At 60.0% G+C, this 56,981-nt stretch carries 51 protein-coding genes (2 of these 51 cut by a window edge); 22 read left to right on the top strand and 29 right to left on the bottom strand.

Features of this window, described 5'->3' with window-relative positions:
* A protein-coding gene (locus tag ASD95_RS17815; protein WP_056726331.1) for a hypothetical protein crosses the window boundary here: on the top strand, positions 1–768 show its 3' portion. Its footprint begins 6 nt before the window's first position; 768 of the gene's 774 nt are visible here — the last part of the coding sequence; the start codon falls outside the window, past its left edge; the stop codon is at positions 766–768.
* On the top strand, positions 765–953 hold the full coding sequence (locus tag ASD95_RS17810; protein WP_056726207.1) for a hypothetical protein: 189 nt from the start codon (positions 765–767) through the stop codon (positions 951–953). Before ASD95_RS17815 ends, ASD95_RS17810 begins: the two co-directional genes overlap by 4 nt.
* 283 nt (positions 954–1,236) lie before the next feature.
* Here the strand turns inward: ASD95_RS17810 and ASD95_RS17805 are convergent, their stop codons facing one another.
* Positions 1,237–2,205, bottom strand: coding sequence for a LysR family transcriptional regulator (locus ASD95_RS17805; RefSeq protein WP_056726206.1), 969 nt, complete (start codon positions 2,203–2,205; stop codon positions 1,237–1,239).
* A 190-nt stretch (positions 2,206–2,395) separates the two neighbouring features.
* Between ASD95_RS17805 and ASD95_RS17800 the strand changes: the two genes are divergently transcribed.
* The 4 genes from ASD95_RS17800 to ASD95_RS17785 all read left to right on the top strand — a co-directional run bounded on the left by ASD95_RS17800 (position 2,396) and on the right by ASD95_RS17785 (position 7,364).
* A complete protein-coding gene (locus ASD95_RS17800) occupies positions 2,396–3,895 on the top strand; it encodes an efflux transporter outer membrane subunit (RefSeq protein WP_056726205.1) in 1,500 nt (499 codons plus the stop codon).
* Between the two features lie 183 nt (positions 3,896–4,078).
* Positions 4,079–6,271, top strand: a complete 2,193-nt coding sequence (locus tag ASD95_RS17795; RefSeq protein WP_056726204.1) for an FUSC family protein — start codon at positions 4,079–4,081, stop codon at positions 6,269–6,271.
* On the top strand, positions 6,261–6,461 hold the full coding sequence (locus tag ASD95_RS17790) for a DUF1656 domain-containing protein (protein WP_007896379.1): 201 nt from the start codon (positions 6,261–6,263) through the stop codon (positions 6,459–6,461). Before ASD95_RS17795 ends, ASD95_RS17790 begins: the two co-directional genes overlap by 11 nt.
* A 39-nt stretch (positions 6,462–6,500) precedes the next feature.
* Positions 6,501–7,364 (top strand): efflux RND transporter periplasmic adaptor subunit, encoded by an 864-nt coding sequence (locus ASD95_RS17785; RefSeq protein WP_056726203.1) that lies wholly within the window; start codon positions 6,501–6,503, stop codon positions 7,362–7,364.
* A gap of 49 nt (positions 7,365–7,413) precedes the next feature.
* Here ASD95_RS17785 and ASD95_RS17780 read toward each other — a convergent pair whose 3' ends face one another.
* The 16 genes from ASD95_RS17780 to yaaA form a co-directional block, all read right to left on the bottom strand.
* A complete protein-coding gene (locus tag ASD95_RS17780) occupies positions 7,414–7,812 on the bottom strand; it encodes a DUF4440 domain-containing protein (protein WP_056726202.1) in 399 nt (132 codons plus the stop codon).
* Between the two features lie 119 nt (positions 7,813–7,931).
* Positions 7,932–8,756 (bottom strand): SDR family oxidoreductase, encoded by an 825-nt coding sequence (locus tag ASD95_RS17775; protein ID WP_056726201.1) that lies wholly within the window; start codon positions 8,754–8,756, stop codon positions 7,932–7,934.
* Positions 8,757–8,789: 33 nt separating this feature from the next.
* Entirely contained in the window at positions 8,790–9,254 is a 465-nt protein-coding gene (locus tag ASD95_RS17770; RefSeq protein ID WP_056726200.1) for a hypothetical protein, read from the bottom strand.
* A 295-nt stretch (positions 9,255–9,549) separates the two neighbouring features.
* Positions 9,550–11,001 carry a mannose-1-phosphate guanylyltransferase/mannose-6-phosphate isomerase gene (locus ASD95_RS17765; protein ID WP_056726199.1) on the bottom strand — a complete coding sequence of 484 codons (1,452 nt, stop codon included), beginning with the start codon at positions 10,999–11,001 and terminating at the stop codon, positions 9,550–9,552.
* A gap of 208 nt (positions 11,002–11,209) precedes the next feature.
* Positions 11,210–11,866: an alginate O-acetyltransferase AlgF gene (locus tag ASD95_RS17760; protein WP_056726198.1), complete on the bottom strand. Its 657-nt coding sequence runs from the start codon at positions 11,864–11,866 to the stop codon at positions 11,210–11,212.
* A gap of 14 nt (positions 11,867–11,880) precedes the next feature.
* A complete protein-coding gene (locus ASD95_RS17755; protein WP_056726197.1) occupies positions 11,881–13,056 on the bottom strand; it encodes an alginate O-acetyltransferase in 1,176 nt (391 codons plus the stop codon).
* A gap of 11 nt (positions 13,057–13,067) precedes the next feature.
* On the bottom strand, positions 13,068–14,633 hold the full coding sequence (locus ASD95_RS17750) for an MBOAT family O-acyltransferase (protein WP_056726196.1): 1,566 nt from the start codon (positions 14,631–14,633) through the stop codon (positions 13,068–13,070).
* Between the two features lie 195 nt (positions 14,634–14,828).
* On the bottom strand, positions 14,829–15,953 hold the full coding sequence (locus tag ASD95_RS17745) for a mannuronate-specific alginate lyase (RefSeq protein WP_056726195.1): 1,125 nt from the start codon (positions 15,951–15,953) through the stop codon (positions 14,829–14,831).
* 8 nt (positions 15,954–15,961) lie between these two features.
* On the bottom strand, positions 15,962–17,413 hold the full coding sequence (locus tag ASD95_RS17740; RefSeq protein ID WP_056726194.1) for an alginate O-acetyltransferase: 1,452 nt from the start codon (positions 17,411–17,413) through the stop codon (positions 15,962–15,964).
* 10 nt (positions 17,414–17,423) lie between these two features.
* The gene (gene algG / locus ASD95_RS17735; protein ID WP_056726193.1) at positions 17,424–19,013 is read right to left on the bottom strand and encodes a mannuronan 5-epimerase AlgG; all 1,590 of its coding nucleotides are present in this window, start codon (positions 19,011–19,013) and stop codon (positions 17,424–17,426) included.
* A 26-nt stretch (positions 19,014–19,039) separates the two neighbouring features.
* Positions 19,040–20,524: an alginate export family protein gene (locus ASD95_RS17730; protein ID WP_056726192.1), complete on the bottom strand. Its 1,485-nt coding sequence runs from the start codon at positions 20,522–20,524 to the stop codon at positions 19,040–19,042.
* Positions 20,521–22,020, bottom strand: a complete 1,500-nt coding sequence (gene algK, locus ASD95_RS17725; protein ID WP_082562986.1) for an alginate biosynthesis TPR repeat lipoprotein AlgK — start codon at positions 22,018–22,020, stop codon at positions 20,521–20,523. The genes ASD95_RS17730 and algK overlap by 4 nt, the downstream gene beginning before the upstream one ends.
* Before the next feature lie 15 nt (positions 22,021–22,035).
* Entirely contained in the window at positions 22,036–23,205 is a 1,170-nt protein-coding gene (locus tag ASD95_RS17720; RefSeq protein ID WP_056726190.1) for an alginate biosynthesis protein Alg44, read from the bottom strand.
* A 36-nt stretch (positions 23,206–23,241) separates the two neighbouring features.
* Entirely contained in the window at positions 23,242–24,723 is a 1,482-nt protein-coding gene (alg8, locus tag ASD95_RS17715; protein WP_409078410.1) for a mannuronan synthase, read from the bottom strand.
* 200 nt (positions 24,724–24,923) lie between these two features.
* Positions 24,924–26,240, bottom strand: coding sequence for a nucleotide sugar dehydrogenase (locus ASD95_RS17710; protein WP_046041959.1), 1,317 nt, complete (start codon positions 26,238–26,240; stop codon positions 24,924–24,926).
* 827 nt (positions 26,241–27,067) lie between these two features.
* Positions 27,068–27,847: a peroxide stress protein YaaA gene (yaaA, locus tag ASD95_RS17705; RefSeq protein ID WP_056726188.1), complete on the bottom strand. Its 780-nt coding sequence runs from the start codon at positions 27,845–27,847 to the stop codon at positions 27,068–27,070.
* A 244-nt stretch (positions 27,848–28,091) separates the two neighbouring features.
* Here yaaA and ASD95_RS17700 point away from each other — a divergent pair, with 244 nt between their 5' ends.
* Positions 28,092–29,216 carry a polysaccharide deacetylase family protein gene (locus ASD95_RS17700; RefSeq protein WP_056726187.1) on the top strand — a complete coding sequence of 375 codons (1,125 nt, stop codon included), beginning with the start codon at positions 28,092–28,094 and terminating at the stop codon, positions 29,214–29,216.
* Between the two features lie 336 nt (positions 29,217–29,552).
* Positions 29,553–30,947, top strand: a complete 1,395-nt coding sequence (locus tag ASD95_RS17695) for a PhoH family protein (protein WP_008050144.1) — start codon at positions 29,553–29,555, stop codon at positions 30,945–30,947.
* Between the two features lie 132 nt (positions 30,948–31,079).
* Here ASD95_RS17695 and ASD95_RS17690 read toward each other — a convergent pair whose 3' ends face one another.
* The gene (locus ASD95_RS17690; RefSeq protein WP_056726186.1) at positions 31,080–31,523 is read right to left on the bottom strand and encodes an HIT family protein; all 444 of its coding nucleotides are present in this window, start codon (positions 31,521–31,523) and stop codon (positions 31,080–31,082) included.
* A gap of 612 nt (positions 31,524–32,135) precedes the next feature.
* On the opposite strand from ASD95_RS17690, the gene moaC reads away from it, so the two are divergent.
* The 4 genes from moaC to ASD95_RS17670 all read left to right on the top strand — a co-directional run bounded on the left by moaC (position 32,136) and on the right by ASD95_RS17670 (position 34,402).
* Positions 32,136–32,609: a cyclic pyranopterin monophosphate synthase MoaC gene (gene moaC, locus ASD95_RS17685; protein ID WP_056726185.1), complete on the top strand. Its 474-nt coding sequence runs from the start codon at positions 32,136–32,138 to the stop codon at positions 32,607–32,609.
* Positions 32,606–32,848, top strand: a complete 243-nt coding sequence (gene moaD / locus ASD95_RS17680; RefSeq protein ID WP_056726184.1) for a molybdopterin converting factor subunit 1 — start codon at positions 32,606–32,608, stop codon at positions 32,846–32,848. Before moaC ends, moaD begins: the two co-directional genes overlap by 4 nt.
* 3 nt (positions 32,849–32,851) lie before the next feature.
* Positions 32,852–33,304, top strand: coding sequence for a molybdopterin synthase catalytic subunit MoaE (moaE, locus tag ASD95_RS17675; RefSeq protein ID WP_046041968.1), 453 nt, complete (start codon positions 32,852–32,854; stop codon positions 33,302–33,304).
* A gap of 321 nt (positions 33,305–33,625) precedes the next feature.
* Positions 33,626–34,402 (top strand): ABC transporter substrate-binding protein, encoded by a 777-nt coding sequence (locus ASD95_RS17670; protein WP_056726183.1) that lies wholly within the window; start codon positions 33,626–33,628, stop codon positions 34,400–34,402.
* A gap of 84 nt (positions 34,403–34,486) precedes the next feature.
* On the opposite strand, the gene ASD95_RS17665 is transcribed toward ASD95_RS17670, so the two are convergent.
* From ASD95_RS17665 to ASD95_RS17645, 5 genes are all read right to left on the bottom strand, one after another.
* The gene (locus ASD95_RS17665; protein ID WP_056726182.1) at positions 34,487–35,128 is read right to left on the bottom strand and encodes a helix-turn-helix transcriptional regulator; all 642 of its coding nucleotides are present in this window, start codon (positions 35,126–35,128) and stop codon (positions 34,487–34,489) included.
* Positions 35,129–35,212: 84 nt separating this feature from the next.
* Positions 35,213–36,346 carry an NAD(P)/FAD-dependent oxidoreductase gene (locus ASD95_RS17660; protein ID WP_056726181.1) on the bottom strand — a complete coding sequence of 378 codons (1,134 nt, stop codon included), beginning with the start codon at positions 36,344–36,346 and terminating at the stop codon, positions 35,213–35,215.
* A gap of 141 nt (positions 36,347–36,487) precedes the next feature.
* Positions 36,488–37,432, bottom strand: coding sequence for an ornithine cyclodeaminase family protein (locus ASD95_RS17655; RefSeq protein ID WP_056726180.1), 945 nt, complete (start codon positions 37,430–37,432; stop codon positions 36,488–36,490).
* 138 nt (positions 37,433–37,570) lie between these two features.
* Positions 37,571–39,061 carry an ATP-dependent RNA helicase RhlB gene (gene rhlB, locus ASD95_RS17650; protein ID WP_056726179.1) on the bottom strand — a complete coding sequence of 497 codons (1,491 nt, stop codon included), beginning with the start codon at positions 39,059–39,061 and terminating at the stop codon, positions 37,571–37,573.
* Between the two features lie 98 nt (positions 39,062–39,159).
* Positions 39,160–39,816, bottom strand: coding sequence for an alpha/beta hydrolase (locus ASD95_RS17645; RefSeq protein WP_056726178.1), 657 nt, complete (start codon positions 39,814–39,816; stop codon positions 39,160–39,162).
* Between the two features lie 468 nt (positions 39,817–40,284).
* Here ASD95_RS17645 and ASD95_RS17640 point away from each other — a divergent pair, with 468 nt between their 5' ends.
* From ASD95_RS17640 to ASD95_RS17625, 4 genes are all read left to right on the top strand, one after another.
* Entirely contained in the window at positions 40,285–41,316 is a 1,032-nt protein-coding gene (locus ASD95_RS17640) for an amino acid ABC transporter substrate-binding protein (RefSeq protein ID WP_007972676.1), read from the top strand.
* Positions 41,317–41,381: 65 nt separating this feature from the next.
* Positions 41,382–42,563, top strand: a complete 1,182-nt coding sequence (locus ASD95_RS17635) for an amino acid ABC transporter permease (RefSeq protein ID WP_056726177.1) — start codon at positions 41,382–41,384, stop codon at positions 42,561–42,563.
* Positions 42,564–42,573: 10 nt separating this feature from the next.
* Positions 42,574–43,671, top strand: coding sequence for an amino acid ABC transporter permease (locus ASD95_RS17630; RefSeq protein ID WP_056726176.1), 1,098 nt, complete (start codon positions 42,574–42,576; stop codon positions 43,669–43,671).
* Positions 43,672–43,699: 28 nt separating this feature from the next.
* Positions 43,700–44,464, top strand: coding sequence for an amino acid ABC transporter ATP-binding protein (locus tag ASD95_RS17625; protein ID WP_008053474.1), 765 nt, complete (start codon positions 43,700–43,702; stop codon positions 44,462–44,464).
* A 65-nt stretch (positions 44,465–44,529) separates the two neighbouring features.
* Here the strand turns inward: ASD95_RS17625 and ASD95_RS17620 are convergent, their stop codons facing one another.
* Positions 44,530–46,155, bottom strand: a complete 1,626-nt coding sequence (locus ASD95_RS17620; protein ID WP_056726175.1) for a S8 family peptidase — start codon at positions 46,153–46,155, stop codon at positions 44,530–44,532.
* 267 nt (positions 46,156–46,422) lie between these two features.
* On the opposite strand from ASD95_RS17620, the gene ASD95_RS17615 reads away from it, so the two are divergent.
* From ASD95_RS17615 to ASD95_RS17595, 5 genes are all read left to right on the top strand, one after another.
* Entirely contained in the window at positions 46,423–47,082 is a 660-nt protein-coding gene (locus tag ASD95_RS17615) for a FadR/GntR family transcriptional regulator (RefSeq protein ID WP_056726174.1), read from the top strand.
* Positions 47,072–48,376: a CynX/NimT family MFS transporter gene (locus ASD95_RS17610; RefSeq protein ID WP_056726173.1), complete on the top strand. Its 1,305-nt coding sequence runs from the start codon at positions 47,072–47,074 to the stop codon at positions 48,374–48,376. The genes ASD95_RS17615 and ASD95_RS17610 overlap by 11 nt, the downstream gene beginning before the upstream one ends.
* 111 nt (positions 48,377–48,487) lie before the next feature.
* Positions 48,488–48,958, top strand: coding sequence for a nuclear transport factor 2 family protein (locus ASD95_RS17605; protein ID WP_056726172.1), 471 nt, complete (start codon positions 48,488–48,490; stop codon positions 48,956–48,958).
* Between the two features lie 40 nt (positions 48,959–48,998).
* Positions 48,999–49,310, top strand: a complete 312-nt coding sequence (locus ASD95_RS17600) for a GIY-YIG nuclease family protein (protein WP_056726171.1) — start codon at positions 48,999–49,001, stop codon at positions 49,308–49,310.
* Positions 49,311–49,398: 88 nt separating this feature from the next.
* A complete protein-coding gene (locus tag ASD95_RS17595; RefSeq protein ID WP_056726170.1) occupies positions 49,399–50,334 on the top strand; it encodes a glutathione S-transferase family protein in 936 nt (311 codons plus the stop codon).
* A 130-nt stretch (positions 50,335–50,464) separates the two neighbouring features.
* Here the strand turns inward: ASD95_RS17595 and ASD95_RS17590 are convergent, their stop codons facing one another.
* Together ASD95_RS17590 and yejK are read right to left on the bottom strand one after the other, a co-directional pair.
* Positions 50,465–50,815, bottom strand: coding sequence for a glutaredoxin family protein (locus tag ASD95_RS17590; RefSeq protein WP_056726169.1), 351 nt, complete (start codon positions 50,813–50,815; stop codon positions 50,465–50,467).
* A complete protein-coding gene (yejK, locus tag ASD95_RS17585) occupies positions 50,815–51,819 on the bottom strand; it encodes a nucleoid-associated protein YejK (RefSeq protein WP_007972706.1) in 1,005 nt (334 codons plus the stop codon). The genes ASD95_RS17590 and yejK overlap by 1 nt, the downstream gene beginning before the upstream one ends.
* Positions 51,820–52,215: 396 nt before the next feature.
* Here yejK and ASD95_RS17580 point away from each other — a divergent pair, with 396 nt between their 5' ends.
* Positions 52,216–52,497 (top strand): HU family DNA-binding protein, encoded by a 282-nt coding sequence (locus ASD95_RS17580; protein WP_007905514.1) that lies wholly within the window; start codon positions 52,216–52,218, stop codon positions 52,495–52,497.
* Between the two features lie 72 nt (positions 52,498–52,569).
* Here ASD95_RS17580 and rlmF read toward each other — a convergent pair whose 3' ends face one another.
* The 3 genes from rlmF to ASD95_RS17565 form a co-directional block, all read right to left on the bottom strand.
* Positions 52,570–53,598 carry a 23S rRNA (adenine(1618)-N(6))-methyltransferase RlmF gene (gene rlmF / locus ASD95_RS17575; protein ID WP_056726168.1) on the bottom strand — a complete coding sequence of 343 codons (1,029 nt, stop codon included), beginning with the start codon at positions 53,596–53,598 and terminating at the stop codon, positions 52,570–52,572.
* Positions 53,599–53,822: 224 nt separating this feature from the next.
* Positions 53,823–56,669 (bottom strand): valine--tRNA ligase, encoded by a 2,847-nt coding sequence (locus ASD95_RS17570; RefSeq protein WP_056726167.1) that lies wholly within the window; start codon positions 56,667–56,669, stop codon positions 53,823–53,825.
* 236 nt (positions 56,670–56,905) lie between these two features.
* Positions 56,906–56,981 carry the final stretch of an MFS transporter gene (locus ASD95_RS17565; protein ID WP_056726166.1) on the bottom strand. 1,241 nt of this gene lie beyond the right edge of the window, so only the last 76 of its 1,317 coding nucleotides appear in the window; its start codon lies beyond the right edge, outside the window; its stop codon occupies positions 56,906–56,908.

The following is a 56,981-nucleotide window of genomic DNA, read 5'->3' as shown; positions in this document are numbered from 1 at the left end:
AAGAAAATGCCTATCGCGATACTCACTCTGTGCGTCAGCCTCAGCGGTTGTGCCAAGGACCAGAACCTGGCGCCGCCGCCGGATGGCGAATCGATCACCGTGACGGTGAAAGTGCCGAAGGAGCTGGTAACGGAAAACCTGCAGGTGATGTATCGCTCGACTCTGTGCACCTTTACTGACCACTCCGCCTTTGGCGAAGCCTATCAACGCGATGGCTATCAACGTACCGATCTGCAACTCGTGCGTAAGGGACAAAGCGACCTCTATGTGGCCAAGCTGCCGATCGATGGTGGCGGTGTTTGCCAATGGCGATTGAGCAACGTGACTTTTGGCGTCGCTTATGGCCATCCCACAAACTTTGGCGAAAACGTGACTTACGGGGCAGGCGGTGGTGTGGTGGTGATCTTCGATCACAACAACTCGCCTCGCGGTGGCGCGGACATCAAGGTTGAAGGGGACTTGACGATCAAGAAGGACTATTACCCTTGGTTGAGTGAAGCCTTTCTTGGAGGCTATAGAAAACAGATCAGCTTGGCGGGTGAGGGCCGTATCTACTTAAAGTATCAGGCTCTGCAAGTTCGGCAGGTGTATTTCGAACCCGTCCTGCATTCCGACTTTCTGGTCAAGTCGGAGGGTACCAAGGTACATAAAATAGGCAGCTTCATAAAATTCTCTTATCCAGATGGTACGACCGTGGCCGACGGTCGTTTCCAACCAGATTTCCGAAAGTTACAAGCGATCCGCCAGGCAGCGGAGAGCAAACAGTGAGCTTCGTTTTTCCTGCCCTGCGCACCCCCTTCGAACTGGCACGCAACCGGGTGTTCCTCGACTTGCAGAGTCGCCTCGGCGACACCTTGCGGGTGACGCAACAGGCCGATGGCGGTGCCGAAGCGTTGCAACGCTTCGATGCCGTGGCCGACCCGAGCGCCTGCTACGAAAGAGCCCACTGTTGAACCCGGCCCGCGCCGCGTTCAACGAGGTCTACACACGCTTCTTCGTCAAGCCATGGCCAGTGCATGCTGCGGTGGCGTGGCGTACCTGGTGGTGGAAGGCATGCGTGTGGAAGTGCCGGCGAGGCGGCCAAGGCCTAAGTCTCCCGGCACACACACACACAACTCTGTGGGAGCGGGCTTGCCCGCGAAGGTGGCTTACCCGCTTACATAGATGTTGGATGTGCTGACGCCATCGCGAGCAGGCTCGCTCCCACAAAGAATCCATCCATAAGCCGAGAGATCATCAATTCGCCACCCGAACCCCACCCAGACTCCCGCTCAGTTCATACGCCGCCAATTCCGCCTGATGCGCCGCCAGCAGTTCCGGCAGCGATCCACGCAAATACTCGACCCAGGTCTTGATCTTCGCATCCAGGTACTGGCGCGACGGGTAGATGGCATACAGGTTAAGTTCCTGGGAGCGGTAGTTGGGCATCACGCGCACCAGCGTGCCGTTGCGCAGGCCTTCTATCGCGGCGTACAGCGGCAGGACGCCAACGCCCATGCCGCTGATGATCGCGGTTTTCATCGCGTCGGCGGAGTTCACCAGGAAGGGTGAACTGTTGATGGTGACCATTTCCTGGCCATCAGGACCGTCGAAGGCCCATTTCTCCAGCGGAATCACCGGGCTGACCAGGCGCAGGCAGGCGTGGTTGAGCAGGTCGCTGGGTTTTTGTGCGCAGCCGTTGGTTTTGACGTAGGCCGGTGAGGCGCAAACGATGCTGTAGGTGATGCCCAGGCGCTGGGAGACGAAACCCGAATCCGGCAGTTCGCTGGCGAGGACGATGGACACGTCGTAGCCCTCGTCGAGCAGGTCCGGCACGCGGTTGGCCATGGTCAGGTCGAAGGTCACGTCCGGGTGGGTCTTGCGGTAGCGGGCGATGGCGTCGATCACGAAGTGCTGGCCGATGCCGGTCATGGTGTGCACTTTCAGTTGCCCGGCCGGGCGCGCGTGGGCGTCGCTGGCCTCGGCTTCGGCTTCTTCGACGTAGGCCAGGATCTGTTCGCAGCGCAACAGGTAGCGCTTGCCGGCTTCGGTCAGGGCAATGCGTCGGGTCGTTCGATTGAGCAGGCGGGTTTGCAGGTGGGCTTCCAGGTTGGAGACCGCGCGCGAGACGTTGGCGGTGGTGGTGTCCAGTTGCGCGGCGGCGGCGGTGAAGCTGCCGGCTTCGGCCACGTAACTGAAGGCGCGCATGTTTTGCAAAGTGTCCATGGGGTGCTCTCTCGTCGAATGACAAATTGTGACACGAAGTTTCTGTTTGTTTACAGGCGACTAAAGATCGACTTGCGGATTATCTCGTTAACGGTAACAAAGATTCACAGGAATCCCAGCTTATCGCCATTCAGGCCGCCCCATAGAATTGCGCAATTCGCAAAACTCCCCACCTCAGGAAATCGCAGCAGTGCCGCGTCGCATCAGCAGAGCGCTTCAGCCGCTCAGTGTTTTGGCTTTAACCCTGGCAATCAGCGGCTGCATCGGAACCGGAGGTATTACCCCGCAGGGCAAGGCGCTGGAGGCCAATTTACTGGCTACCGACGAAGCGATCCAGAGTGCCGCGCAGGATGCGCACTGGCCCACCGCGCAATGGTGGCAAGCCTATGGCGACCCGCAACTGAATCGCTGGATCGATCTTGCCCTGCAAGGCAGCCCGACCCTGGCCATGGCCGCCGCCCGGGTGCGTCAGGCCAAGTCCATGGCCGGCGTGGCCGAAGCGGCCGAGTCGCTGCAGATCAATGGCGAGTCCACCCTCAAGCGTCACAACTGGCCTACCGACCAGTTCTATGGTCCCGGCGAGCTGGCCAACAGCACCACCTGGGACAATAACGCGGCGCTGGGTTTCAGCTATGCCCTCGACCTTTGGGGCCGTGAAAGCAATGCCACCGAGCGCGCCGTGGACATGGCGCACATGAGCGTCGCCGAAGCGCGCCAGGCCCAGCTCGAATTGCAGGACAACATCGTACGGGTCTACATCGAGTTGTCGTTGCATTACGCCCGGCGGGATATCGTCGAAGCGACCTTGAAGCAGCAACAGCAGATCCTTGAGTTGGCGCAAAAACGCCTGGACGGGGGGATCGGCACTCATTTCGAGGTCAGCCAGGCCGAGACGCCGCTGCCGGAAACCCATCGCCAGATCGACGCCCTCGACGAAGAAATCGCCTTGAGCCGCAACCAGCTCGCCGCTCTCGCCGGCAAGGGGCCGGGGGAGGGCGCGCAGTTGCAGCGGCCAACGCTGTCGCTGGGTGCGCCGCTGAAACTGCCATCGTCGCTGCCGGCGCAATTGCTCGGCCAACGGCCGGACGTCGTCGCCAGCCGCTGGCAAGTGGCGGCGCAGGCGCGGGGCATCGATGTCGCCCATGCCGGCTTCTACCCGAACGTCGATCTGGTCGGCAGCCTCGGCTACATGGCCACCGGCGGCGGGGCGCTGGAGTTCCTGACCGGCAAGAAACTCAACTACAGCGTGGGTCCGGCGATTTCCTTGCCGATCTTCGATGGCGGACGCTTGCGCTCGGAGTTGGGCGAAGCCTCGGCGGGTTATGACATCGCCGTGGCCAAGTACAACCAGACCCTGGTCAACGCGTTGAAAAACATCTCCGACCAGTTGATCCGTCGCGAGTCCATGGACAAGCAACAGGCTTTCGCCGCCGAGTCGGTGGCCACTGCGCAGAGGACCTACGACATCGCGATGATTGCCTACCAGCGCGGCCTGACCGACTACCTCAACGTGCTCAATGCCCAGACCCTGCTGTTCAAGCAGCAGCAAGTGCAGCAGCAGGTTCAGGCGGCGCGTTTGAGTGCCCATGCGCAATTGGTGACGGCGCTGGGCGGTGGTCTCGGTGCCGGTTATGACGTACCGAACGCCGAACAGACCCAGGCGCCGAAAACCCCGAGCCTTTTGAGGTGACCAGATTGTTTCAGGCACACCCGCTTTTGTGGCGAGGGAGCTTGCTCCCGCTTGAGTGCGCAGCACTCACAAAATGTTCACGGGGTGCCGGAATTTTGGGGCCGCTACGCAGCCCAGCGCGAGCAAGCTCGCTCGCCACAGGATTGCCCTCATCCCAAGTCTTTTCTAACTGAGCAGCATTTGATGACTCCCTTGCCCGCACCTCTGCGCTGGCTGTACTCCCTGGAATGGCGCCGGGGCTTCTTCGACTGGGTCCGCAGCGATGGCGTGACCTGGGTCTATATCTTCAAGGTGCTGACCGCAGCTTTCCTGACGCTGTGGCTGGCCATGCGCCTGGAGTTGCCGCAACCGCGCACGGCGATGATCACCGTGTTCATCGTCATGCAGCCGCAAAGCGGCCAAGTGTTCGCCAAGAGTTTCTATCGCTTTCTCGGCACCCTGGCCGGGTCGGCGGTGATGGTCGCGTTGATCGCCCTGTTTGCGCAGAACACTGAGCTGTTCCTCGGTTCGCTGGCGATCTGGGTCGGTATCTGCACGGCCGGCGCCGCCCGCTGCCGCAACTTCCGCGCCTACGGTTTCGTACTCGCCGGATACACCGCCGCGATGGTCGGCTTGCCCGCACTTGCCCACCCGGACGGCGCGTTCATGGCCGCGGTCTGGCGGGTGCTGGAAATCTCGTTGGGCATTCTCTGTTCGACACTGATCAGTGCAGCCATCCTGCCGCAAACCGCCAGCGCCGCCATGCGCAATGCCCTGTATCAGCGCTTCGGCGTGTTTGCCCTGTTCGTCACCGACGGCTTGCGTGGCCGCAGTCAGCGCGAGGCGTTCGAGGCTGGCAATGTGCGCTTCATTGCCGAGGCAGTCGGACTGGAAGGGCTGCGCAGCGTCACCGTGTTCGAAGACCCGCACATGCGTCGGCGCAATGGACGACTCAGCCGCCTGAACAGTGAGTTCATGGGCATCACCACGCGCTTCAATGCCCTGCATCAGTTGCTCGAACGTTTGCGCAGCAACAATACGGATCATGCCGTGGCGGCGATAAAACCGGGCTTGCAAGACCTCGCCGAACTGCTCGACGGCTTCAGTGGCCGTGCCCTGACCAGCGCCGATGCGGCGCGCCTGGTCACGGTGCTGAGTGCCTACAAGGCAGGGTTGCCGGCGCGGGTGCGCAGCCTGCGGGCGATCTTTCAGGAGAGCGAACCGAGCGACGACGAGCTGCTGGACTTCCACACGGCGTACGAACTGCTCTATCGCTTCGTCGACGACCTGCACAGTTATGCGCAGACACACGCCTCCCTGGCCGATCACAGTCACGAACGGGAGCGCTGGGACGAGCCGTTCACCCCGCAAACCAACTGGATGGCAGCGGCAGCATCGGGGATACGCGCAGCGTTTATCCTGGTGGTATTGGGCAGCTATTGGGTGGCAACCGCCTGGCCGAGCGGCGCGACCATGACCCTGATTGCTGCCGCGACCGTGGGCCTGTCCGCCGCCACCCCGAACCCGAAACGCATGGCCTTTCAGATGGCGTGCGGGACGTTGCTCGGGGCGTTGATCGGCTTCGTCGAGATGTTTTTCATTTTCCCGTGGATCGACGGATTTCCATTGCTGTGCGTGATGCTCGCACCGGTGATCGTACTCGGCTCGTTCCTGACCTCGCGGCCGCAATACGTGGGCGTCGGCCTGGGCTTGCTGATCTTTTTCAGTACCGGTTCGGTGCCGGACAACCTCACGGTCTATAACCCCTACACCTTCATCAACGACTACATCGCCATGGTGCTGGGCATGCTGGTGTGCGCAGCGGCCGGGGCAATCATTCTGCCGCCCAACAGCCGATGGCTGTGGCGTCGCCTGGAACAGGACCTGCGTGCTCAGGTGGTGTACGCGATCAGCGGCAAGCTCAAGGGGCTGGCGTCGAGTTTCGAAAGCCGTACCCGCGATCTGGTGCACCAGGCCTACGGCTTCGCAGCGGGTCAGCCGCAAGTGCAGCGGGACTTGCTGCGCTGGATGTTCGTGGTGCTGGAAGTCGGCCACGCGATCATCGAGTTGCGCAAGGAGCAGGCGATTCTGCCGGTGCATCCGGCCTATGCCGAATCCCAGCCGTGGCGCCAGGCGATCCGGGTGATGGGGCGTGCGCTGGTGCGGCTGTTCCTGCAACCGAACGGCAGCAACCTGGAGCGCGCGCTGGTCGCCGTCGATCACGCGATCAGCCGTGTGCAGTCCACCGACGAACCCTTCGCCCCGCACTTCGATACCTCGGCGCTGCGCCGGGTGAAGAGCTACCTGCACTTCATCCGTACCTCGCTGCTCGATCCGCAATCACCGCTTGCTACGTTCGCAAACAGTCATTCCCAAGGACTTGCACATGCCTCGTGAAATCGCCTTCCACGGCGTGTACATGCCGACCATGACCCTGATGTTTTTCATCGCGGCGGCGCTTGCCTGGGCGCTGGACCGGTTCCTGTCCGGGTTCGACCTGTACCGTTTTTTCTGGCATCCGGCGTTGCTGCGCCTGAGCCTGTTTACCTGTCTGTTCGGCGCGTTGGCGCTGACTGTCTACCGTTGACTCTCTATCACTGACTCTCTATCTCTGAAGAATGCCCCGATGAAAAAGTTTTTCAGCCTGTTCGCGACCTTGCTGGTGCTGGCCCTCGCGCTGTGGGTCGGCCGCTCCTTGTGGGAGCACTACATGAACACGCCATGGACCCGTGACGGCCGCGTGCGCGCCGATATCATCAACGTCGCCGCCGACGTCACCGGCGAAGTGGTGGACGTGCCGGTGCGCGACAACCAGCTGGTGAAGAAGGGTGATTTGCTGATGCAGATCGACCCCGAGCACTACCGTCTCGCGGTGAAACAGGCACAGAGTCTGGTGGCATCGCGCAAGGCGACCTGGGAGATGCGCAAGGTCAACGCCCATCGTCGTGCCGACATGGACAATCTGGTGATCTCCCGGGAAAACCGCGACGACGCCAGTAACCTCGCCGACTCGGCCCTGGCCGATTACCAGCAGGCCCAGGCGCAACTGGAAGCCGCCGAACTCAACCTCAAGCGTACGCAAGTGCGTGCGGCGGTGGACGGCTACGTCACCAACCTCAATGTGCATCGTGGCGACTACGCGCGCATCGGCGAGGCGAAAATGGCCGTGGTCGACATGAACTCGTTCTGGGTCTACGGCTTCTTCGAAGAAACCAAGCTGCCCCATGTGCGCGTGGGTGATAAGGCCGACATGCAACTGATGAGCGGCGAGGTGCTCAAGGGCCATGTGGAAAGCATTTCACGCGGCATCTACGACCGCGATAATCCGCAGAGCCGAGAGCTGATTGCCGATGTGAACCCGACGTTTAACTGGGTGCGTTTGGCACAGCGGGTGCCGGTGCGGATTCACATCGATGAAGTGCCGGAAGGGGTGCTGTTGGCGGCGGGGATTACTTGTACGGTGGTGGTCAAGCAAGGTGAGGGGGCATAACCGATAGACCGAGTCGCCTGCTCGCGAAGCAGGCGACTCGGTCCACATTTCACTCCTGGCAAAACGTCTCATGCAGATGCCGCCAGATCACCCGGCCATCGGCTTGCTTCTCGAACACCACGGTCGAGCGACGATCCGAGTGCAGGCCGGTCGCATCGGTCTGTTGCTCGCGGTAACTCACGGTTGCGCCGCCGTCGTACAGCGCAATACCGCGTAACTCGCTGAGCTCGATGCGGAACCCGAGCTTCTTGCCGCCCGCCAGGGTGAACAATTCGTTCAGCGCGTCAAAATCCAGCACCCGGCCGAGCGGAGAGACCATGGAGAACTGCGGTGAAAACCGTGTCAGCAATTTTTCGAGTTCGGATGCGTCGCGTTCTTCGGCCAGCCATTGTTCGATGGCAACGTGCGCCTGGATCACTTCGTCGAAGTATTCGGTGTAGTCGGTCATGTTTGATTCCTTGAGTTCTGTGGAGTCTGTTCTGGCGCCTTCGCGGGCAAGCCCGCTCCCACAGGGGAACGCATTTCAAATGTGGGAGCGGGCTTGCTCGCGAAGGCGTCGACTCGGTCTCAGAGTTGCCCACGCAACCCGAACCGCTTCATCAATCCCGATTCCAGCAACCCCTTCGGCAACAATCCGGCAAGCAACGGCAACGCGCGGCTGCCATTACCCAGGCGGATCAGCCGTGGCGGTTTGGCCTGCTGCACCGCCTTGAGCAATCCGGCCGCAAATTCACTGGCCGGAGTCGGGTTGTCCTGAGAAGCCTTGGCCCGTGCACGAATGCCTTCGCGCAGCGGAAACCACGGCGATTGCTCGCTGATCAACTGCTCGGCTTCGTGTCCGGCATTCTTTGCAAAACTCGAAGCGATGGCGCCGGGCTGAACCTCCATCACCCGCACGCCAAATGGCGCCAGTTCCATGCGCAAGGCATCGCTCAAGGCATGCACGGCGGCTTTCGAGGCGCAGTAGGCGCCGGCGAATGGCGTGACCAACACACCCGAAACGCTGCCGATATTCACGACCAAACCTTTGGTCCGGCGCAGCACGGGAAACATCGCGCGGGTGACGCCAACGACAGCGAACACATTGGTTTCGAACTGGCGCTGCATGGCCGGCACGCCGCCATCGAGCAGCGGCCCCATGGCGCCATAACCTGCGTTGTTGATCAGCACGTCGAGACCGCCGCGCTCCTGGTTGATGCGCTCGCTCAACTGCTCAAGGGCAACACCGTCATTTACGTCAAGTTGCACGGCGGTAAATCCGGCAGCGCTCAGCATGGCGACATCTTCGGCCTTGCGCGCACTGGCCCAGACTTCATAGCCGGCGACCTTGAACGCATCGGCAAGGGCGCGGCCAATGCCGCTGGAACAACCGGTAATCAACGCAACGGGCATGGCGCATTCCTTGTGCAAAAAATGGAGGAGGGGTCAGTCGGAAAAACTACCCTGCAATCGCTCGGCGCGAAACTCCAGGGTTTCCGGACGGTAGCCAGGACGCAGTGGCGGCAGCGGCAAACAGTCTTCCCAGTTACCACCGGCCTGCAATTCGCCGGGGCCGCGATAGCGCGGGGCGGTGTATTGATTGTCGGCCAGGTTCACCGTATCGCCCGGTGCATAAGCCGCGACCCGCCAGCGCAACTCAGTCAGCGGCACGTCATTGCCGTTGTTCAGGGTCAATTGCAATGGGCGGTCGGCGGGACATTGTTGTGGCGCGTAACTGATGCGCAACTCCAGGCGTTGCAGCTGCTTGAGCTCGTGGTGGTCCATCCAGATGACCCAGGTGGCGACGATACCCAGCCCCGCGGCGGCGGCCATGGATACGGGCAAGGCCTTGGCCGGATAGCGCAGCAACAGGATCAGCCAGGTGATGACCAGCAGGACGCCGATGAACATGACGTGAAATCTCGGGAATAGAGAGGGTCATCCTACCTAAGCGCAGGTGGGGTTGGCGATGGGCGATTCGGTGGTGTGCTGACTGGCGCCATCGCGAGCAAGCTCGCTCCCACAGTGGACCGAGTCGAGCACAAAATCTGCGGTCGACCCAATACCCTGTGGGAGCGAGCTTGCTCGCGAAGAGGCCAGTCGAGGCACTACAAAAACCCAGTGCAAAAAAAAAAAAGCCCCCGCCCAGCCTGCTGCGGATAGGGAACGCAGCAGGCTGGACGAGGGCTTCTTGTTTTACTGAACGTTACTGCGCGATGGTTTTCACCGACACGCCACGCTCAACCGGCGTCGAGCGCCCGTAGATATCTTCAAACCGCTCGATATCGTCTTCGCCCAGGTAGCTACCCGATTGAACTTCGATGATCTCCAACGGAATCTTCCCCGGGTTACGCAGGCGATGCACCGACGCGATCGGAATGTAGGTCGACTGGTTCTCGGTCAGCAGGAACACGTTCTCGTCACAGGTCACCTCGGCGGTGCCGCTGACCACGATCCAGTGCTCGGCGCGGTGGTGGTGCATCTGCAGCGACAGGCACGCGCCCGGCTTGACCGAGATGTGCTTGACCTGGAAGCGCCCGCCCATATCCACCGAGTCGTAGGAGCCCCACGGACGATAGACTTCGCAGTGGTTCTGGGTTTCGCTGCGGCCCTGTTCGTTGAGGGTGTTGACCATCTGCTTCACGCCTTGGACCTTGTCCTTGTGGGCGATCATCATGGCGTCCTTGGTTTCGACCACGACGATGTTTTCCAGGCCGATCACCGACACCAGCTTGCCGTTGCCGTGGATCATGCAGTTTTTGCTGTCCTGGATCACCACGTCGCCTTTGGTGACGTTGCCGTTGGCGTCCTTTTTATTGACCTCCCACAGCGACGACCAGCAGCCGACATCGCTCCAGCCCGCGGTCAGCGGCACGACGCAGGCGCGTTGGGTTTTTTCCATCACCGAGTAGTCGATGGAATTGTCCGGGCAGCAGGCGAAGGTGGCTTCGTCGAAGGTGATGGTGTCGGCATCCTGATGGCTGCGCTCCAGGGTCAGCAGGCAGGTGTCGTAGATGTCCGGATCGTGCTTCTTCAACTCTTCGAGGAAGCGGCTGGCGCGGAACAGGAACATGCCGCTGTTCCAGAAGTAACCGCCGGACTGGACGAACTCGGTAGCGCGCTTCACGTCGGGTTTTTCGACGAAGTGCGAGACACGGCTGACGCCTTCAGGCAGCAGCGAGTCGTTGGTCGACTTGATGTAGCCATAACCGGTTTCCGGCTTGGTGGCCGGCACGCCGAACAGCACCATTTCACCGTTTTCGGCGGCGACGGTGGCCAGGGCCAGGGCGCGTTGCAGGGCTTTCTGGTCTTCCAGCACGTGGTCGGCCGGCAGTACCAGCATCAGCTCGTCGCGACCTTCGCTGACCAGCATCATCGCAGTCAGGGCCACGGCCGGCGCGGTGTTGCGACCGAACGGTTCCATCAGGATGCGTTGGGTTTCCAGTTTGCGCGCCGCTAATTGCTCGTTGACGATGAAGCGGTGGTCCTTGTTGCAGACCACGATTGGCGTGTCCATGCCTTCGAACACCAGGCGTTCCAGGGTTTGCTGGAACAGGGTGTGTTCGCCGGTCAGGGCCAGGAACTGCTTAGGGAATTGTTTACGGGAAAGCGGCCAAAGACGTGAGCCACTACCACCTGACAAGATCACCGGAATCATGTTGTTACTCCTTGAATATCGATTGGTTAGAGCTACTGCGTTCTGTCGTTTCACTCTTGTTTTTGTTCCGTGTCGCAGGGGTTGCGCTGCCTGTGTAGGAGCTGCCGAAGGCTGCGATCTTTTGGCGCATTCAATGACGCCGAGAATCAAAAGATCGCAGCCTGCGGCAGCTCCTACAGAGATCGACGTTACCTCTGCGGAAAGTTCTTTAGCGCGTCGACACCGGGCGTTTTACCCAGACCGGCGACAGGCTGCTGCCGCTGCCGGTGACGTACAGCACCGCGGCTTCACCGCGTTCCAGGGCGACCGGTTTCACGTCGCCGACCTTGGTGGTGCCGTCGTACAAGGCCAGGCTGACCTTGACCGGGTTGATTTCACGTTCGCCGCGACCCTTGGGCGCAACGTTCGGGACTACGTCGGTCTTGCCATCGGCGGTCTTCAGGGTCAGTGCCTTGTCGCTGAGGTTTTGCACGCGTACCAGGGACTTCTGCTTGTTCTTGAACGGCGGCTCTTCGATCAGTTGCGGTGCGCCGCTGGCGTTGTTGACCAGGGTGTAATAGTGGTCGCCGGCCAGTTTCACCGGCAGGTTCTGGCTACCGACCTTGGCGCTGTAGTCGCCGCCCGGCATGAAGCTGAAGTCACTGCTCGACAGTGGCGCGACATCGCTCAGGTTGGTGTTGCCGACGGTGGCGCTGACTTCGGCGTTGCTGGCGTTGTAGATACGCACGAAGGTCGAGCCTTTCGGTGCGGTCGGGCCGTACAGGGCGGCGTCGCCACCGGCGAAAGCCTGTACCGACAGCACGCTGAGGCCGGCAACCAGGGCAAGGCGTTTGGCGAGACGACGAGGAGTTGTAGTGAAAGTCATGGTGTACCTCTCTTTCAGTTTTGCGCCCGGTCGGGCGTCTCGGATTTGTTGTTGATGGCTACGTTTTGTTGGCGGGCGCCGGCTTGTTTAAGCTCTGCGACCCACTGCGGGTCGGCGTCGCCGATTTCGTTGTTCACAGGCAGATATCGTTCAGGGAACTCCCAGATCAGCACCTGTGGCGGGCTGTTCTTGAAGGCGTCGCTCTTGAGGTAGCTGAGCATCGGCAGAATCGGGCCATGGCCGTCTTCGGCGTAATTGACTACGTCGCTGTTCAGCGCTTGCTTGAGCGCACCGACGAAGTTCCAATTGGGGTTGGCGCTGTAGCTGGTGCCGATCAGGGCCACCGGCACTTCGGTGTTGGCGAACAGCGCGTCGTCACCGGCGGATTGATCTTCAGCCGCGACCGTATTGCGCTTCTGCAATTGCTCCTGTTTAGGCATCAGGTTTTCGAACAGCGGGTCCAGTGGCAGGAACAGACGCAGGTCGCCCTTGTGGGTGATGGTCTCGGCAGGTTCGGTGACGAAGCGCTGCGGCTCGCCGCTTAGCGGGTACTTGTCGGCAATGGTCCTGGCCAGACGGTTGGCGGCGATCTCGGCACCTTGCGGCGTCCAGTGGGTGTCGGTGCGCAGGAACACTTGCTGGCCATCCTGCTTGGCCTGTTGCAGCGGGCCGAGCAGGTCAGGGGCCGGAATCCGGTCGGCGGCCAGGCGCTGGTGGAAGTCCTTGTAGAGGTTGGCGTGGATGCTCGCCGGTTTCACCTCACCGAGGTGTTCCGGGTACAGGCGAACCTTGGCCGGAACCACGGCCATCACCAGTTGCACGCCTTTTTCCTTCAAGGTCTGGCGCACGCCTTCGACCAGCGCGTAGTTGCCTTGCAGGTTCAGCTCTTCGTTGACCACCGGGTGGAATTCTTCATCGCTGTACAACCACTGGTCGCGACCGAGCACCACGCCCGGACGACCTTCGTTGAACAGTTTGAAATCCAGCGCGGCCCACAGGTTGGTACCCAGGCGCTTGATCGGGAACTCGTCGTCGTAGTGCGTTTCCACGGCCTTGGTCCAGCGACCGTTGAGCACCGTCGCATCGGCGTTGGTACTGAAGCCGAAGAAGCTGCGCACCGACCACAGACCGAGCACCAGCAGGGTCACCAGGAACAGCGCGATGTAGAAGATGCGTAATGAGCGGGTCATGGTCAGATCCCTCAGAACTGGAAGTAAAGGAACGGCGAGAAGCTTTGCGCCGAGAGTTTGAGAATCGAGGCGATGAACAGCAGCAGCACCAGTGCACGCATCACATAGCGCGACCAGTCAGCGGTCCAGTAGGCCGGTTGCACCTGGGCTTCGACGCCGACGGTGTAGCCAGGCTGATGGATGCTCGCCGGGTTATCCCCTGGCACGGCCTTGATCGTTCCCGGTGTCGCAGCGGCCGGGCCGTCGGTGTCGACGTTCACGGCAGGCTTGGTCTTGACCGGAGGCTGATTGGTGTAGAAATCCCGCAGGCCGAAGAACGCCAGGGTCACGTAGGCCACGATCAGGGTTGCCACTTGCAGGCCGGTGAGGCTGGCCTGGTTGAGTTCCGACAGCGACCAGTCGCCGAAGCTGAACATCGCGCCGTACATGCGTCCGGCGACGTGCAGGTTTTCCGCGCGGAAGATCACCCAGCCCATCACCACCAGCAGGAAGGTCAGTGCCCAGCGGATCGGGTTGAAGCTGCGTGGCGAGGTGTTCAGGCCGATGGCTTTCTCGATCGCCAGCCACATGCCGTGCCATGCACCCCAGACGATGTAGGTGATGTTCGCGCCGTGCCACAGACCACCGAGCAGCATGGTCAGGAACAGGTTGCGATAGGTCATCAGCGTGCCTTTGCGGTTACCGCCGAGGGTGATGTACAGATAGTCACGCAGCCAGGTCGACAGGCTGATGTGCCAGCGGCGCCAGAACTCGGTGATCGACTGGCTGACATACGGCTGCTTGAAGTTCTCCATGAAACGGAAACCCATCATCAGGCCAAGGCCGATGGCCATGTCGCTGTAACCGGAGAAGTCGAAATACAGCTGCGCGGTGTACGCCAGCGCGCCGAGCCAGGCATCGCCCGTGGTCGGGTTTTGCAGGGCGAAGCAGTGGTCGGCCACCACCGCCAGGGTGTCGGCGATGAAGACTTTCTTGATGAAGCCCTGCATGAACCGCGTGCAGCCCTCGGAGAACTTGTCGAGGGTGTGGGTGCGGTTGTTGAACTGGTCGGCCAGGTCGCGGAAACGCAACACGGGGCCGGCGATCAGGTGCGGGAAAATCGCCACGAACGCCGCGAAGTCGATCAGGTTGCGGGTCGCCGGGGTGTCGCCACGGTAGACGTCGATGATGTAGCTGATGGACTCGAAGACATAGAACGAGATCCCGATCGGCAGCAGCACGTGAGTCAGGATGAAGGGCTCAAGGCCCACCGACGTCATCATTGCGTTGATGCTGTCGACGCCGAAGTTGGCGTACTTGAAGTAGCCGAGGATGCACAGGTCGACGGCCACGCCGAGCAGCAACCAGCGCTGCGCCGGTTTGGTCCTGACCCCGGCGGCCCCGACTTTCAGGCCGATCCAGTAGTTCCACAGGGTGACGCCGGCGAACAGCGCGAGGAAGTCCACACGCCACCAGGCGTAGAACACGTAACTGGCAATCAGCAGCAGCAAATTGCGATAGCGTTGCCCGCTCAGATAGTACAAGCCGAGGAAGATCGGCAAGAACAAAAACAGGAACACGTTGGATGAAAAAACCATCCCGGTCTCTCCTTGTTTGAACCAACAGTCAAGGGCCAACGGCCCCCCCAAACCCCCCACGGAAATCCGGGGGGCTAACTCACAAAACCTACTTTCGACACCGACCCTGTAGGAGCTGCCGAAGGCTGCGATTTTTTAAAAACAGGATCAAAAGATCGCAGCCTTCGGCAGCTCCTACAGGGGGTTGTGTCTGGTCTAGGAACCCTTGCTGCCCTTTTCATTGGCCGGGTCGTAGACCTTGGTCAGGTCACCGCCGAGGCGGAAGGACTTGAACGGTTGCATCTTGTGCTTCTTCGCCAGCACCTCGGGCGAGCAGGTGTAGAGCGAACAGAACGGTTCGAGCCAGGCAAATTTCGAGTCGACCTTCAGGTCGGTCATGTCCTGTTCCTTGCCGTTCTTTTCCTCGAACTCATCCGGGTCTTTCACCCCGGACAGCACCCGGTCACCCAGGCGTTTGAGTGCGCCATTGTTTTCCTGACGCAAGTCCACACCGTTGACCTGAGCGAAACTGGCGATCATCGCCAGCGGCGGCAGGGCGTAGTTGTGGTAAGCCAGGGCCCGTTGCTGACGCTTGAGTTCGTTGGGCAGGTAGCCGTCGGCGTCGACCTGGTTGGCGCCGACCTTGTATTCCTTCACTGCCCAGTCGAACAGGTCGCGACGGTTGGTGGCGACGGAGGTGGCCATCACCGACCAGGCGGCCCAGTACGAGTGGTTGTTGGTCTGGTCGAGCGGCAGGTTGTCCCAGTCGCTGACCACCTGGTCGGCCATCTTGCTGAACCAGGCTTCGATCAACTGCGCTTGCTGTTGATGGGTGGCCAGCGGGCGGGAGTCGGAAAACTTCAGGCGGATGTATGCCGAAGCCATGCTGCCCAGCGCCCATTTGCGCATCGACTTGCCGGTGTGGTTGAAGTCCTTGGACATCAAGGCATCGGCCTGGGCCCAGGTCGTCAGCCAGTTCAGCATGCAGTCAAGCTGTTCCGGGCGACCGTCACGCATGAACTGCATCACGTGCTTGCTGATGCCGCGCTCGATCTTGGTGATGTCGGCGGTGCTTTCGCGGAAGGCTTTTTCCGACTGCTCGTTCAGGGTCGCGCGGGCCTTGTCCGAACCTTCGTACTTGCTGCGAAATTGCAACGAGCCGGTGTACGGCGTCGGCACCGCATCGCAGCCTTCGCTCTTGTCGCCCGTCTTGAATTTATCCACAGGCGCCAAATAGCCCTGGGGTGGACGCAGTGGCGCAGCCGCTTGCGTGGCCCCGGCGAACATCGCCAGGCTCAAGAGCGTCGGTGCCAACAGAGTTGAAAATTTCGGATAGCGCATAGCAGACCTCATTGCCCGACCGAAGCAGTACGCTGTTCGGCGCCCGGGAATACGTTGCGTTTGCAGATTTTCGCTTCGACTTTCTGTGGCGCGGCACCCGCTTGTTCCGGGCCCTGGACTTCAACGGCCAGCAGGTTCTGCGAGGCCCAGTCTTCGTCCGTGCGCAACTCGAAGGCGAAACGCCCGTCGGTGTCGGAGGTTTCCGGTTTGTCGATCTTAATGTCCTCGTGGCGACCGTTCATGTACCAGAGGGTGGCTTGCAGGGTTTTCACCGACGTGTCGGCGAAGCGAATGTCGACCTGGTGGCTACCGTTGCGCAGGTCCATGTTCTTGCTGTTGACCATCAACTCGTTTTTGCCCGGCTTGAGCGTGGCGCTGCCGGACATCTGTGCATCCTTGCCTTCGCAACCGTTGTCCAGCAGCGCCATCATCTGGCGGTAGATGGTTTCCTGGTCGAGGCGGTACAGCGGCGAGAATTCCCAGATGAGAATCTTCGGCGGGTTCTTCTGGAACTCGTCGCTGCCCAGATACTGCAGCATCGAACCTTCCAGGCCGCCGCCGGGGAACGCTACGTTGAGGATGTCGGCGCCGATGGCCTCTTCGAGGAAACCGGCGAAGTTGTAGTTCTTGCCGCTGTGGGAGGTACCCACGAGGGTGATTTGCGGATTGCCGGAATCGCCGAACAGATCGCCATCGCCCGCTTCGCCCTTCGGCTCGGTGGTGAACTGATCCATGTACTGGATCGCGTAGCTGGTGCCACAGAGTTGACCGGCCATGTTGTGCAATGTTCCGGTCTTGCCCATGCGACCCGATTTTTTGGTCTCGAATTCGCGCTTGGGAATGTCGGCGAACTCAGGCAATTGCTTGACCTTCTCGGCGACGATTTTCGCCGTGCGCTGGGCGCCGTACGGGGTCCAGTGCTGGTCGCCACGGAAGTAGAAATCGTGTGCGGGCAGGGTGTCGGGCAACGACTCGTTGGTCAGTGGCGACAGGTCCGGAACGACGTAGCCCATCTGCGCGAAACGACCGAGCATGGACTTGTAGTTTCTCAGCGCCTTGTCGAAGTCGAAGCTGGCCTTCTCCGCCGGGTTGAGCTTGTTGCGGTTCACCAGGCCACGGGTCGGCTGGTACACGACAACCAGTTCCACGCCTTTGCTCTTGAACGCATCGTGCAGTTGTTTCATGCGTTTGTAGCCGGCGGGCGTGGTGTCGAATTCGGTGCGCAAGTCTTCTTGCGTACGGAACAGCCAGTCACCCTGGGCCTGCACCAGCGTGGTGAAGTTCTGCTGATAACGGGTGGTGTAGTTCTTCGGGTCGTGGGCGGCCGGGCACAGGCTGCAGCACGGTTCGGCAGTGAATTTTGGAGCCTGGACTTCATCGGCACGCGCGCCGCCGCTGGCCGCGAGAATGCCGGCGGTCAGGGCCGAAAGGCTGAGTAGTTTGATCAAGTGTGGGTGCATAAGATTATCCTCAGTCCCGCATTTCGGTCTGGCGTTCGACGGGGTCGATCAGCACGGCTTTCTGCTGGCGCACCAGCAGGTCGAGAATTTCATCCTGGCGCTCGCCAAGAATGCCGGTGAAGCTGATGCCGCTGGATTTGGTCGGTGCGAGCATGGACACGCGATACAACTCGACACTCAGCGGCGAGTCGATGGACAACGGTCCGCTGCCGTTTGCCGCCAGCTCACCGCCGACCACGATCAGCGACACCTGGGCGTCGAACGGGTCGAGCTTGATGTCACGGTCGGTGTTGCTCAGGTCCTTGATGTGCCCGTAGACACCGGTCAGGCCGTTGGCCATGGAGACGTTTTCGTACAGGCGAATGTTCACGCTGTTACGAATGCGGATGCCGTGGCGGCGGTTGCTGACGACTTTGTTGCCCCACAGCAGGTTGTCGGCACTCTCGTAGAGGGTGATGCCGTCGGTGTGGTTCTGGTAGATCTCATTGTGGGCAATCAGGTTGTTGACGCTGTTACGGTCGATCACCAGGCCCGACAGCTTGTTGTCATAGCTGCGATTGTTGAAGATGAAGCTGTCGTTGACCTCACGGGAAATAATGATCCCGTGCTTCTTCTTGGTCCCGTACACCGTGTTGTCGGCAATGATCAGACCGTGGGAACGGTCGTGCGGATCGATGCCGTAGACGATGTTGTCTTTGTAGGTGTTGCCCTTGACCACGAAGTCGCGAGTCTCATAGCAGTAGAAGCCGTACCACATGTCCGAGAACTCGGAGCCGACGATCCAGCCGGTCGGCTCAGGGCGCTTGAGCACCTTGGCCATGTTCGGCGTGTACTGGGAAATACTCACGCCGTAGGACTTACTGTTGGCATAGCCGAAACTGGCGATCTTGCTGTTGGCGATGTAGGTCTCGGTACCACCCCAGGACAGCAGGAACGGACGGAACTCCTTCGGCGAAGTGAACGTCGCCGGGCCGTTGTCCTTCTCGCGCCAGCCGGTGATTTTGGTGTCGCGCACGAACAACTGGCCGTCGTTGACCAGGAACGCACCGGCCTCCTGGGACAGGCGCAGTTCCTGGGTCTGCTTGTCGATTTCCAGGATGCCGTGACGACCGACCACGATCGGCAACTTCGCCAGGTACACACCCGGCGAGGTTTCACTGAAGTACTGCTTGGGGACCTTTTTCGCCAGGTCCTTGAGGTTCATGTAGCCATCGTCGACGAAGATCGCCTGGGGAATGCCGTGCTGACGCACCACCCACTCGGCCATCTTGTTGTCGCCACCGATGAAGTCCTTCAGGGCGTCTTCCTGCATCATCCGGCGCAGGCTGATCTTGCCCGGTTTGCTGCGCATGATCTTCGCGGCGATGGCTTCGGCTGTGTAGCCGGAAACGTCCGGCAGTTTCGGCTTGGCCAGTTCCAGCGGCGCGGTCGGTGCGCTGCTGACGGTGTAGGTCTTGGCCTGTTGCAGTTCCTTGGCCGTGGTTACCGGCTTGGCCGGTTCCACATTGGCCGGCGCCACATTGGCGAAGCCAGTCGCACTGGCCAGCAGCATCGCGCCGGCCAACAGGCTGATCGAGCCTTTTCGGGCTGGATGATTCATCTGGGAGACTCCCTTCGCGGTTTGCATCAGAAGCGCCAGATCACGTCGATGAACGCACGGTGCATGTACGAATCGACTTCCTTGCCGTACGCATCGCCTGGCTTGAACACGCCGCCACGGAAGCGCACCAGGGCCGAAGGCTCATCGATCGCCTGACTCATCGACGCCGGCAACAAGCCTTGCTTGAAGTACTTGGTGACCACCAGATCCATTTCCTGACCGAGGTCTTTCTCGCCATCGTTCAGTGGCAGCGAAGTACTGGAGAGGATCGCGCCGGTCACATCGTCGGTGTTGTTCTCGACGGCGTTGATGCCATTGCTGCCGACCGGCTTGTTGCCGTCGACACGCCAGAACTTGTGGTAGATCAGGCTGGCGTCGTATTCGTCGTTGAGCATCCACGAACCGAACAGGGTGGCGCTCTGCATGTTGTTCATTTCGCCACGGAAGGCCTCGCCGAAACGGTGCACGCGCGAGCGGGTGCCGGTGTAGTTCGAGCGGTTACTTTCCAGACCGTTCTGTTCGTAGTCGGCGCTGGCGCGGGCATAGGCGGCACCGACTTGCCATTGCGGATCGAGGCGCAAACGCACGCCGACATCGGTGGCCCAGCCGTTGAGGTCTTCACCGCGCTTGGCTTCAGTTGGCGGCGTGCCGTCGGCGTTCAGCGGGTTGACCTTGTCGATGTCGCCGCTCATGCCGGTGATGCTGCCCCAGTAATTGACGGTGTTGGTGTTGCGCCAGTTGTAGGCGTCGCTGTCGGCGGTCAGGCCGAGCCAGCTGATGTCACCGTTCTGTTTCTTGTCCAGCGAATCGGTCGGTACACCCGGCTCCGGGTAATCGAGCTTGCCGTTGTCATGGGTGTGATGACCGCGAATGCCGACCCAGTTGCCCGGTGTCCACTGGTACGCGGCATCGGCGTAGGCGTGCAGGCGATCCTTGTCTTGTGGCGACAATTCCTTGAGGTCGGTGCGGTACTCGCTGAAGCGTTCGGCGATACCGACGTTGGCGCGCAGCAGGGTCGTGTCGAAGGTCCAGTTCAGGGCTTCGATGTTGGTGTCGCGCCATTGGCCGTCGTCATTGCGCAGGCGCTGGCGACCGAACTTCAGGATCTCGCCGGGGTAGGGCGTGAAGCCGCTGTAGCCGACCCAGAACTCACGCATGGCCAGGTAGTTTTTCTTGGTCTCGCGATCACCGTTGTCGGTGTTCTCGGCGCCATCGGATTGTTGCAGGGTGTCGGTCTCGATGATGTCAGTGGACGTCACCGCCTGACCCATGGCGTAGGCGCTCCACGCGCCGCTTTCGCCGTAGACCCACGGACGCAGGTCGAGGCCGACGCCATTGACGTCGCCGCCGGGAGCGGTGCCGAGGTCGCGGTCATCTTCGGACTGGCCGGTGATTTTCACGTCCAGGCCGAAGTTCTTGGTTTCTTCAGTCATCGCAGCAAGCGTCGGGCAAGACCAGATCAGCGCGAATGTCAGGCCAATACCGGCCTTCATGAATGGATTCAACTTCATTGGGATTCCTCGCCATCTTCTTCTTGCAGGGCATGCATTTCCGGCGTGTTCGGGCTCAGGGCACCGCGCACGGCCTGTTCTTGTTTCAACAGGCGTTGGGCTTCGGCCAACCGGTCGGGCGGCAATTGCGTTTGGATTGTTTGCGCAAGCTCGGTGGCTTGCGGAGTGTTCTGGGCCAGGGCCAGTTGGCTGAAGACGTAGGCGTTCAGCGGATCAGGCTTGGTGCCCTTGCCTTGGGAAAACAATTGGGCAATGGCGAAGTCGGCGCTGTTCTGGCCGTTGCGCGCAGCGGTCAACAAATGGTCGAGAGCCTTCTGCGGGTAGACCTTGCCCAGGTAGCCACGGCGATAGATCTGGCCGAGGTAGTAATCGGCAGCGACTTCACGGCCGACGGCTTTCTGGAAATGCGCTTCGGCGACCTTGGCGTCGGCCGGCACCAGTTTGCCTTCGAAGTAGAGCTTGCCCAGCAACAGTTCGGCGCGAGGCTGGTCGGCGGCGCGGCCGTTGTCCAGGTACTTCATCATCTGGTCGACGTCGCCCAGTTCCGGGAAGTCGTAGAGCAATTGCGCGAGGCTGACCCACGATGCCGGGTAGCCCGGTGCGATCGGTTCGAGCAGCGACTGCGCGGTTTTCTCGTCGGTCTTGCCCAGGGAGGCATCGGCGAGCACGCGGGCGACGCTGTCGACGCGCTGCGCCGAAACGGTGCCTTGGGCATGAGCCGCTTGCATCTGCTTGATCAGCTCGGCCTGTTGCTCTGGCTTGGCCTGTTTCTGATAGACCGTGGCCAGTTCGACGTAGCAGATATCGCTGATGTTGAGCGCGGCCTTGCAGATTTTTTCCACGTCATCCAGATGCTGGTCGTAGGTACCCTGGGTGCGATAGAGCAGCACTTGCGCCAGACCCGCTTCCGGTTTGTTCTCGGCACGCCATTGGCTGATCTGCTGCTGGGCGTTCACGTTGGGAAAGCTGTGCGGGTATTGCAGGTACAGCATCGCCAACGGGATCAGCGTATTGCCTTCGCCTGCCGCAGCGGCTTTTTTCAACAGGGTTTCGGCTTCGTGTTGTTCCGCTTCGGTGGAACCGGGCTTGGCCACCAGCAGACGACCGAGGCGTGCCTGGGCGCGCGGCGAAACGCTGGCTGCGGCGCGGTAAGTCGCCTCGGCCTGTTTCATCTGCGCCGGGTCACGGCTGTCGACCTGGATATCGGCCAGGCCGACCTGGGCTTCGCTGTAGCCCAGGTCTGCCAGTTGCCGGTAGTTCGCCGCGGCAGTGGTGGTGTCACCGCGCTTTAGCGCTTCGTTGGCCAGGCGCTGGTCGGGCAGGCCGGCGCAACCGGCGAGGCTCACCGCCAATGCAACGGCACACAGAGAGCCCATGTGGGAGCGGGCTTGCTCGCGAAGCAGGCGACTCGGTGCATCAGACAGACCGCGTCGATCCCATCGCGAGCAAGCTCGCTCCCACAGGGTCGGCGGCGTGTTGAGGGTTGGAGTAGTCACAGGCATGTCCTCGACTTAAAGACCGACAGCCATGGCTTTGTCGATCAGCCAGTTCAGGTTCGGGCCACGGTCGCTGTTCACTTCCACCGGGCGGCCGGCGAGGGAGCTGTCCAGGGTTTCGTCCGGCTGGATCAGCACGCGGATGTCCGAAGACAGATCGGCGCTTTTCAGGCTGGTGCTGCTGACGATCTTGCCGGTGCGGCTCTTGTCCTCGCCGGCGATCTGGAAGCGTACCGAAGTACCCGGGCGCACGTCGCCGAACTGGCGATAGGAGAAGCGCGCTTCAACATTGGCTTCGCCGCCCCGCGGGACCAGTTGGAAGATCACGTCGCCCTTGCTGGCGTACTGACCGTTGGCGACCATTTGCTGGGCCACGGTGCAGTCGCAAGGCGAGGTCAGGGTGCCGGTCATCTGCTTGCCGAACAGTTCTTCAACCTTGGCCGGTTGCAGTTGGTCTTCGTCCAGATGGCCCTTGAGCACGTCGAGCATGCTGGTGCTGAAGGTTGCCAGCGGTGCGCCCTTGGCGGCCACGCCGTCGGCTTTCACCAGACTCTGCACGGTGCCGTCGCGGGGCATGGTGATGTTCACGCCCGGCACGCTGACCAGGCCGGCCTGGGCATGGCTGACGAAGTACATGCCGTACACCGACTTGAAGACAAAGCCGAATGCAGCCACGCCGACAACGAAGATCCCCAGGCTGAAGGTCACGGCTTTCAGGCGGCCGAACGCGGACATGCCGTGGCCGCCGTCCTTCGTCTTGCGTGCCTTGGTGAAGTTGTCGCGCTGCAGGGTCGCCAGCATTTCACCTACGCTGACGATGTCGCCCGCCAGGTGCGAAGTGATCAGGTGGCGCAGGGTCGAGATGTCCCGTGGTTCCAGGTTCTGGAACTGGCAGCCGGCGCGTCCGGTCTCGCGGTCGAAGGAGCGGACCTGCAACTCGACGTCCATGGCCAGGCCGAGGTTGTCGATGACGAATTGCAGGCGGGCCTTGTACACGTCACCCACCTTCAGCGGCAACTGACCGGCGTTGAATGCCAGGCCACCGGCGGACAGGTCGATCACCCGGGCTTCGACCGGCGTCCGGTCAGGGCCGAAGAAACGCAACTTGGCCGGGATTTTCACTCGGGCGTGTTGGCGCTGGGCTTCGGATTCGTGCACTACGTTGGCGTTGACGGCGGTATTCATAGGGGGCGTTTTCCTAGTTAATTCAGGCGAGTTCGGTCAGACCATCAACAGCAGCACGGCGACAAAAATGCTGCCGGCAGAGAAGGTCATGGTCCGAGACGACCAGGTGTTGAACCAACGTTGAAAGCTGGCGAGATCACGGGTCAGGGAAGTGGGTTGGCGAGTCCAGGACTGTTGGTCGAGGCGGAAGAACACGTAGATCTTCACCAGCGCGCCGACTATCTGGTTGTAATAGAGAATTGCCGGGTAGGCCGGGCCGATCCGGTGTCCGGAGCACGACAGCAACAAGGTCAGGATGAACCGGGTGATGCCGATCCACAGCAGGTACACCAGGATGAACGCGGTGCCGTACTTGAAGCTGGCGATCAACGCCACGGTCAGGCCCAGCAGCGAGGTCCACATCGACACGCGCTGGTCGAACAGCACCACCGAAGTGAACACGCCAAGGCGTTTGACCCCCAGGCCCAGGGCACGGGAGTTCTGCCGCAGGTTGTTGCCGTACCAGCGGAACATCAGTTTGCGGCTGGCCTTGATGAAGCTCTTTTCCGGCGGGTGTTCAACGGTGTTGATCGCCGCGTCGGGCACGTAGAACGTGTCGTAGCCCAGGCGCATCAGGCTGAACCAGCTCGACTTGTCATCGCCGGTAAGGAACTTGAAGCGGCCCAGGCGCCAGTGTTGCAGCGAGTCGCTTTCCACGTCGGCGATGAAGTCCGGGTTGGTGACCACGGTGGCGCGGAACACCGACATGCGGCCGGTCATGGTCAGCACGCGCTTGGACAAGGCCATCGAGCACATGTTGATGTGGCGCTGGGCGAAACGCAGCTTGTGCCATTCGCTCATGATGTAGCCGCCGCGCACTTCGCAGAATTCGTTGGTGGTCAGGCCACCGACGTTGCCGAACAGCTGGAACCACGGCACGGTCTTGAGCACCACGCCTTCGGCCAGCACGGTGTCACCATCGATGACAGCGACCACGGCGCGATCATCCGGCAGGTGCCGGGAGATGGCGCGGAAGCCGTAGGCCAGGCCATCGCGTTTGCCGGTGCCGGGAATGCGCACGAAGTCGAGCTTGACCCGGGACGGCGGGTTCATCCGGTTCCACAGGCTTTTGACCAGCAGCTCATCGGACATTTCCACGATGGAGCAGACCACGGTGGTCGGCAGGCCGCAGTCGATGGCTTCGCGGATCACCGAGCTGTAGACCTGCGCGGTGGTCAGGGCATCGATGCGGAAACTGGTGACCATCAGGAACACGTGGGACGGGTCAGCCGCTTTGCCCAGCTTGCGCACTTTGCGCCGCAGGTACGGGTAGACGATGTACAGAAAAATCATGCCGCGCACAAAGTGAGTGGCACCCATCGAGTAGCGCCAGATACCCACGGCGCCAATCAGGAAAATGAAGTCCTTCGACTCGGAGTCGAACGTGGACACGGGCAACGCCATGGCGAGACCCATCAGTAAACTCAGGTAGAACAGCCAACCGGCGGCCTGGAGTAGGCCGTGCTTTAGCCTGTGCATAATCTGCATCCGTCTCGATCTCGGGCGAGCCTTTGGGGTGGCCCGATGGGGTTAAGGCAGGCCTGTGAAAACTGGCGGCACCCGCTCTGGATGACGCCAGAATCCCTGTAGGAGCTGGCGAAGCCTGCGATCTTTTGATCTTCAGCAATCACGCCGGCGCCAAAAGATCGCAGCCTGCGGCAGCTCCTACAGATACCGCGTTACCAGCAGATGCCTTCGGCCCGGCTATTGGTGCTGGTGGCCTTGGACATGAAGCCCACCAGGTCGATCACCTGCTTGCCGTGTGGAACGTCCTGCACCAGGGCGCGGAATTTCTCGTCACGGTTGCCGAGGATGATCACGTCGGAGTTGTTGATCACCGCGTCGAAGTCGGAGTTGAGCAAGGACGAGACGTGAGGGATCTTCGACTCGATGTAGTCCTTGTTCGCACCGTGAACGCGGGCGTACTCGACGTTGCTGTCGTAGATGCTCAGGTCGTAGCCCTTGCCGATCAGCATTTCCGCCAGGTCGACCAGCGGGCTTTCGCGCAGGTCGTCGGTGCCGGCCTTGAAGCTCAGACCCAGCAGGGCGACTTTGCGTTTGTCGTGGCTGGAAACGATGTCGAAAGCGTTCTGCACCTGGGATTCGTTGCTGCGCATCAGCGAGTTGAGCAACGGCGCTTCCACGTCCAGGGAACCGGCGCGGTAGGTCAGGGCACGCACGTCTTTTGGCAGGCACGAGCCGCCGAAGGCGAAACCTGGGCGCATGTAGTACTGGGACAGGTTGAGGGTCTTGTCCTGGCAGACCACGTCCATCACTTCGCGACCGTCGACGCCGACCGCCTTGGCGATGTTGCCGATTTCGTTGGCGAAGGTGACCTTGGTGGCGTGCCACACGTTGCAGGTGTACTTGATCATCTCGGCGACCGCGATGTCCTTGCGGATGATCGGTGCGTCGAGCTCTTCGTACAGCGATTGCAGGACGTCGCCGGACGCCTTGTCGAATTCGCCGATGACGGTCATTGGCGGCTGGTCGTAGTCGGCGATGGCGGTGCTTTCGCGCAGGAACTCAGGGTTCACGGCCACGCCGAAATCAACACCGGCCTTCTTGCCGGAGCAGTCTTCGAGAATCGGGATGACCACGTTGGCCACGGTGCCCGGCAGCACGGTGCTGCGCACGACGATGGTGTGGCGGGTGGTCTTGTCGCGCAGGACAAAACCGATTTCGCGGCATACGGCCTCGATGTAGTTCAGTTCCAGGTCGCCGTTCTTCTTGCTCGGCGTGCCCACGCAGATCATCGACAGGTCGGTGTCGCGAATCGCCTCGGCGAAGTTGGTGGTGCCACGCAGACGACCTGTCTGGATGCCTTGGGCCAGAAGTTCACCCAGGCCCGGTTCAACGATCGGCGATTTGCCGGCATTGATCATATCGATCTTGTCTTTGGCCACATCGACGCCAACGACGTCATGGCCCCGTGCAGACAGGCAACCGGCACATACTGCGCCGACGTAACCCAAACCAAAAATGCTGATGCGCATCGCAATTACCTCTCTGTTATCAAGCCTGTATACATCAAGCCATTAGATGGCCGGAGTTAATGGTGTTCAGCGTGTTTTAGTGCACTCGCAAGTGTGCCTTACAGGCACGACAATGCCCTGTGCTGGCATATAAGTTACGAGTGTCTAAATAAGTGCACTCAAAGTGTGCGCAACTAGGCCTTGTTGTTATGATTTGCCCTGTTATGCAGCCGATCCTCCTGTCGGAAGGATGCGGGTGCAACGGCCTTGTACGCTTGATGTCAGGCCGAAAGCCCGTGGATCAAGCGGTTGGGTGCTCGGGTGAGCACGTTTATATGGGGCGCTGTCGTGGCCTTGTAGGGGATAGTCATACCGCGTTATCTCCTGTCCGATTGCTGTTGTCCAAATCAGTGATTAGTCAGCGCAAGTTAGTGTTTCAACTTCGCAACATGAATCGCTTATCTGCGTAAGTTATCTCGTACACGCTCGGCGAGAATCGTTACCGGTGGTATGAGCGGCGCGTTTGGACATAGTTCCAGTCCGCTCATCGCGAAATCTGAAATTTCTTGAAATATTGTGAAAGATGGCACTGCTCTCAAATTGATAGCACTTGCCGTTTCGCCCTTTATATATAGGCGGTTCATTGGCTGGGATATTTTTGTGCCACCACTGTTAAAAAAAGTCAGTGCCACTACGCAAAAAAATGATTGAAGTCGAGTGAAACTAAAGTTAGAAAATCGGGTGGTGTTTTTCTGGCGCCATGAAAATGGCGAAAAGGCGGGGAAGGCTGAAGTGAGTCGAGGGTCGGCGCACGAGCGGGTGTGAAGGTCGTGCGCCGACCGGATGCATCACTCTGGTGCGTGATCGCGCAGAAACACCAGATTGTCCGGCTTGGACTGTTCGGCGCTGTAGCGATAGCCTTGAACGTCGAATTGCTTGAGGGTGGCCGGGTCATTGATGCGTTCTTCGATGACGAAGCGGCTCATCAAGCCGCGGGCCTTTTTCGCGTAGAAGCTGATGATCTTGTACTGGCCGTTCTTCAGGTCCTTGAATTCGGTATTGATGATGCGCGCGTTCAAGGCGTTGCGCTTGACCGCCGAGAAGTACTCGTTGGACGCCAGGTTGAGCAGCACGTCATCGCCCTGATCGACCAGGGCTTCGTTCAGCCATTCGCTGATGCGCGAGCCCCAGAAGGCATACAGATCCTTGCCTCGGGCGTTGGCCAGCCTGGTGCCCATTTCCAGTCGATAGGGTTGCATCAGGTCCAGCGGGCGCAGCAGGCCATAGAGGCCCGAGAGCATGCGCAGGTGTTTTTGGGCGTAGTCGAAATCGGCTTCGCTGAGGGTTTGCGCATTCATGCCGGTGTACACATCGCCCTTGAAGGCCAGCAACGCCTGCTTGGCGTTTTCCGGGGTGAACGCGGGCGTCCAGCTGCCGAAACGCGCGGCGTTGAGCCCGCCGATCTTGTCGGAGACGTGCATCAACTCGCTGATTTGCGCGGGTGTCAGCTCGCGCAATTGCAGGATCAACTCCTGGGAGTGGTCCAGGTACTGCGGCTGGGTGAAGCGCTGGGTCGCCGGCGGTGTTTCATAGTCGAGGGTCTTGGCGGGTGAAATCACCATCAGCATGAAGTCGTCTCCTTTAATCGTGGCGGCGATTCTAGGGGGTTGTTCGTGTTGACTCCAGCTATGAGCGTGATAGGTGATCGGTGGTGTCATGGGACAAGATCGCAGCCTCGCTTCGCTCGACAACTCCTACGGGACCGGGTTGGCTCAAAAATGGAATCGGATCGCGTAGGAGCTGCCGTAGGCTGCGATCTTTTGATCTTCCCGGGATATAGTGCCGCGCGGGTTTTGTTATGGAGACATCCCATTGCGTATCGCTTTTCTCATCTCGATCTGGCTACTGAGCTTTGGCGCCGTCGCGGCACCGGGTGATGTGGCGACGCTCGATCGCAGCACCTGGCCGGAAAAACTCGGTAATCCGACGCTGTTCGACGTGGCGTCCAGAGCCGAGATCCTCATGTTTTCCAGCGTCCTGTTGGCCAGCGAGGCGCTGGATGAACCCGGCCTGGCCCAGCGCCTGGGCCTGCGCACGATCAATCTGGAGTCGGTCAACCGGGTTCGCCAGCGCATGTGGCAACGGCTGCTGGCCAACTACAACTTCGCCCAGCAGAGCTGCGACCAGGATGCCTCCTTCTGTTTCCTGGTCGAAGACATGCCCACCTTGCGCGAGCAGGCTGCCAGGTTCCAGGTCGGCGCAGACAGCTACTACATCAAGTGGGCCGAGCCGAGCCGCGTGTTCCATACCCAATACCTGGACGAACAGTTGCGCAAGGCCGCGCTGTTTCCGCAGAGCAGCAGCGAAGTCGATCATTTTGGCGACTATGAGCGCAGTGGCGACGGGATGCATGACCGGCTGTTTCTGCTGACCTTCGACAGCGCCGCCAACGCCGCGCCGGATAACACCGCCTGGGTCGCCGAGTACCTGCGCAAGTCGAACCTGAGCGGGACATTCTTCGTCCTCGGCAAGGACATCCAGGCGCGTTTGGCCGACGCTTCGGTGAGCAACCTGCAAGAGACCTACTCGAGCCAATGCATCGGCGTACAAGGCTGGGAGTTCCGTTCCCACAGCCACTGGCAGGACTGGCAGGACTCTGTGCGCCGCAGCGCCGAACTGGTCAAGAGCAAGCTGCCGGAGAACTACGTGCCCCTGTTCCGTCCGCCCGATGGCCAGCGCCGTTCCGATGCTGAAGGCTTCTTCAAGACTCAGGGTCTGCAGGTGGCGCTGTGGGACATCGACGCCCAGGACGGTGCCGGCAAACTCAAGGGCAACCCGAGTGCGCAACGGGTGCTGACCCTGATGCTGCTGTGGCGGCACGGGGTGATCAATTTCAATGTGAAACAGGATGCAGTGAAAACGGCATTGCCGTGGCTGGTCACGCAAACGGCGCCTGTCGGGATCGGCTGGGAGGATTGCCAGGATGCGTTTCGCTGAAAACGACAAAGCCCCGTAAACATTGGGTTTATGGCGATTTTGGAAGGGGATTCGTTGCAGGTGGACTTCCGACTGTAAACGGGTGATGGCAGTCCGCCAAGTGCTATTGGTCAATCTGCAAAATAAACTTCAAAAAAGCGTCAAAGTACTTTTTTCTGTCACACGTTTTGGAGTATTACGAAGACAGACCGCCGAAACCTGCAACACAGGTGGCGTCTTCCAAGACCCCGCATGTATGCAGAACACTTGAGTCCCCGCAGGTGTATTCGGCAGTCACTTCGAGGCGCAGCACCGTCAAGGTATTGCGTCGAATGGCTCCCACAAAGGTGACCGAGTATGGATGATCACGGACGTAGCTCTTCTTCCAACCAGCCAATCCTTTATGTACTCGATACCAACGTATTGATTCACGATCCAAACGCGCTGCTTAACTTCGAAGAACACCACGTCGCGATCCCGATGACCGTGCTTGAAGAGCTCGACAAGCTCAAGAGCGGGCATCACAGCGTAGCCGCCGAATGCCGCCAGGCCATCCGCCTGATCGACAAGACTCTGGGCGATGCCTCACCCGAGGATGTCGAGCAGGGTGTGCCGATCCAGCGTGGCAAAAGCGGACCCAAGGGTTTGCTGTCAATTCTGATGAGCAAGCATGCCGAGCCGAACCTGATTCTGCCCGAGCATCTGAACGACAACAAAATCATCAACCAGCTGATCGACCTGCACGCGCGCGACCCGAAGAAGCCCGTGGTTCTGGTCACCAAAGACATCAACATGCGCCTCAAGGCGCGCGCCTGCGGGATCGCGGCCGAGGACTACAGCACCGACCAACTGGTCGACGACGTGTCCTTGCTGCCCAACGGCTACCACAACATGACCGGCTCTTTCTGGGACCGCGTGAGCAAGGTCGAAACCCGTCAGGACCACGGCCGCACCTGGCATCAGGTGCAATTGATCGACAACCTGCCGGCGGTGCACATCAACGAGTTCATCATTGATGAACAGGGCTTTGTCGGCTGGATCAAGGAGATTGAAGAAGACCGCTTGCTGATCCTCGACCTGCACCAGGAACCGCTGCTGCACCAGGAAGCCTGGGGGCTCAAGCCGCGTGATATCTATCAGAGCCTGGCGCTGTACGCCTTGCTCGATCCGGACATCCACCTGGTCAACCTGTCGGGTGCCGCGGGCTCGGGTAAAACCATCCTGGCGCTGGCCGCTGCGATCGAGCAGACCATGGTCAGCAAGCGTTATCGGCGCATTATCGCCACCCGCAGTGTGCAGGGCCTGGACCAGGAAATCGGTTTCCTGCCCGGCACTGAAGCGGAAAAAATGGAGCCGTGGCTGGGCGCCATCACCGACAACCTCGAAGCCTTGCACATGGATGACGAAAGCACCCATGGCAGCGTTGACTACATCCTCAGCAAAGTGCCGTTGCAGTTCAAATCCCTCAACTACATCCGGGGCCGCAGCTTCCAGCAGAGCCTGATCCTGATCGACGAATGCCAGAACCTCACGCCGCACCAGATGAAAACCATCATCACCCGTGCCGGTGCCGGTTCCAAAGTGGTGTGCCTGGGCAACCTGGCGCAGATCGACACCCCATACCTGTCCGCGACCAGCTCCGGGCTGACCTATCTCACTGAACGCTTCAAGGACTTCCCGAACGGGGTGCACATCACCCTGCAAGGGGTACCACGCTCGATCCTGGCCGAATACGCCGAATCGCATTTGTAATCGCTTCATCGAAACCGGGCGGCCGCGAGGTCGCCCGGTTTTTTTGTACGCCACGTAAAGGCCCGTGCCTCAGGGCAGACCCAATACCGATGAATGTGTTTCTGCAAAGCCTGGGGCCGAAAGCAGTCTTGTTTACAGAGATTGCGAAAAATAGCCCTTGAGGGTTTCCGTAAGAATTGATTGAGCGTTCAATACCTCTTGGGTCGGCTCAGGCTGTGAGCTACTAAACTTTTTTCGCATCCAGCTGAAAAAGAAGGGGCCATCAATAATACGTTCATTGTGTTCCGCCAAATATAACTGGGTCACGGAGGCATACCTGGGGAAAACATGAAAATGTAGCTCATGATTGAGCTCGGAAATACGCATTATGTATATTTTCTCAGGAGAAAATAGAGTATTTAAAGCTCGCTCCGTAAATGCCAAGCCTTTCATCAGTTCAGCACTTTCAGCCGGATTTAGTTCTGCGAGTCTTGATATGTCCCGCTTAAGAGAAATAATCATGTAGCCAGGGATGTCGCAGTCCCGGCAGTGAGAGATTACGATGTGTTTTCCTGAGTGAATTGTCCGCGCTGACATGACTGGCCTCCCGTGTGCCACCATGGTTGAAGTGTAGGACCTGCCCCGTTGAGCTGCTGCCGGAGGTCAGTAGAAAAAACCTAATGCGATACCTCAGTGCTGAAATTTTTAAGATCGTTAGCTTTGCTGGTCATTTTTTCTCGAATTAACAAATCGGTCTAATATTTAGTTGTAGGAAGTTTCATGGCGGCCATGAGTGCGTACTTACGGAAAATTCTCACGTCGAAATTTGTTATAAAATAATCAGTAACTTATCGGCTGGCGCACCCATTAAAATTGATCAGTGATGTCAGGAAAAGCGAATTTTCAGTAGGCTTTTGTTACATTTCTTTCTGTTGTTTGGTATGACTTTAATTTGTGTTTTTAAAACTTAATAAGGAATCGCATCTGAAACTGTCCACCGAGTCCGTGTGTATGAAGAACCTGTGGGAGCGAGCTTGCTCGCGATGACGGTGTGTCAGTCGACATCTCGGGTTAATGACAGGCCACTATCGTCGGAACGCCGCCCGGAGCAAGCTCGCTCCCACATTGGTTTGTGGTGTGCCGATAATCAAGCGTGCGAAAAATTGACCCGCAGGTTTACAATCGACGCTCCTGATCAGGAGTAATCCCGTGCTGACTCATCTCGATTCCCAAGGTCGCGCCAACATGGTCGACGTCACTGAAAAAGCCGTGACGTTCCGTGAGGCGACCGCTCAAGCGCTGGTGCGCATGCTGCCCGAAACCCTGCAGATGATCGTCAGCGGCGGCCACCCCAAGGGTGATGTGTTTGCCGTGGCGCGCATTGCCGGCATTCAGGCGGCGAAGAAAACCAGTGATCTGATTCCCCTGTGCCATCCGCTGATGCTCACCGGCGTCAAGGTCGAGCTCAGTGCCGAAGGCGACGATTCGGTGCGTATAGTGGCGCGCTGCAAGCTGTCCGGGCAGACCGGCGTTGAAATGGAGGCCCTGACCGCCGCCAGCGTCGCCGCGCTGACGATCTACGACATGTGCAAGGCCGTGGACCGTGGCATGACCATCGAAAGCGTGCGTCTACTGGAGAAGGTCGGCGGCAAGAGCGGACATTTCCAGGCGGAGCAGTCATGAACGTTACCGTGAAGTTTTTCGCCCGTTATCGTGAAGCGTTGGGTCTGGACTCGGTGAAAGTGGAAGGCAACTTCGCCACCGTCGACGACGTCCGCGCGCTGTTGGCCCAACGTGATGGTGCCGAGGTGTTGAGCGAGCAAAACCTGATGTGCGCCCGCAACGAAGACCTGTGCCAGCTCGACGAGCCGATCAGTGAGGGCGATGAAGTGGCGTTCTTTCCGACTGTGACCGGAGGCTGAGCCATGGCGATTCGCGTGCAGTCCACCGCGTTCGACCCGGGTGCCGAAGTCAATGCCATGCACGATGCCAATGTCGGCGTGGGTGCGGTGGTGAGTTTTGTCGGCTACGTACGCGACTTCAATGACGGCCTCGATGTGGCCGGGATGTTCCTCGAACACTATCCGGGCATGACTGAAAAGGCCCTCGGAAAGATCGCCATCGAGGCCGAGCAGCGATGGCCGTTGCTCAAGCTGGAAGTGCTGCACCGCATCGGCGCCCTGGAGCCGGGCGAGCCGATTGTCTTCGTTGGCGCGGCCAGCGCCCATCGTCAGGCGGCATTCGACGCCTGCGCCTTTGTCATGGACTACCTGAAAACCCGTGCGCCGTTCTGGAAGAAAGAAATCACCAGTGACGGGCCGCGTTGGGTCGAGGGGCGTGACAGTGATCATGCGGCGGCGGATCGCTGGAAGCAGTAATTTCTGCGGCGTTCTCTAGTCAGCCATCGCGAGCAAGCTCGCTCCCACAGTGGATCTGGTTGAACACAAATTTTGTGTACGACACAGAACCCTGTGGGAGCGGGCTTGGTCCGGTCGGCGTTCCGACGAAGGGGCCATCTGACTCACCCAATACCTTGCAGAACCACCACCCGACTATCGGCCGGATCGGGCTGCATTTGCCTCATTGACGATTTATACATAAAAGTCCAGTATGGAATTATAAGTACAAAAAAAGGTTTCCACCCGTTTCAGCTTTTTCTTCTGTCTTGCCAAACCAACAACAACCGCGAGAAAACGAACATGAAGAAGTTCCCCCTCATCACCGGTCTGGCCCTGAGCCTGTTGGCGTGCAGCTCTGTGTTCGCCGCCGAGAAAACCTTGCGCATCGGTATCGAAGCGGCGTATCCACCGTTCGCCTCGAAAACCGACAAAGGCGAAATCGTCGGTTTCGACTATGACATCGGCAATGCCCTGTGCGCGCAGATGAAGGTCAAGTGTGTGTGGGTCGAAGGCGAGTTCGACGGTCTGATTCCTTCCCTGAAGGTGAAGAAAATCGACATGGCGCTGTCGTCCATGACCATCAATGAAGACCGCAAGAAGTCGGTGGACTTCACCCACAAGTACTATTTCACTTCGTCGCGCCTGGTGATGAAGGATGGCGCGGTGGTGGATGACCAGTACGCCAGCCTCAAGGGTAAGACCGTCGGCGTGCAGCGCGCCACCACGACCGACCGTTACGCCACCGAGGTGTTCGAGCCAAAGGGCATCAACGTCAAGCGCTACAGCAACAACGAAGAAATCTACATGGACCTGGCAGCCGGTCGCCTCGATGCGATTTTTGCCGACACCATTCCACTCAATGACTTCCTGTCGATGCCGCGCGGCAAGGGTTACGCCTTTGCCGGGCCGGAGCTGAAAGATCCGAAATATGTGGGCGAAGGTGCCGGGATTGCCGTGCGCAAGGGCAATACCGAACTGGTCAGCGAGCTGAACACGGCCATTGATGGCATTCGTGCCAGTGGTGAGTACCAGAAGATTTCGGACAAGTATTTCAAGTCCGACATTTACGGCGATTGATCAAAAAGATCGCAGCCTGCGGCAGCTCCTACAGGGGAATGCGTTTCACTGTAGGAGCTGCCGCAGGCGGCGATCTTTTGATTTTCAGCCCTTCAATTCCTTCAAATGCTTGTACACCGTCGCCCGGCCCATGTTCAGCACATTGGCCACGTAGTTCGAGGCGCTTTTGCCCTTGAACGCGCCTTCGGCGTGCAATGCCAGCACCAGTTCGCGCTTGTGGTCGCGAGTCAGCAGATTCAGGCTCAACTGCCGCTCGCGCAGCCAGGCGTGGAGGAAGGTGTTGATCCGCTCCTGCCAGTCATCGCGAAACAGCGCATCCGGTTGCGGGATCAGCTTGGTCGGCGACAGGAACAGGTCCAGGGCGGCCTTGGCATTTTCGAACAACGAAATATTCAGGTTGATGCACAGCACCGCCTGTGGACGACCTTCACTGTCCCGAAGCACCGTGCTGAGGCTGCGAATCTTCTGACCATCCCAGTTGAGCTTTTCGTACGGCCCGATGTTTCGTTCGCTGACATCGTCGCTGAGCATGTCTTCCAGCGCCGAGTCGTCGCCGATTTCCCGCTTGGACAGGTTGTTGGCGATGTAGTCGACCTTTTGCGTGCGCAAGTCGTGCAGCACCACTTCGGCGTGGGGGAAAAACAACGTGGCGATGGCGTCGGCAATCGCGTGGAAGTTATCCAGGGATGTGTCGTCCAGGGCCGAGTCTTTTTCGGGAGCGTTCATACAGTGGAACTCCAGGCAGCGTCAGCGCCCCATCAAAGGGGCGCTGAAAGTGTGCCGTAATCGTGTGGGCACGTCACCTGAGGATCAGGATCCGCCGAGGCGGGCAGGGGAGAGCATTTCGGCATTCAGCCCGAAATGGCCGAGCGACTCGGGCAACGCGGCACCGCGCACCAGTGCCGCGCTGGCCTGGCCCATGGCCGGTGAGGTCTGGATGCCATAACCGCCTTGTGCCGCGACCCAGAACAGCCCCGGTACCTGTGGATCGAAGCCGGACAGCAAGTCGCCGTCGCTGACGAAGCTGCGCAGGCCGGCCCAGGTGCGGGTCGGGCGGCGAATGGTCAGGGTCGTGGCTTCTTCGATCTGGTAGATGCCCATGGCAATGTCCAGCTCTTCGGGCTGCACATCGTGGGGTTCCACCGGGTCGGCGTTGGCCGGTGAACCGAGGAACATCCCGGCATCGGGTTTCATGTAGAAGGATTCGTCGAGGCTGACCAGCATCGGCCAATGGTGGATGTCCACGCCTTCGGGACCGGCGAAGATGAACGCGGCCCGGCGTTTGGGTTGCAGGCCCAGGGGATTGGCGCCAGCCAGTTCGCCGACCTTGTCGGCCCAGGCGCCGGCGGCGTTGATGATGACCGGTGCGCTGAAGGTCTGGCTGCCGGTCTGGACGTGCCATGTACCCTGGCTGTCGCGGCTCAGGCTGACGACTTCGCTGTCGGTGTGCACTTCGCCCTGGTTGCGGCGGATGCCGCGCAAATAGCCCTGGTGCAGGGCGTCGGTGTCGATGTCGCTGGCGGTCGGGTCGTAGATGGCGCCGTGGACCTTTTCCCGGCGCAGGATCGGCACCAGCGCGCAGGCCGCGTCGGCGTCGAGCAACTGCATCTCCGGCACCGTGGTTTTTGCGCTCTGGTATTGCCTGTTCAGCTCGTCCGGGTCACCGGTCAAGTCCACGGTCATTTCGCCGCGCGGGGTCAGCAGCGGGTGTTCGCAGAAACCACTGGGCGGGTTGTCGAAAAAGTCCCGGCTGGCCAGGGTCAACGCCCGCACTTGCGGGGTGCCGTAGGCAGCGGTGAACAGCGCCGCCGAACGGCCGGTGGAGTGATAGGCCGGATGGGATTCGCGTTCGAGCACGATCACGCGGCCGTGCTGCGACAGCCAGAAACCCGTGGAAGCACCGGCAATCCCGCCGCCGATGATGATGAAATCTGCCTGGCTCATGAACGTCTCCTGTTGGGGCGTAAATGCCGGATTTATGGTGATCTCTTGTAGGAGCTGACGAGTGAAACGAGGCTGCGATCTTTTCAAAAGCAAAGTCAAAAGATCGCAGCCTTCGGCAGCTCCTACAGGATGAATTTGGTGTCAGTGCGTGAGGCGATAGATCGCGTTGGCCAGCGCAATGTCTTCCAGGCCCAGGCCGATGGAGCGGAAAAACACATGGCGATCGTAATCAGGGCGCAGGACTTTTCCGCTGAGCAGGTCGGGCAGGTCGCCGACAATCGCGCCCTTGTCCCAGTCGTGCCGTTCGACGGCGATCAGCATTTCGCCGGCCGAGCCCGGGGTGGTCAGGCGATAGTCGCAGAACACCTGCATGTCGTTGAGGCTTTGCGGCGGCACTTCATGGGCGCGCGGCGCATTGGTGCTGATGGAGGTGATCAACGCCGGTTTGCGCAAGCTCGACGGATCGATCACCGGACCGGCGGACGAGGTGCAGAGCATGATCACGTCGGCGTCCTGAACGGCAGCTTCGCGACTGTCGACGATGTTCAGGCGTGGCTCGATGTTTTTCAGCCGGCGCACGGTTTCGGCGTCTTCGCTCACGCTCGGCGAGTACAGGCTGATGCTCTGCCAGTCGCGCAGGCCTTTCACGTAATGCAGGTGCGCCTGGGCCACTTTGCCGCTGCCAATAATGGCAAGGCGATTGGCTGTGAGTGGTGCGAGGGCATCGACCGCGACGGCGGTGGTCGCCGCGGTGCGCGCGGTGGTCAGTTCGCCGGCATCGCACAGCAGCAGCGGCTGGCCGGTCTGCATCGACATCAACAACGTCCACGCCGTCACCAGCGGCCCCTGCTCACGGACGATGTACGGCGACGTCTTGATCCCGTATACGCCTTCTTCGGCAAGCACACCCAAGTAGTTAATGAAGTCGCCGGCGCCCTGTGGAAATTCCACCAGTTGCTGCGCCGGTTGTACGGCTTGCCCGGCGGCCAGGTCGCGGAACAGTTTGCGCAGGATCTGTGGCACATCGACCTGCGCCAGTAGCTCGCGAGCCTGGGCTTGGGGGATCACTTGGGGCGTGCTGGACATGGTCGGCTCCGGAGCTGAGAGTAAACTAATTTGTCTATTATGGACTTTTAGATATCTACAGCAAGCTCCTGTTGAAAAAAAGCCGGACGAAAAAAAAGCGCAGTCCGTTTCCGGCTGCGCTTGTCTTTTCAGCGTCCCTTAATGCGGGCGCTTGCGTTCAACGGCCCGCAACAGATGCGTCGGTGGCGTTTCACAGCTGATCTTGCGCCCCAGCTTTTCCTCGATGGACGGTAGTTGGTAGGAGTCGTCTTCACCGGCAAAGCTGATGGATACACCGTCGGCACCGGCGCGGCCGGTACGACCGATGCGGTGCACGTAGTCGTCCGGCACTTCCGGCAGGGTGAAGTTGATCACGTGGCTGATGCCGTCGATGTGGATGCCGCGACCGGCCACGTCGGTGGCGACCAGTACGCGAATCTTGCCTTCGCGGAAGCCTTCGAGGGTCTTGATGCGCTTGTGCTGCGGCACGTCGCCGGACAGTTGCGCGGCGTTGATACCGTCACGCACCAGGCGTTCTTCGATGCGTCGTACTTCATCCTTGCGGTTGGCGAAGACGATCACCCGCTCCCAACCGTTGTCGTTGACCAGGTTGTAGAGCAGTTTGTATTTGTCGGCACCGGCCACCGCGTAGATGTGCTGCTCGACGTTTTCGTTGGCCACGTTCTGCGACTCGATCTCGACGATCGACGGGTCGGTGGTCCATTGCTTGGCCAGGTTCATCACGTCTTCGGTGAAGGTCGCGGAGAACAGCAGCGTCTGACGCTCGGACTTCGGCGGCGTCTGGCGAATGATCTGGCGCACTTGCGGGATGAAGCCCATGTCGAGCATGCGGTCGGCTTCGTCCAGCACCATCACTTCGACCATGTCCAGGTGCACGTCGCCGCGCTGGTTGAAGTCCAGCAGGCGGCCCGGCGTGGCCACGAGGATGTCGCAGTGGCGGGCCTCGAGGTGCTTGAGCTGTTTGTCGAAGTCCATGCCACCGACGAACGTCATGACGTTGAGGCCGGTGTACTTGGTCAGGTCGGCGGCGTCCTTGGCGATCTGCACTACCAGTTCGCGGGTCGGTGCGATGATCAGTGCCCGTGGCTCACCCATGTAGCGCTCTTTCGGCGGCGGGGTTTGCAGCAACTGGGTGATGATCGAGACCAGGAACGCAGCGGTCTTGCCGGTACCGGTCTGGGCGCGGCCGATGGCGTCTTTGCCCGCGAGGGTGAAGCCCAGTACCTGTGCCTGGATCGGCGTGCAATACGGGAAGCCCAGGTCCTGGATGGCGTGCATCAGTTCCGGGGCGAGTTTGAAATCGTGGAAGCGGGTCTTGCCTTCCTGGGGCTCGACGACGAAGTCTTCGAGTTTCCATGGGATGACCGGTGCCTTTGGCTTGGGTTCGCGGCGCGGTCTGGCGGGTTTTGGCGTTTCGCTGAGCGGCTGTTCCGGGGCTGTTATCGCCGCAGGCAGGTCAGCCATTGCGGTCTTCGGCTCATGCTTGGGTGCCGCCGTGGCGGTGGCTCGTTCAGACTGATTACCGTCGGTGCGGTGGCCGGGAGCGTGAGACGCAGGGCTGGGAACTGGCGCGAGTTGCTCAGTCTCGCTTTTACCGAACATTTTCTTGAGTGCTTTGAGCACGGTCATCTCATCAATTGATTAAGGAATGTACGCCGGGCAGTGTAATGCAAGAATCGGGCGCGGCGTAGTGGGATGGATCAAAGGGTGCTTTTAAACACAAATGCTTAACGCAAGCGCTCGGCGAGCCAGACACCGATGTCGCGAATTTCTTCGGGTAACACTTCGTGACCCATTGGGTATTCCTGCCATGTCACGGTGACACCACGCAGCTTCAAATGCTCGTAGGCGCTGCGCCCCATCGAGTTTTGCACCACATCGTCGTACTGGCCGTGCATCGACAGCACCGGAATCCGCTGCTGGCTGGCGGACAGTTGCAGTTCGTCGCTGAAGGTCGGTGCATAAGTAGAAAGGGCAACGACGCCACCCAACGGACCCTGCCATTTCAGAAATGCGGTGTGTAAAACCACGGCGCCGCCCTGGGAAAAACCTGCCAGGAAGATCCGCGAGGCGTCTATTCCGCTGGCTCGCTGCACTTCTATCAATTCAATGACACGGTTCGCCGACTCTTCCAGTTGCTCGCGGTTGATCGCGCGCGCCGGGCTCATGGCCAGGATGTCGTACCAGCTCGGCATCTCGTAGCCGCCGTTGATAGTGACAGGGCGATGCGGTGCCTGCGGGAGAACGAAGCGGGTACTCAGCAAGGTTTCCTGCAGCGCTTCGGCCACCGGCAGGAAGTCGTAGCGATCGGCGCCCAGGCCGTGCAGCCATATAACGCAGGCGTCTGCGGGCTTTACGGGCTGAAGAATCAAGGGCTCGGTCATGTCTGCTCCAATGTTGTGCGTGCGCGTACATATAAGTGCGTGATCAAAGTGCGCGTCAGGTTGATCCGTTAATAAAGTGTCGCAAGCGTACAAGTTTTGCTATTGACCTGCAGCTGAACCGCTTCGGCGAGCGGTGTGGTACGGGCTTTGCTATGGGGAAACGGTGCAACCCATCTCGCGCCCGGCGGTAACACTATCAGTGTACTGCCGACTGTGGGATAGCAATGAATCCGGTGATGGATGTTCGCCAATGGCCGCTACGGGGCTTCGCGAACGTGAAAGGGCTACAGCCCGTTCGGCCGACTGGTGAGAGTGAGTTTTCCATGACGTGGATTTTCTCCTACTAGACTCATAGCTAACGTCTTACGTCGGTTGACCCCAAAACAAGCCAACACGGGTCGACTACGCCTCAAAAGGGTGCGACAGGACTCACGCTCCGACACAACAAGAGCAAAACTGGAGGTTTGAATGAAGATGTTGAAATCCACCCTGGCTATCGTGACTGCAGCCGCAGTACTCGGTGTCAGCGGGTTTGCCCAGGCGGGCGCAACCCTGGATGCAGTGATGAAGAAAGGTTTCGTGCAGTGTGGCGTCAGCGATGGCTTGCCAGGCTTCTCGGTTCCGGATTCCACCGGCAAGATCGTCGGTATCGATGCTGACTACTGCCGTGCAGTAGCGGCGGCTGTCTTCGGCGACGCGACCAAGGTCAAGTTCAGCCAGTTGAACGCCAAGGAGCGCTTCACCGCGTTGCAGTCCGGCGAAATCGACATTCTGTCGCGCAACACCACCATGACCAGCTCCCGCGACGCGGGCATGGGCCTGAAATTCCCGGGCTTCATTACCTACTACGACGGTATCGGCTTCCTGGTAAACAACAAGCTGGGCGTCAAGAGCGCCAAGGAACTGGACGGTGCAACCATCTGCATCCAGGCCGGTACCACCACCGAACTGAACGTTTCCGACTACTTCCGCGGCAACGGCCTGAAATACACCCCGATCACCTTCGACACCTCCGACGAAAGCGCCAAGTCGCTGGAATCCGGTCGTTGCGACGTACTGACCTCCGACAAATCCCAGCTGTTCGCCCAGCGCAGCAAGCTGGCTTCGCCGAAAGACTACGTGGTTCTGCCGGAAACCATTTCCAAGGAACCTCTGGGCCCGGTCGTGCGTAATGGCGACGACGAGTGGCTGGCGATCGTGCGCTGGACTGGCTACGCCATGCTCAACGCTGAAGAAGCCGGCATCACTTCGAAGAACGTCGAAGCCGAAGCCAAGGGCACCAAGAACCCTGACGTTGCCCGTCTGCTGGGTACCGACGGTGAATACGGCAAAGACCTGAAAGTGAAGAAAGACTGGGTCGTGCAGATCGTCAAGCAAGTCGGCAACTACGGCGAAGTGTTCGAGAAAAACCTCGGCAAGAGTACTCCGCTGGAAATCGACCGCGGGCTGAACGCTCTGTGGAACGCTGGCGGCATTCAATACGCACCACCAGTGCGCTGATGGTTCTATCACCCGGTGGGCCAACCACCGGGTGATGTTCTGTTCCATTATTTGCGGGGCACTTCATGCAAAATTCAATCGGCGCGCCAAAGCAGAGGCTCAGCCTCAGCGATCCACGCGTGCGTGCTTGGGTATTCCAGATCATCACGATTATCGCGGTGGTCTCGCTGGGCTGGTTTCTGTTCGATAACACGCAAACCAACCTGCAACACCGGGGCATTACCTCCGGGTTCGACTTTCTGGAGCGCAGTGCCGGTTTCGGCATCGCTCAACACCTGATCGACTACACCGAAGCGGACACATACGCCCGGGTGTTTGTCATCGGCCTGCTCAACACCTTGCTGGTGACCTTCATCGGTGTGATCCTGGCGACGATCCTGGGTTTCATCGTGGGTGTGGCGCGACTGTCGAAGAACTGGATCATCGCCAAGGTGGCGACGGTGTACGTGGAAGTCTTCCGCAACATTCCGCCGCTGCTGCAGATCCTGTTCTGGTACTTCGCGGTGTTCCTGACCATGCCAGGGCCGCGCAACAGTCATAACTTCGGCGACACCTTCTTTGTCAGCAGCCGCGGCCTGAACATGCCGGCGGCGTTGATGGCGGATGGTTTCTGGCCGTTTGTGATCAGCGTTGTAGTCGCCATCGTCGCCATCGTGCTGATGAGCCGCTGGGCGACCAAGCGCTTCGAAGCCACCGGGGTGCCGTTCCACAAGTTCTGGGTCGGTCTGGCGATGTTCCTGGTCATTCCTGCGCTGTGCGCGCTGATTTTCGGCGCACCGGTGCACTGGGAAATGCCGAAACTGCAAGGCTTCAACTTCGTCGGTGGCTGGGTGTTGATCCCGGAACTGCTGGCGCTGACCCTGGCCCTGACGGTGTACACCGCAGCGTTCATCGCCGAGATCGTGCGTTCGGGCATCAAGTCGGTCAGCCATGGCCAGACCGAAGCGGCGCATTCCCTCGGCCTGCGCAACGGTCCGACCCTGCGCAAGGTGATCATTCCGCAGGCCCTGCGCGTGATCATCCCGCCGCTGACCAGCCAATACCTGAACCTGGCGAAGAACTCCTCGCTGGCGGCCGGTATCGGTTATCCGGAAATGGTCTCGCTGTTTGCCGGGACCGTGCTCAACCAGACCGGCCAGGCGATCGAGGTGATTGCCATCACCATGAGCGTGTACCTGGCGATCAGTATCAGCATTTCCCTGCTGATGAACTGGTACAACAAGCGCATTGCGCTGATCGAGCGGTAAGGAAAAGCGCATGAGTACTCATACTTTCAAACCTGACATGCCGCCACCGAACCGCAGCATCGGTGCGGTGGCGTGGATGCGCGAGAACATGTTCTCCAGCTGGCTCAACACCCTGCTGACCCTGTTCGCGTTCTACCTCATCTACCTGGTGGTACCGCCGATCCTGCAGTGGGCGATCCTTGACGCCAACTGGGTCGGCACCAGCCAGGCCGACTGCACCAAGGAGGGCGCCTGCTGGGTGTTCATCCAGCAGCGTTTCGGCCAGTTCATGTACGGCTACTACCCGCCGGTACTGCGTTGGCGCGTGGACCTGACGGTGTGGCTGGCGATTGTCGGCGTGGCGCCGTTGTTCATCTCGCGCTTTCACCATAAGGCGGTGTACGGGCTGAGCTTCCTGGTGCTGTACCCGATCATTGCCTGGTGCCTGCTGCATGGCGGCGTATTGGGACTGGATGCCGTGGCGACCAGCCAGTGGGGCGGCCTGATGCTGACCCTGGTGATCGCCACCGTCGGTATCGCCGGTGCGTTGCCACTGGGCATCGTCCTGGCGCTGGGCCGTCGTTCGAACATGCCGGCGATTCGCGTGGTCTGCGTGACCTTCATCGAATTCTGGCGCGGCGTGCCGTTGATCACGGTGCTGTTCATGTCCTCGGTGATGCTGCCGTTGTTCCTGCCTGAAGGCATGAACTTCGACAAGCTGCTGCGGGCGCTGATCGGCGTGATCCTGTTCCAGTCGGCCTACGTGGCCGAGGTGGTGCGCGGTGGCCTGCAAGCGATTCCAAAAGGTCAGTACGAAGCGGCGGCGGCGATGGGCCTGGGTTACTGGCGCAGCATGGGCCTGGTGATTCTGCCGCAAGCCCTGAAGCTGGTGATCCCCGGCATCGTCAACACCTTCATTGCGCTGTTCAAGGACACGAGCCTGGTGATCATCATCGGCCTGTTCGACCTGCTCAATAGCGTCAAGCAAGCCGCCGCCGACCCGAAATGGCTGGGCATGGCCACCGAAGGCTATGTGTTCGCCGCCCTGGTGTTCTGGATTTTCTGTTTTGGTATGTCGCGCTATTCCATGCATCTGGAACGCAAGCTCGACACTGGCCACAAGCGCTAAGTCGCTACCTAATTTAGGAAGTTTTGTGATGAGCGAAGCAATCAAACAGCCTGTGAGCCCTGAAGGCATTATTCAGATGCAGGGCGTGAACAAGTGGTACGGTCAGTTTCACGTACTCAAGGACATCAACCTCAACGTCAAGCAGGGCGAGCGTATCGTCCTGTGCGGCCCGTCAGGTTCCGGCAAATCCACCACCATCCGCTGCCTCAACCGTCTGGAAGAGCATCAGCAGGGCCGCATCGTGGTCGATGGCGTGGAGCTGACCAACGACCTCAAGCAGATCGAAGCGATCCGTCGTGAAGTCGGCATGGTGTTCCAGCACTTCAACCTGTTCCCGCACCTGACCATCCTGCAGAACTGCACCCTGGCGCCGATGTGGGTGCGCAAGATGCCCAAGCGCAAGGCCGAGGAAATCGCCATGCACTACCTGGAACGCGTACGCATTCCGGAGCAGGCGCACAAGTACCCGGGGCAGTTGTCTGGCGGTCAGCAACAGCGTGTGGCGATTGCCCGTGCGCTGTGCATGAAGCCGAAGATCATGCTGTTCGACGAACCGACCTCGGCACTCGACCCGGAGATGGTGAAAGAGGTACTGGACACCATGATCGGCCTGGCCGAAGACGGCATGACCATGCTCTGCGTGACCCACGAAATGGGCTTCGCCCGCACCGTGGCCAACCGCGTGATCTTCATGGACAAGGGAGAAATCGTCGAACAGGCTGCGCCGAACGACTTCTTCGACAACCCGCAGAATGAACGCACCAAGCTGTTCCTGAGCCAGATCCTGCATTGATCGGTCAGTGACTGTCTCAATGAGCCCCGCCGATTGTTCGGTGGGGCTTTTTTTATGAGTGCGGGTCAGTCTGCGGCTTTGCCGCGTTCCAGTGCCAGCTGCACTGCCCGCAGGGCATTGAGGCGACCATGACCGTAGTAATGACTGTGGCCGTTTTGATCGTATTGACCAAGGGGGCCGTCGTCGGCGTGGCTGATTTTGTTGCAGCAATCGGCGAGCAGCTGTCGAACCTGTTCGCGGTCCAGTGCCGGGTTGACCCCCAGTACCAGTGCTGCCACGCCCGCGGCTCCAGGGCAGGCGCTGGAAGTGCCGCTGAACAGTTCGGTGTAGGCCGCATTGATCGGGTCGGCAAACCGGCCGCTCAGATCCGTGGTTCGAATGCCTCGGGTCTGCGGGACTGAAGTGGCGGGTTTGAACTTTGGATCGGGGTGTTGCTGGTCCCCGCTGGGGAAGCAACACCACAATGCTTTGCCGTAGTCACTGTAGCCGCTGCGACGATTTTGATCATTGCAGGCACCCACGGCAATGACCATGGGATGGCTGGCATAGCCATCGTTGTCCACGCTCTCGTTGCCGTTGCCGGCACCAAAAAAAATGACGCAGCCTTTGCCCTGGCGGCCTTTTGTCGCGGCGTACTCTATGGCCAGGCGGGTGCTCGCGGCCAGCGCAAACTCCTGAGAGTGCCTGGCGTCGGTAGGGTCAGCCCAATGTCCTTCCGATGGCCCCCAACTGCAGGAAATGACATCGGCCCCTTGGTCCGCAGCCCAGAAAAACGCGTCTGCTTCGGCTCGGGCGCCTAGTGGTTTGGTCAGTTTCAACGGCATGAGACTGGCTCGAGGTGCCACGCCGCTGGCGCCGGCTTCACCATTGGCGCATGCAACACCGGCGACTGCCGTACCGTGGCGCTCAAGGGGGGTTTTAGGCCGTGGGCCTTGAGGGGCGTTCAGGCGGTCAAAGTTTTTTGCTCCGATGATTTTGCCGGTTCCGGCGAACTCGGGGTGATCGATATCAAAGGCATCGTCGATGATCGCGATCACGATGCCTTCACCCTGGGTCAAGGCATGGGCTGCCTCGACATTGGCGCTGGCATCGACCTGAACCTGATAGGTGACGGTGGTTTTTTTCAGGTGCCATTGGTTGTCATGGATCGTCCGGCGTTGGCCCGGACGCAGTATTTCCGGGTGGCAGTAGTCGACGTCCTGACGTTCGAGCAATTGAAGTGTGAATGAGCAGACTTCAGTGCCGCGACAATGTGCGTGATATACGAAAAAGGCATTGGCCGCGTAGGGAACCTGCTGTTTGATGGTCAGACCCAATTCATCGAGGATAACCAGGCACTCTGTCGCAGTGAGTCGATCGACGAATTTCAGGAAAATGTTTTCGGTGTAGAAAACAGGTTCCCGGGTATGAGGATCGACCAGAGCGCTGCCGGCGAAACGTACGTCTGGCAACTCGCGCAGCAACGCCTTGCATTGGCGAACATCGGCATTGTCCGGCAGTTTGAATAGCTGAACGTCGGCGTCCTCGATGTGCAGTACCAACTCACTGTCGGCCAATGCCTGTCGAGCTTTTTCGCAGTGTAACGTTTCGTCAAGCCTGCTCCCGGCCTGGCTGCGTACAACGAGCAGTTGCCGATCCTTTTCCAGTAAAAAACGTCGGCTGTGCTTCTTGCCGAAAATGACTTCTTCCATCGGTTGTTCCCATTCCCTTCAGACATTCGAGCGAAAGTGCCCGCATTAAAAGTCCGAAAGTCTGATGGCCTGTCTCAATTTCGGATGTCAGCTCTTTCATGTGGCCTGGGTGGGAAATCACTTTCAGGCGTCAGGAATTTCACCTTCTGTCTTAAGGAGTCTTCCGGTATCAGGGTGATACGCGAAAGAGGGTGCCTTGCCTGATTGGGCGAAGCTGACTACCATGTCAGAAAATTCATCCTATGATTGGATGAGAGGGCGAATTCCATGTCAGAAATCTCTCCATTGGTGAAACGATCCCTGGTCGATCAGGCCTTGGATCAGTTGCGCCTGCGTATCAACCAGGGCACCTGGGTCGTGGGCCAGCGCTTGCCCACCGAGCCTGAGTTGTCCGCTGAGCTGGGCATCAGCCGCAACACCGTGCGCGAAGCCATGCGCGTGTTGGCATTTTCCGGGTTGATCGAAGTCCGTCAGGGTGACGGCAGTTACCTGCGGGCGGTGGTCGATCCGCTCGATACCTTGAAGGCGCTGTCCCGTTGTTCCCTTGAACAGGCACGGGAAACCCGGCACATCCTCGAAGTCGAGGCCATTGGCCTGGCAGCGATGCGCCGTACCGACGAAGATCTGGTGGCATTGCACGAGGCCCTGGGTGTCAGCGGTAGCCACTATCACGGCGATCTCGACACCTACATCGCCTGCGACCTGGTGTTCCACCGCCGTCTGGTGGACGCCGCGCACAACCCGACCCTCAGCGAGTTGTATCGCTATTTCTCCAGCATCGTCGGCGCCCAATTGCGCCAGACCCTGAGCATCGTCCCGCGCCGTCAGGAAGTGTTCGACCTGCACATCGCGTTGCTCGATGCCGTCGAACAACGCGACCCGGAACGGGCCAAGGCCCTGTCGAGGCAGTTGATCAATGAACCTTGAAACCGAGAAGTCCATGCACCGCAGTGAGTTATCCACAGCCCCCAAACGTTCGGCCGAGCTGGAAGAACTGCTGATCGATGCCGAGGCCGATGACGAACAGGTCCAGCACACCCACCCGGTTCTGCGTCGGCCCTGGCTGTTGCTGTTGGGCCTGATACTGGTGGCGCTGAACCTGCGCCCGGCGCTGTCGAGCATGGCGCCGATGCTCAGCGAGGTGTCGAAGTCCCTCGGTCTGACAGCTTCTCAGGCTGGATTGCTGACCACGTTGCCGGTGCTTTGCCTGGGCCTGTTTGCGCCGTTGGCACCTGTGCTGGCGCGGCGATTTGGTGCGGAGCGAGTGGTGCTGGGTATTCTCCTGGCCCTGGCGGGCGGGATCATCCTGCGCAGTTCGTTCGGTGAAATCGGCCTGTTTGCCGGCAGTGTGCTGGCCGGTGCCAGCATCGGCGTGATCGGCGTGTTGCTGCCGGGCATCGTCAAGCGCGATTTCCCGAAGCAGGCCGGGACCATGACCGGTGTCTACACCATGGCCCTGTGTCTGGGGGCGGCAATGGCGGCGGGTGCGACCGTGCCGTTGAGTGAACACTTTGACAAGAGCTGGGCGATGGGCCTCGGCTTCTGGGTCATTCCGGCATTGGCGGCCGCGCTGTTCTGGTTGCCGCAAGTCGGCCAGAAACACGGCGCACATAACGTGGCCTACCGGGTTCGGGGATTACTGCGCGATCCGCTGGCCTGGCAGGTGACCCTGTACATGGGCTTGCAATCGTCCCTGGCCTACATCGTGTTCGGCTGGTTGCCGTCGATCCTGATCGGCCGTGGCCTGACCCCGACCCAGGCCGGACTGGTGCTCTCGGGTTCGGTGATCGTTCAACTGGTCAGCTCCCTCGCCGCGCCATGGCTGGCGACACGGGGCAAGGATCAGCGCCTGGCGATTGTGATCGTGATGGCCCTGACCCTCGGCGGACTGTTCGGTTGCCTGTACGCTCCGATTGAAGGTCTGTGGGGCTGGGCGATTGTGCTGGGGTTGGGGCAGGGCGCTACGTTCAGCCTGGCATTGACCCTTATCGTGTTGCGCTCGCGGGACTCCCATGTTGCGGCGAACCTGTCGAGCATGGCCCAGGGCTTCGGTTACACCCTGGCGTCCATGGGGCCGTTCGCGGTCGGCATCGTGCATGACTGGACCGGCGGCTGGACGGCCGTGGGCTGGATCTTCGGTGTCATCGGCCTTGGTGCGATTCTCGCCGGCCTGGGGGCCGGGCGTGCGTTGTATGTGCAGGTCGAAAGCGAAAAGGTCTGATTCCCGCACACTGTCGGTATTCGTCTTGCGAATGCCGATAGTGTTCGACCCGTTTGCAGACTATCGTGCAGGAAATCGTTCGATACCCATTGCACAACAGGGAGTCTGCCCATGAGTGAAGTCCACAGCGCCTTGATCACCCGCTTCTACCAGGCCTTCCAGCGTCTCGATGGCGAAGCCATGGCTGCCTGCTACACCGATGACGTGGTGTTCAGTGACCCGGCGTTCGGCGAGCTTCGTGGTCGTGATGCCGGCGATATGTGGTGCATGCTCACTACCCGCGCCAAGGATTTCTCCCTGACCTTCGATCATGTCCGTGCCGATGATCGTACCGGTAGCGCCCATTGGGTCGCGACCTATCTGTTCAGCCAGACCGGCAATACCGTGGTCAATGACATCCAGGCACGCTTTGTCTTTCGCGATGGCAAGATCTGCGAGCATCACGACAGTTTCGACCTGTGGACATGGTCGCGTCAGGCCCTGGGTTTCAAAGGCCTGCTGCTGGGCTGGACGCCACTTGTTCGCAACGCCGTTCGATCACAGGCCCTGAAGGGGTTGAAGGCATTCCAGGCCAGTCGCTGATAAGATCGCGGCTTGTTTCCTTTCAAGCCCTGATCGTTACGTGACCACCCTCAGCGAAAGCCCTGTCGACGCCGACACCCCCGCGAGCAAATCCTGGTTCGTCTACCTCGTTCGCGCTGCCAACGGTTCGCTCTATTGTGGGATCAGCGATGATCCCGTGCGTCGCTTTGCCAAGCATCAAAGCGGCAAGGGCGCGCGATTCTTTCTTTCCAGCCCGGCCATGGCCCTGGTCTACACCGAACGCTGTCGCGACAAAAGCGATGCGTTGCGTCAGGAGCGGCTGATCAAAAAACTCAAGAAGAGCGCCAAGGAATGCCTGGTGGCGAACGCCGCCCCTGGCTTATCACTCTGACTGATCAGTTCCCATCAGGCAGATCTGTAGGCTGCCAGGTGATTGCGCGCTAAGCTGCGGACTCCTGATTCTTGCGGCGGAGCCGAGCATGTCCGAGTTGATTCTGCATCATTACCCGACGTCCCCCTTTGCCGAGAAGGCCCGCCTGCTGCTGGGCTTCAAGGGCTTGTCCTGGCGCTCGGTGAAGATCTCGCCAGTGATGCCCAAGCCGGATCTCACGGCATTGACCGGTGGCTACCGCAAGACACCAGTGCTGCAGGTCGGTGCCGATATCTATTGCGACACGGCATTGATTGCCCGGCGACTTGATCAGGAAAAGGCCTTGCCGGCGTTGTTCCCGGAAGGTCAGGAAATGATCACCGCGTCGTTTGCCGCCTGGGTTGATTCGGTGGTGTTCCAGCATGCGGTCAGCCTGGTGTTCCAGCCGGAATCGATTGCCGTGCGTTTCGGCAATTTACCGCAGGAAGCGATCAAGGCGTTTCTGGCCGACCGTGCCGGTTTGTTCAGTGGTGGCAGCGCTACAAAATTGTCTACCGAACAGGCGAAGCATCAGTGGCCAACGATCATGTCGCGCCTGGAGCAACAGTTGCAGCGCGAGGAGGGTGACTACCTGTTTGGCGAGCCGTCGATTGCCGACTTTGCCCTGGCTCATTGCCTCTGGTTTCTCAAGGCCACGCCGGTGACGGCTCCGTTGGTCGAAGCTTATCCGGCAGTCAATGCATGGCATGCGCGGGTATTGGGCTTCGGTCATGGTGCATCCAGCGAGATGAGTTCCGAAGAGGCTCTGGCAGTGGCGCGCACGTCCACGCCAGCGGCTTTGCCAGATCAGCAGTTTGTCGATCCCAATGGATTCACGGCGGGGCAGCAGGTAGTGATCGCAGCCACGGACTACGGCGTTGATCCGGTGGCGGGGGAGTTGTTGTTTGCCGGCCGCGAGGAGCTGATTGTACGGCGAGAGGACGAGCGTGGCGGTGTGGTGCATGTGCACTTCCCGCGGTTTGGCTTCCGGATCGAAGCCTGCTGAAACCGACATACAGCTGTGGTGAGGGAGCTTGCTCCCGTCGGGTCGCGAAGCGGCCCCTTGAAGAGGGACTGCTGCGCAGTCCAGCGGGAGCAAGCTCCCTCGCCACAGCTGTCGTGCAAATCTGCTGGGGTTACTTCAACACCGCCAGAATCGCATCCGGGTCATACCCGCGAATCAGCGTCCCGTTCACATCGATGATCGGAATGCCGCCACCGCCCAGTGCCTGATAGTCCGCGCGCGCGACTGTATCCTTCTCGATATCGAACTCCTTGTACGCAATGCCTTTCTGATCGAGGAAGCGCCGGGTCAGCTTGCAGTAGCCACACCACTCGGTGGCGTAGAGCACGACGTTGGCCTTGGCCTGAGTCTGCGCCGGCACCACTTGCGATGGATTGAACACCCGCTCGATCTTGCCCCAGTTCTGATAGGCCACGACCACCAGCAGGATCAGCAGGAATTTCTTCAGTACGCCGCCGAGCATCAGTTGCGACGCTTCAGCTGATCGGTGAGTGAAGTGGGCAGGCCCTTGATGATCAGCGTGCCGGCTTCTTCGTCGTACTCGATCTTCGAGCCCAGCAGGTGCGCTTCGAAACTGATCGACAAGCCTTCGGCGCGGCCGGTGAATCGGCGGAACTGGTTCAGGGTGCGTTTATCGGCCGGGATTTCCGGCGAGAGGCCGTAATCCTTGTTGCGGATGTGATCGTAGAAGGCCTTCGGGCGTTCTTCGTCGATCAGTCCGGACAATTCTTCCAGACCCATTGGCTCACCGAGCTTGGCCTGGCTGCTGGCGTAATCCACCAGGGTCTTGGTCTTCTCGCGGGCGTCGTCTTCCGGCAGGTCTTCGCTTTCAACGAAATCACTGAAGGCCTTGAGCAGGGTACGGGTTTCACCCGGACCGTCGACGCCTTCCTGGCAGCCAATGAAATCGCGGAAATACTCCGAAACCTTTTTCCCGTTCTTGCCTTTGATGAACGAAATGTATTGCTTGGATTGTTTGTTGTTCTGCCACTCGGAAACGTTGATCCGCGCCGCCAGGTGCAACTGGCCAAGGTCCAGGTGACGGGACGGCGTGACGTCCAGTTCGTCGGTCACGGCCACGCCTTCGCTGTGGTGCAGCAGGGCGATGGCCAGGTAGTCGGTCATGCCTTGCTGATAGTGGGCGAACAGCACATGGCCGCCGACCGACAGGTTCGATTCTTCCATCAGCTTTTGCAGATGTTCGACCGCCACGCGGCTGAACGCAGTGAAATCCTGGCTGCCCTCGAGGTACTCCTTCAGCCAGCCGCTGAACGGGAACGCACCGGATTCCGGATGGAACAGGCCCCAGGCTTTACCCTGTTTGGCGTTATAGCTTTCGTTGAGGTCGGCGAGCATGTTCTCGATGGCCGCGGACTCAGCCAGTTCAGAGTCACGGGCGTGGAGAACTGCAGGTGTGCCGTCGGGTTTTTTGTCGATCAGGTGGACGATGCAATGACGGATCGGCATGGGCTTCTCGGCTGAGTGAAGAGAGGAGGGCGTGCTCCCCCGAAAAAGCGCTCAGTGTACCGCAACCACTGGTTTTGGCGCGGTGCGAAGGGCAATTGACGGGTGACCGACGGCGCTTATGCAGTTTTTTCCTGTTTTAGCGCAATAAAGCTGACCAAATGGGTAGCTAGAGGCGGATATTTCCACGTCTGTGTGCTAGCTTTGCCCGGTCTTGCGCGAAGTCACTGCGTTAAGCGTGCAGTCAGCATTTGTCAGGTCGAACCAAACCCTGATTTCGGTATCTATAACCCCGATCCCGAGGTTATTTGGCCGAGGGTGCCAGATCCAAAAGATCGGGCTCGATGGCTGACATTGCACTGTGCAATCCATATGAATTTGATAGGGAAGGAACACTAAATGGCTCTTACTAAAGACCAACTGATCGCCGACATCGCTGAAGCTATCGACGCGCCGAAAACCACCGCGCGTAACGCTCTGGACCAACTGGGCCAAATCGTTGCCGATCAGCTGGAAAACGGCGGCGAAATCACTCTGCCAGGTATCGGCAAACTGAAAGTGACTGAGCGCCCTGCCCGTACTGGCCGTAACCCTTCGACTGGCGCTGCCATCGAAATCGCTGCCAAGAAAGTGATCAAGCTGGTTGTGGCCAAAGGCCTGACCGACGCTGTTAACAAGTAAGACTTGTTAAGAAAAAACCGTGCACCGGAGCGATCCGGGCACGGTTTTTTTGTGGGCGCGATAAAGCGCTCACTACGCTTGAGCGTTGCTCCATCGTGCCTGGCGCCAGGCCTGTTGCTGCGCTTTGGTCTGGAAGGTCCAGGCGACGAAGCGGCTCTGCTTCTGCCCCTGGGACATTTCCACTACCTGGCTTTCCAGGGCACCGGCCTTTTTCAGGGCGGTCTGGATCGCCGGCAGGTTGGACGCCTTTGACACCAATGTACTGAACCACAACACCTGCTGGGCTACCTGCACGCTTTCGCTGACCAGTTGGGTCACGAAGCGTACTTCTCCGCCTTCGCACCACAACTCGGCCGACTGGCCGCCAAAGTTCAACACCGGCAGCTTGCGTTTCGGATCGGCTTTGCCCAGGGCGCGCCATTTGCGCGTACTGCCCCGCGTGGCCTCGTCCAGCGAGGCGTGGAATGGCGGGTTGCACATGGTCAGGTCGAAGCGCTCTGTGCTCTCCAGCAAGCCTGTGAGGATCTGCTTGGGGTTGCTCTGCTGGCGTACCTGGATCGCTTTGTTCAGGCCATTGGATTGAACGATGGCCTTCGCCGCGGCGATGGCGGTCGCATCGATATCGGAACCGAGGAACTGCCAGCGATAGTCGCTGTAACCGATCAGCGGATACACGCAGTTTGCGCCCATGCCGATATCCAGCACCTTCACGGCGGCGCCACGGGGGATCACACCGTCATTGCCACTGGCCAGCAGGTCGGCGAGGAAGTGCACGTAGTCGGCACGGCCTGGCACCGGTGGGCACAGGTAGTCGGCCGGAATGTCCCAGTGAGCGATGCCATAGAACGACTTGAGCAGCGCCCGGTTGAACACCCGCACGGCTTCCGGGCTGGCGAAGTCGATGCTTTCCTTGCCGTACGGATTGATGATCACGAATTTCTTCAGTTCCGGGGCGCTTTTGATCAGCGTCGGAAAGTCGTAGCGGCCCTGATGGCGATTGCGCGGGTGCAGACTGGCCTTTTCCTTCGGGGCGACGGCCGTGGCCGGGGTCTTTGGGGCAGGCTTTTTTCGCGCAGGCTTGGGGGAGCGGGGGGCGGTCATGGCGGTGGTCGATTCGGGTATGGCTAAAAGTGGCGGGCATTGTCCCACATTGATGGCGAATGCGCCGAACCCGTAGGAGCTGCCGCAGGCTGCGATCTTTTGATCCTGTTTTTTAAGCAAAGTCAAAAGATCGCAGCCTGCGGCAGCTCCTACAGGGGATTTGTTGTGTTTTTGGATAAAAAAGGGAGACCACTTGGGTCTCCCTTCTTCATTGCGACTTGCCGTTACAAACTGGCAATCCGCGCATGTTGCTCGGCCAGCTTGCCCAGGGCCTGTTCGGCCTCGGCCAGTTTGGCGCGTTCTTTCTCGATGACTTCGGCTGGTGCCTTGTCAACGAAACCGGCGTTGGACAGCTTGCCGCCGACTCGTTGCACTTCACCTTGCAGACGCTGGATTTCCTTGTCCAGACGCGCCAGTTCCGCACCTTTGTCGATCAGGCCGGCCATTGGCACCAGCACTTCCATCTCGCCGACCAGCGCAGTGGCGGACAGCGGTGCTTCTTCGCCAGCAGCCAGCACGGTGATCGATTCGAGGCGCGCCAGCTTCTTCAGCAGGGCTTCGTTCTCGGTCAGGCGACGCTGGTCTTCGGCGCTGACGTTCTTCAGGAACAGCGGCAGCGGCTTGCCTGGGCCGATGTTCATTTCGCCACGGATGTTGCGGGTGCCGAGCATCAGGCCTTTGAGCCATTCGATGTCGTCTTCGGCGGCTTGATCGATGCGGGTTTCATTGGCCACTGGCCAAGGTTGCAGCATGATCGTCTTGCCATCGATGCCAGCCAGCGGCGCGATGCGCTGCCAGATTTCTTCGGTGATGAACGGCATGAACGGGTGCGCCAGGCGCAACGCCACTTCCAGTACGCGAACCAGGGTGCGACGGGTGCCGCGCTGGCGTTCGACGGGGGCGTTTTCGTCCCACAGCACAGGCTTGGACAGTTCCAGGTACCAGTCGCAATACTGGTTCCAGATGAACTCGTACAAGGCTTGTGCGGCCAGGTCGAAACGGAACTGGTCGAGTTGACGGGTCACTTCGGCTTCGGTGCGTTGCAGCTGCGAAATGATCCAGCGGTCAGCCAGGGACAGTTCATAGGCTTCGCCGTTCTGGCCGCAGTCTTCGCCCTTGTCCAGCACGTAGCGCGCCGCGTTCCAGATCTTGTTGCAGAAGTTGCGATAGCCTTCGACGCGGCCCATGTCGAACTTGATGTCGCGACCGGTGGACGCCAGCGAGCAGAAGGTGAAGCGCAGGGCGTCGGTGCCGTAGCTGGCGATGCCTTCGGCGAACTCGTCGCGGGTCTGCTTCTCGATCTTCTTCGCCAGTTTCGGCTGCATCATGCCGGAGGTGCGTTTCTGCACCAGGGCTTCGAGCTCGATGCCGTCGATGATGTCCAGCGGGTCCAGGACGTTGCCCTTGGACTTGGACATCTTCTGGCCCTGGCCGTCACGCACCAGGCCGTGCACGTACACGGTCTTGAACGGAACCTGCGGCGTGCCGTCTTCGTTTTTCACCAAATGCATGGTGAGCATGATCATCCGGGCAACCCAGAAGAAAATGATGTCGAAGCCAGTCACCAGGACGTCGGTGGAGTGGAATTTTTTCAGGAACTCGGTTTTTTCCGGCCAGCCGAGGGTGGAGAACGTCCACAGGCCCGAGCTGAACCAGGTGTCGAGAACGTCGTTGTCCTGTTGCAGCGCAACGTCTGGGCCGAGGTTGTGCTTGGCCCGCACTTCGGCTTCGTCGCGACCGACGTAGACCTTGCCCGACTCGTCGTACCAGGCCGGAATCCGGTGGCCCCACCACAGCTGACGGCTGATGCACCAGTCCTGGATGTCGCGCATCCACGAGAAGTACATGTTTTCGTACTGTTTCGGCACGAACTGGATACGGCCGTCTTCAACGGCGGCAATCGCAGGCTCGGCCAAAGGCTTGGTGGACACGTACCACTGGTCGGTCAGCCAAGGCTCGATGACGGTGCCGGAGCGGTCGCCTTTCGGTACTTTCAGGGCGTGATCGTCAACGCTGACCAGCAGGCCGGCAGCGTCGAACGCGGCCACGATCTGCTTGCGCGCTTCGAAGCGGTCGAGACCGGCGTATTCGGCCGGGATCTTGCCGTCGATGGTTTCGTTCAGCGTGCCGTCGAGATTGAACACCTGGCACGCTGGAAGAACGGCGGCGTTCTTGTCGAAGATGTTCAGCAGCGGCAGGTTGTGACGCTTGCCGACTTCGTAGTCGTTGAAGTCGTGGGCCGGGGTGATTTTCACGCAACCGGTGCCGAATTCAGGGTCGCAGTAATCGTCGGCGATGATCGGGATGCGGCGGCCAACCAGTGGCAGCTCGACAAATTTGCCGATCAGGGCTTTGTAGCGTTCATCGTTCGGGTTAACGGCCACGGCGGAGTCGCCGAGCATGGTTTCCGGGCGAGTGGTCGCGACGATCAGGAAATCGTTGCCTTCAGCGGTCTTGGCGCCGTCAGCCAGTGGGTATTTCAGGTTCCACAGGAAACCTTTCTCGTCGTGGTTCTCCACTTCGAGGTCGGAAATCGCCGTGTGCAGCTTGGTGTCCCAGTTGACCAGGCGCTTGCCGCGGTAGATCAGGCCGTCTTCGTGCAGGCGTACGAAAGCTTCTTTAACGGCTTCCGAGAGGCCGTCGTCCATGGTGAAGCGCTCGCGGCTCCAATCTACGGACGAACCGAGGCGACGGATCTGACGGCTGATGTTGCCACCGGACTCATCCTTCCACTCCCAGACTTTCTCGAGGAATTTCTCGCGGCCCAGGTCGTGGCGGCTCTGGCCCTTGGCTTCGAGCTGACGCTCTACCAGCATCTGCGTGGCGATACCGGCGTGGTCGGTACCCGGCTGCCACAGGGTGTTGCGACCCTGCATGCGGCGGAAACGGATCAGGGCGTCCATGATCGCGTTGTTGAAGCCGTGACCCATGTGCAGGCTGCCGGTGACGTTCGGCGGCGGGATCATGATGGTGTAGGACTCGCCCGCGCCTTGCGGGGCGAAGTAATTCTCTGACTCCCAGGTGTTGTACCAGGAAGTTTCAATGGCGTGCGGCTGGTAGGTCTTATCCATGCGCGGCGGGACCCTATTGGCATTTATTCAGGAAAAGCCGGGAAGTATAGCGGGGATGAGCCAATGCGCGTAGAGCGAGGTGACAATGGGTGGGGGAAAGTTGTGGTTTTTCGGGCGGGGTGTCTGCAATGACGCCATCGCGGGCAAGCCACGCTCCCACAGTGTCGGTGTCGATCACAAAAATGTAGTACGACAGTAACCCTGTGGGAGCGTGGCTTGCCCGCGATGGCGGTCTATCAGTCGATGCGATTCAAATCGTTATGCCGCGTTTCCTTCAGGCACAGCACTGCAATCAAACTCAGCACCGCCGCC

Source organism: Pseudomonas sp. Root71 (genome assembly GCF_001429045.1).
Lineage (GTDB): Bacteria > Pseudomonadota > Gammaproteobacteria > Pseudomonadales > Pseudomonadaceae > Aquipseudomonas > Aquipseudomonas monachiensis.
The sequence above is the reverse complement of the archived record's forward strand: the minus strand, read 5'-3'. Positions and strand labels throughout refer to the sequence as shown.

Excerpts from the sequence above, each read along its gene's own strand:
- ASD95_RS17805 (WP_056726206.1), bottom strand. The coding sequence starts at position 2,205 with ATGGACACTTTGCAAAACATGCGCGCCTTCAGTTACGTGGCCGAAGCC.
- ASD95_RS17795 (WP_056726204.1), top strand. The coding sequence starts at position 4,079 with ATGACTCCCTTGCCCGCACCTCTGCGCTGGCTGTACTCCCTGGAATGG.
- ASD95_RS17790 (WP_007896379.1), top strand. The coding sequence starts at position 6,261 with ATGCCTCGTGAAATCGCCTTCCACGGCGTGTACATGCCGACCATGACC.
- ASD95_RS17785 (WP_056726203.1), top strand. The coding sequence starts at position 6,501 with ATGAAAAAGTTTTTCAGCCTGTTCGCGACCTTGCTGGTGCTGGCCCTC.
- ASD95_RS17780 (WP_056726202.1), bottom strand. The coding sequence starts at position 7,812 with ATGACCGACTACACCGAATACTTCGACGAAGTGATCCAGGCGCACGTT.
- ASD95_RS17775 (WP_056726201.1), bottom strand. The coding sequence starts at position 8,756 with ATGCCCGTTGCGTTGATTACCGGTTGTTCCAGCGGCATTGGCCGCGCC.
- ASD95_RS17770 (WP_056726200.1), bottom strand. The coding sequence starts at position 9,254 with ATGTTCATCGGCGTCCTGCTGGTCATCACCTGGCTGATCCTGTTGCTG.
- ASD95_RS17765 (WP_056726199.1), bottom strand. The coding sequence starts at position 11,001 with ATGATTCCGGTGATCTTGTCAGGTGGTAGTGGCTCACGTCTTTGGCCG.
- ASD95_RS17760 (WP_056726198.1), bottom strand. The coding sequence starts at position 11,866 with ATGACTTTCACTACAACTCCTCGTCGTCTCGCCAAACGCCTTGCCCTG.
- ASD95_RS17755 (WP_056726197.1), bottom strand. The coding sequence starts at position 13,056 with ATGACCCGCTCATTACGCATCTTCTACATCGCGCTGTTCCTGGTGACC.
- ASD95_RS17750 (WP_056726196.1), bottom strand. The coding sequence starts at position 14,633 with ATGGTTTTTTCATCCAACGTGTTCCTGTTTTTGTTCTTGCCGATCTTC.
- ASD95_RS17745 (WP_056726195.1), bottom strand. The coding sequence starts at position 15,953 with ATGCGCTATCCGAAATTTTCAACTCTGTTGGCACCGACGCTCTTGAGC.
- ASD95_RS17740 (WP_056726194.1), bottom strand. The coding sequence starts at position 17,413 with ATGCACCCACACTTGATCAAACTACTCAGCCTTTCGGCCCTGACCGCC.
- algG (WP_056726193.1), bottom strand. The coding sequence starts at position 19,013 with ATGAATCATCCAGCCCGAAAAGGCTCGATCAGCCTGTTGGCCGGCGCG.
- ASD95_RS17730 (WP_056726192.1), bottom strand. The coding sequence starts at position 20,524 with ATGAAGTTGAATCCATTCATGAAGGCCGGTATTGGCCTGACATTCGCG.
- ASD95_RS17720 (WP_056726190.1), bottom strand. The coding sequence starts at position 23,205 with ATGAATACCGCCGTCAACGCCAACGTAGTGCACGAATCCGAAGCCCAG.
- alg8 (WP_409078410.1), bottom strand. The coding sequence starts at position 24,723 with ATGCACAGGCTAAAGCACGGCCTACTCCAGGCCGCCGGTTGGCTGTTC.
- ASD95_RS17710 (WP_046041959.1), bottom strand. The coding sequence starts at position 26,240 with ATGCGCATCAGCATTTTTGGTTTGGGTTACGTCGGCGCAGTATGTGCC.
- yaaA (WP_056726188.1), bottom strand. The coding sequence starts at position 27,847 with ATGCTGATGGTGATTTCACCCGCCAAGACCCTCGACTATGAAACACCG.
- ASD95_RS17695 (WP_008050144.1), top strand. The coding sequence starts at position 29,553 with ATGGATGATCACGGACGTAGCTCTTCTTCCAACCAGCCAATCCTTTAT.
- ASD95_RS17690 (WP_056726186.1), bottom strand. The coding sequence starts at position 31,523 with ATGTCAGCGCGGACAATTCACTCAGGAAAACACATCGTAATCTCTCAC.
- moaD (WP_056726184.1), top strand. The coding sequence starts at position 32,606 with ATGAACGTTACCGTGAAGTTTTTCGCCCGTTATCGTGAAGCGTTGGGT.
- moaE (WP_046041968.1), top strand. The coding sequence starts at position 32,852 with ATGGCGATTCGCGTGCAGTCCACCGCGTTCGACCCGGGTGCCGAAGTC.
- ASD95_RS17670 (WP_056726183.1), top strand. The coding sequence starts at position 33,626 with ATGAAGAAGTTCCCCCTCATCACCGGTCTGGCCCTGAGCCTGTTGGCG.
- ASD95_RS17665 (WP_056726182.1), bottom strand. The coding sequence starts at position 35,128 with ATGAACGCTCCCGAAAAAGACTCGGCCCTGGACGACACATCCCTGGAT.
- ASD95_RS17660 (WP_056726181.1), bottom strand. The coding sequence starts at position 36,346 with ATGAGCCAGGCAGATTTCATCATCATCGGCGGCGGGATTGCCGGTGCT.
- ASD95_RS17655 (WP_056726180.1), bottom strand. The coding sequence starts at position 37,432 with ATGTCCAGCACGCCCCAAGTGATCCCCCAAGCCCAGGCTCGCGAGCTA.
- rhlB (WP_056726179.1), bottom strand. The coding sequence starts at position 39,061 with ATGACCGTGCTCAAAGCACTCAAGAAAATGTTCGGTAAAAGCGAGACT.
- ASD95_RS17645 (WP_056726178.1), bottom strand. The coding sequence starts at position 39,816 with ATGACCGAGCCCTTGATTCTTCAGCCCGTAAAGCCCGCAGACGCCTGC.
- ASD95_RS17640 (WP_007972676.1), top strand. The coding sequence starts at position 40,285 with ATGAAGATGTTGAAATCCACCCTGGCTATCGTGACTGCAGCCGCAGTA.
- ASD95_RS17635 (WP_056726177.1), top strand. The coding sequence starts at position 41,382 with ATGCAAAATTCAATCGGCGCGCCAAAGCAGAGGCTCAGCCTCAGCGAT.
- ASD95_RS17630 (WP_056726176.1), top strand. The coding sequence starts at position 42,574 with ATGAGTACTCATACTTTCAAACCTGACATGCCGCCACCGAACCGCAGC.
- ASD95_RS17625 (WP_008053474.1), top strand. The coding sequence starts at position 43,700 with ATGAGCGAAGCAATCAAACAGCCTGTGAGCCCTGAAGGCATTATTCAG.
- ASD95_RS17620 (WP_056726175.1), bottom strand. The coding sequence starts at position 46,155 with ATGGAAGAAGTCATTTTCGGCAAGAAGCACAGCCGACGTTTTTTACTG.
- ASD95_RS17615 (WP_056726174.1), top strand. The coding sequence starts at position 46,423 with ATGTCAGAAATCTCTCCATTGGTGAAACGATCCCTGGTCGATCAGGCC.
- ASD95_RS17610 (WP_056726173.1), top strand. The coding sequence starts at position 47,072 with ATGAACCTTGAAACCGAGAAGTCCATGCACCGCAGTGAGTTATCCACA.
- ASD95_RS17605 (WP_056726172.1), top strand. The coding sequence starts at position 48,488 with ATGAGTGAAGTCCACAGCGCCTTGATCACCCGCTTCTACCAGGCCTTC.
- ASD95_RS17595 (WP_056726170.1), top strand. The coding sequence starts at position 49,399 with ATGTCCGAGTTGATTCTGCATCATTACCCGACGTCCCCCTTTGCCGAG.
- ASD95_RS17590 (WP_056726169.1), bottom strand. The coding sequence starts at position 50,815 with ATGCTCGGCGGCGTACTGAAGAAATTCCTGCTGATCCTGCTGGTGGTC.
- yejK (WP_007972706.1), bottom strand. The coding sequence starts at position 51,819 with ATGCCGATCCGTCATTGCATCGTCCACCTGATCGACAAAAAACCCGAC.
- ASD95_RS17580 (WP_007905514.1), top strand. The coding sequence starts at position 52,216 with ATGGCTCTTACTAAAGACCAACTGATCGCCGACATCGCTGAAGCTATC.
- rlmF (WP_056726168.1), bottom strand. The coding sequence starts at position 53,598 with ATGACCGCCCCCCGCTCCCCCAAGCCTGCGCGAAAAAAGCCTGCCCCA.
- ASD95_RS17570 (WP_056726167.1), bottom strand. The coding sequence starts at position 56,669 with ATGGATAAGACCTACCAGCCGCACGCCATTGAAACTTCCTGGTACAAC.